The 57,671-nt window shown below is 43.4% G+C and carries 61 protein-coding genes (1 of these 61 running past the window's edge); 10 read left to right on the plus strand and 51 right to left on the minus strand.

Translation table 11 applies throughout. From position 1 onward, the window contains the following. The 30 genes from BLR42_RS06005 to BLR42_RS06150 form a co-directional block, all read right to left on the minus strand. Nucleotides 1-366: LytR/AlgR family response regulator transcription factor (locus BLR42_RS06005; RefSeq protein ID WP_139165110.1), on the minus strand; the 366-nt coding region annotated here is incomplete at its 3' end. A gap of 235 nt (nt 367-601) precedes the next feature. Further along, on the minus strand, nt 602-1,384 hold the full coding sequence (locus BLR42_RS23510) for a hypothetical protein (protein WP_242879228.1): 783 nt from the start codon (nt 1,382-1,384) through the stop codon (nt 602-604). A gap of 92 nt (nt 1,385-1,476) precedes the next feature. Further along, the gene (locus BLR42_RS06015; protein WP_091867473.1) at nt 1,477-2,118 is read right to left on the minus strand and encodes a hypothetical protein; all 642 of its coding nucleotides are present in this window, start codon (nt 2,116-2,118) and stop codon (nt 1,477-1,479) included. Between the two features lie 78 nt (nt 2,119-2,196). Beyond that, on the minus strand, nt 2,197-2,880 hold the full coding sequence (locus BLR42_RS06020) for a hypothetical protein (protein WP_091867475.1): 684 nt from the start codon (nt 2,878-2,880) through the stop codon (nt 2,197-2,199). A 50-nt stretch (nt 2,881-2,930) separates the two neighbouring features. Beyond that, nucleotides 2,931-3,800 (minus strand): hypothetical protein, encoded by an 870-nt coding sequence (locus BLR42_RS06025; RefSeq protein ID WP_139165111.1) that lies wholly within the window; start codon nt 3,798-3,800, stop codon nt 2,931-2,933. Nucleotides 3,801-3,870: 70 nt separating this feature from the next. Continuing rightward, on the minus strand, nt 3,871-5,001 hold the full coding sequence (locus BLR42_RS06030) for a M56 family metallopeptidase (RefSeq protein WP_170832649.1): 1,131 nt from the start codon (nt 4,999-5,001) through the stop codon (nt 3,871-3,873). Nucleotides 5,002-5,145: 144 nt separating this feature from the next. Next, a complete protein-coding gene (locus BLR42_RS06035) occupies nt 5,146-5,541 on the minus strand; it encodes a BlaI/MecI/CopY family transcriptional regulator (RefSeq protein WP_091867481.1) in 396 nt (131 codons plus the stop codon). Between the two features lie 121 nt (nt 5,542-5,662). Then, nucleotides 5,663-6,274 carry a hypothetical protein gene (locus tag BLR42_RS06040; protein WP_091867483.1) on the minus strand — a complete coding sequence of 204 codons (612 nt, stop codon included), beginning with the start codon at nt 6,272-6,274 and terminating at the stop codon, nt 5,663-5,665. 269 nt (nt 6,275-6,543) lie between these two features. Then, nucleotides 6,544-7,914, minus strand: a complete 1,371-nt coding sequence (locus BLR42_RS06045) for a sensor histidine kinase (RefSeq protein WP_091867485.1) — start codon at nt 7,912-7,914, stop codon at nt 6,544-6,546. A 37-nt stretch (nt 7,915-7,951) separates the two neighbouring features. Next, the gene (locus BLR42_RS06050) at nt 7,952-8,665 is read right to left on the minus strand and encodes a LytR/AlgR family response regulator transcription factor (protein ID WP_091867487.1); all 714 of its coding nucleotides are present in this window, start codon (nt 8,663-8,665) and stop codon (nt 7,952-7,954) included. Nucleotides 8,666-8,786: 121 nt separating this feature from the next. Next, nucleotides 8,787-9,083 carry a DUF5688 family protein gene (locus tag BLR42_RS06055; protein WP_091867489.1) on the minus strand — a complete coding sequence of 99 codons (297 nt, stop codon included), beginning with the start codon at nt 9,081-9,083 and terminating at the stop codon, nt 8,787-8,789. Nucleotides 9,084-9,183: 100 nt separating this feature from the next. Further along, the gene (locus BLR42_RS06060; protein WP_091867491.1) at nt 9,184-9,414 is read right to left on the minus strand and encodes a hypothetical protein; all 231 of its coding nucleotides are present in this window, start codon (nt 9,412-9,414) and stop codon (nt 9,184-9,186) included. A gap of 12 nt (nt 9,415-9,426) precedes the next feature. Continuing rightward, nucleotides 9,427-9,657, minus strand: coding sequence for a DUF3990 domain-containing protein (locus BLR42_RS06065; RefSeq protein ID WP_091867493.1), 231 nt, complete (start codon nt 9,655-9,657; stop codon nt 9,427-9,429). Continuing rightward, complete coding sequence (locus tag BLR42_RS06070; RefSeq protein WP_091867495.1) at nt 9,654-9,872, minus strand: DUF3791 domain-containing protein; 219 nt, start codon at nt 9,870-9,872, stop codon at nt 9,654-9,656. Before BLR42_RS06070 ends, BLR42_RS06065 begins: the two co-directional genes overlap by 4 nt. A 166-nt stretch (nt 9,873-10,038) precedes the next feature. Continuing rightward, entirely contained in the window at nt 10,039-11,124 is a 1,086-nt protein-coding gene (locus BLR42_RS06075) for a hypothetical protein (protein WP_091867496.1), read from the minus strand. A gap of 104 nt (nt 11,125-11,228) precedes the next feature. Continuing rightward, entirely contained in the window at nt 11,229-11,768 is a 540-nt protein-coding gene (locus BLR42_RS06080) for a DUF3592 domain-containing protein (protein ID WP_026511884.1), read from the minus strand. 233 nt (nt 11,769-12,001) lie between these two features. Further along, entirely contained in the window at nt 12,002-12,424 is a 423-nt protein-coding gene (locus BLR42_RS06085; RefSeq protein WP_091867498.1) for a DUF3021 domain-containing protein, read from the minus strand. Further along, the gene (locus BLR42_RS06090) at nt 12,414-12,893 is read right to left on the minus strand and encodes a LytTR family DNA-binding domain-containing protein (RefSeq protein WP_049945951.1); all 480 of its coding nucleotides are present in this window, start codon (nt 12,891-12,893) and stop codon (nt 12,414-12,416) included. Before BLR42_RS06090 ends, BLR42_RS06085 begins: the two co-directional genes overlap by 11 nt. A gap of 20 nt (nt 12,894-12,913) precedes the next feature. Then, a complete protein-coding gene (locus BLR42_RS06095; RefSeq protein WP_091867499.1) occupies nt 12,914-13,420 on the minus strand; it encodes a hypothetical protein in 507 nt (168 codons plus the stop codon). 68 nt (nt 13,421-13,488) lie between these two features. After that, a complete protein-coding gene (locus BLR42_RS06100; protein ID WP_091867500.1) occupies nt 13,489-13,686 on the minus strand; it encodes a hypothetical protein in 198 nt (65 codons plus the stop codon). A 288-nt stretch (nt 13,687-13,974) separates the two neighbouring features. Continuing rightward, nucleotides 13,975-14,829, minus strand: a complete 855-nt coding sequence (locus tag BLR42_RS06105; protein ID WP_091867501.1) for a hypothetical protein — start codon at nt 14,827-14,829, stop codon at nt 13,975-13,977. A gap of 798 nt (nt 14,830-15,627) precedes the next feature. Next, nucleotides 15,628-16,734, minus strand: a complete 1,107-nt coding sequence (locus BLR42_RS06110; protein WP_091867502.1) for a hypothetical protein — start codon at nt 16,732-16,734, stop codon at nt 15,628-15,630. 104 nt (nt 16,735-16,838) lie between these two features. Next, nucleotides 16,839-17,723 carry a DUF6033 family protein gene (locus BLR42_RS06115; protein WP_091867503.1) on the minus strand — a complete coding sequence of 295 codons (885 nt, stop codon included), beginning with the start codon at nt 17,721-17,723 and terminating at the stop codon, nt 16,839-16,841. A gap of 160 nt (nt 17,724-17,883) precedes the next feature. After that, nucleotides 17,884-18,324: a GNAT family N-acetyltransferase gene (locus BLR42_RS06120; RefSeq protein WP_091867505.1), complete on the minus strand. Its 441-nt coding sequence runs from the start codon at nt 18,322-18,324 to the stop codon at nt 17,884-17,886. Nucleotides 18,325-18,338: 14 nt separating this feature from the next. Continuing rightward, entirely contained in the window at nt 18,339-19,067 is a 729-nt protein-coding gene (locus tag BLR42_RS06125) for a GH25 family lysozyme (protein WP_091867507.1), read from the minus strand. 22 nt (nt 19,068-19,089) lie between these two features. Beyond that, entirely contained in the window at nt 19,090-19,575 is a 486-nt protein-coding gene (locus BLR42_RS23515; RefSeq protein WP_242879230.1) for a hypothetical protein, read from the minus strand. Nucleotides 19,576-19,587: 12 nt separating this feature from the next. Then, nucleotides 19,588-20,850, minus strand: a complete 1,263-nt coding sequence (locus tag BLR42_RS06135) for a Y-family DNA polymerase (protein ID WP_091867511.1) — start codon at nt 20,848-20,850, stop codon at nt 19,588-19,590. 129 nt (nt 20,851-20,979) lie between these two features. Beyond that, nucleotides 20,980-22,728 (minus strand): dihydroxy-acid dehydratase, encoded by a 1,749-nt coding sequence (gene ilvD, locus BLR42_RS06140; RefSeq protein WP_091867512.1) that lies wholly within the window; start codon nt 22,726-22,728, stop codon nt 20,980-20,982. Between the two features lie 53 nt (nt 22,729-22,781). Further along, nucleotides 22,782-23,147, minus strand: a complete 366-nt coding sequence (locus BLR42_RS06145; protein ID WP_091820870.1) for an ACT domain-containing protein — start codon at nt 23,145-23,147, stop codon at nt 22,782-22,784. A 44-nt stretch (nt 23,148-23,191) separates the two neighbouring features. Continuing rightward, nucleotides 23,192-24,253 (minus strand): SGNH/GDSL hydrolase family protein, encoded by a 1,062-nt coding sequence (locus tag BLR42_RS06150; protein ID WP_091867513.1) that lies wholly within the window; start codon nt 24,251-24,253, stop codon nt 23,192-23,194. A gap of 175 nt (nt 24,254-24,428) precedes the next feature. Here BLR42_RS06150 and BLR42_RS06155 point away from each other — a divergent pair, with 175 nt between their 5' ends. Then, on the plus strand, nt 24,429-25,562 hold the full coding sequence (locus BLR42_RS06155) for an alpha/beta hydrolase (protein WP_091867514.1): 1,134 nt from the start codon (nt 24,429-24,431) through the stop codon (nt 25,560-25,562). A gap of 47 nt (nt 25,563-25,609) precedes the next feature. Here the strand turns inward: BLR42_RS06155 and BLR42_RS06160 are convergent, their stop codons facing one another. The 14 genes from BLR42_RS06160 to BLR42_RS06225 form a co-directional block, all read right to left on the minus strand. Beyond that, nucleotides 25,610-26,221 (minus strand): hypothetical protein, encoded by a 612-nt coding sequence (locus BLR42_RS06160; RefSeq protein WP_091867515.1) that lies wholly within the window; start codon nt 26,219-26,221, stop codon nt 25,610-25,612. 77 nt (nt 26,222-26,298) lie between these two features. Beyond that, the gene (locus BLR42_RS06165; protein WP_091867516.1) at nt 26,299-27,540 is read right to left on the minus strand and encodes an L-lactate MFS transporter; all 1,242 of its coding nucleotides are present in this window, start codon (nt 27,538-27,540) and stop codon (nt 26,299-26,301) included. A 25-nt stretch (nt 27,541-27,565) separates the two neighbouring features. Beyond that, a complete protein-coding gene (locus BLR42_RS06170; RefSeq protein ID WP_091867518.1) occupies nt 27,566-28,348 on the minus strand; it encodes an MBL fold metallo-hydrolase in 783 nt (260 codons plus the stop codon). Continuing rightward, nucleotides 28,345-28,851 (minus strand): DUF1097 domain-containing protein, encoded by a 507-nt coding sequence (locus BLR42_RS06175; RefSeq protein WP_091867520.1) that lies wholly within the window; start codon nt 28,849-28,851, stop codon nt 28,345-28,347. Before BLR42_RS06175 ends, BLR42_RS06170 begins: the two co-directional genes overlap by 4 nt. A gap of 84 nt (nt 28,852-28,935) precedes the next feature. Then, a complete protein-coding gene (buk, locus tag BLR42_RS06180; RefSeq protein WP_091867522.1) occupies nt 28,936-30,048 on the minus strand; it encodes a butyrate kinase in 1,113 nt (370 codons plus the stop codon). Continuing rightward, nucleotides 30,045-31,052 (minus strand): phosphate acyltransferase, encoded by a 1,008-nt coding sequence (locus BLR42_RS06185; RefSeq protein ID WP_091820862.1) that lies wholly within the window; start codon nt 31,050-31,052, stop codon nt 30,045-30,047. Before BLR42_RS06185 ends, buk begins: the two co-directional genes overlap by 4 nt. Nucleotides 31,053-31,101: 49 nt before the next feature. Further along, entirely contained in the window at nt 31,102-31,341 is a 240-nt protein-coding gene (locus BLR42_RS06190; protein WP_022763357.1) for an acyl carrier protein, read from the minus strand. Between the two features lie 119 nt (nt 31,342-31,460). Further along, a complete protein-coding gene (locus BLR42_RS06195; RefSeq protein ID WP_022761269.1) occupies nt 31,461-31,883 on the minus strand; it encodes a Zn-ribbon domain-containing OB-fold protein in 423 nt (140 codons plus the stop codon). Between the two features lie 16 nt (nt 31,884-31,899). After that, complete coding sequence (locus BLR42_RS06200) at nt 31,900-33,207, minus strand: thiolase family protein (RefSeq protein ID WP_091867524.1); 1,308 nt, start codon at nt 33,205-33,207, stop codon at nt 31,900-31,902. A 91-nt stretch (nt 33,208-33,298) separates the two neighbouring features. Beyond that, nucleotides 33,299-33,871, minus strand: a complete 573-nt coding sequence (locus BLR42_RS06205; RefSeq protein WP_091867526.1) for an NADH-ubiquinone oxidoreductase-F iron-sulfur binding region domain-containing protein — start codon at nt 33,869-33,871, stop codon at nt 33,299-33,301. Nucleotides 33,872-33,881: 10 nt separating this feature from the next. Next, entirely contained in the window at nt 33,882-35,969 is a 2,088-nt protein-coding gene (locus tag BLR42_RS06210) for an FAD-dependent oxidoreductase (protein WP_091867528.1), read from the minus strand. A gap of 19 nt (nt 35,970-35,988) precedes the next feature. Then, nucleotides 35,989-37,482 carry an FAD-dependent oxidoreductase gene (locus tag BLR42_RS06215; RefSeq protein WP_091867530.1) on the minus strand — a complete coding sequence of 498 codons (1,494 nt, stop codon included), beginning with the start codon at nt 37,480-37,482 and terminating at the stop codon, nt 35,989-35,991. Nucleotides 37,483-37,502: 20 nt separating this feature from the next. Then, the gene (locus BLR42_RS06220; RefSeq protein ID WP_091867532.1) at nt 37,503-37,964 is read right to left on the minus strand and encodes a hypothetical protein; all 462 of its coding nucleotides are present in this window, start codon (nt 37,962-37,964) and stop codon (nt 37,503-37,505) included. Between the two features lie 21 nt (nt 37,965-37,985). Continuing rightward, nucleotides 37,986-38,930: a flavodoxin family protein gene (locus BLR42_RS06225; protein ID WP_091867534.1), complete on the minus strand. Its 945-nt coding sequence runs from the start codon at nt 38,928-38,930 to the stop codon at nt 37,986-37,988. Between the two features lie 176 nt (nt 38,931-39,106). Between BLR42_RS06225 and BLR42_RS06230 the strand changes: the two genes are divergently transcribed. Further along, complete coding sequence (locus tag BLR42_RS06230; protein ID WP_091867536.1) at nt 39,107-40,618, plus strand: PucR family transcriptional regulator; 1,512 nt, start codon at nt 39,107-39,109, stop codon at nt 40,616-40,618. Nucleotides 40,619-40,659: 41 nt separating this feature from the next. On the opposite strand, the gene BLR42_RS06235 is transcribed toward BLR42_RS06230, so the two are convergent. Genes BLR42_RS06235 through BLR42_RS06245 form a run of 3 tightly spaced genes read right to left on the minus strand, consistent with a single transcriptional unit; the run spans nt 40,660 to nt 45,625 of the window. After that, the gene (locus tag BLR42_RS06235) at nt 40,660-42,024 is read right to left on the minus strand and encodes an MATE family efflux transporter (protein ID WP_091867538.1); all 1,365 of its coding nucleotides are present in this window, start codon (nt 42,022-42,024) and stop codon (nt 40,660-40,662) included. 25 nt (nt 42,025-42,049) lie between these two features. Further along, complete coding sequence (locus BLR42_RS06240; RefSeq protein ID WP_091867540.1) at nt 42,050-43,837, minus strand: ABC transporter ATP-binding protein; 1,788 nt, start codon at nt 43,835-43,837, stop codon at nt 42,050-42,052. A gap of 3 nt (nt 43,838-43,840) precedes the next feature. Continuing rightward, nucleotides 43,841-45,625: an ABC transporter ATP-binding protein gene (locus BLR42_RS06245; protein ID WP_207648519.1), complete on the minus strand. Its 1,785-nt coding sequence runs from the start codon at nt 45,623-45,625 to the stop codon at nt 43,841-43,843. Nucleotides 45,626-45,782: 157 nt separating this feature from the next. On the opposite strand from BLR42_RS06245, the gene BLR42_RS06250 reads away from it, so the two are divergent. Further along, on the plus strand, nt 45,783-46,805 hold the full coding sequence (locus BLR42_RS06250) for an SDR family oxidoreductase (RefSeq protein WP_091867542.1): 1,023 nt from the start codon (nt 45,783-45,785) through the stop codon (nt 46,803-46,805). Nucleotides 46,806-46,837: 32 nt separating this feature from the next. Continuing rightward, the gene (locus tag BLR42_RS06255; RefSeq protein ID WP_091867544.1) at nt 46,838-48,889 is read left to right on the plus strand and encodes a HelD family protein; all 2,052 of its coding nucleotides are present in this window, start codon (nt 46,838-46,840) and stop codon (nt 48,887-48,889) included. Nucleotides 48,890-48,896: 7 nt separating this feature from the next. Here the strand turns inward: BLR42_RS06255 and BLR42_RS06260 are convergent, their stop codons facing one another. Genes BLR42_RS06260 through BLR42_RS06270 form a run of 3 tightly spaced genes read right to left on the minus strand, consistent with a single transcriptional unit; the run spans nt 48,897 to nt 51,713 of the window. Next, entirely contained in the window at nt 48,897-49,709 is an 813-nt protein-coding gene (locus BLR42_RS06260; RefSeq protein WP_026498169.1) for a response regulator, read from the minus strand. After that, complete coding sequence (locus BLR42_RS06265; RefSeq protein WP_022761255.1) at nt 49,709-50,218, minus strand: hypothetical protein; 510 nt, start codon at nt 50,216-50,218, stop codon at nt 49,709-49,711. The genes BLR42_RS06260 and BLR42_RS06265 overlap by 1 nt, the downstream gene beginning before the upstream one ends. 37 nt (nt 50,219-50,255) lie before the next feature. Continuing rightward, the gene (locus BLR42_RS06270) at nt 50,256-51,713 is read right to left on the minus strand and encodes a B12-binding domain-containing radical SAM protein (protein WP_044928198.1); all 1,458 of its coding nucleotides are present in this window, start codon (nt 51,711-51,713) and stop codon (nt 50,256-50,258) included. A 198-nt stretch (nt 51,714-51,911) separates the two neighbouring features. Here BLR42_RS06270 and BLR42_RS06275 point away from each other — a divergent pair, with 198 nt between their 5' ends. From BLR42_RS06275 to BLR42_RS06295, 6 genes are all read left to right on the plus strand, one after another. Then, the gene (locus tag BLR42_RS06275; protein ID WP_091867546.1) at nt 51,912-53,324 is read left to right on the plus strand and encodes a GGDEF domain-containing protein; all 1,413 of its coding nucleotides are present in this window, start codon (nt 51,912-51,914) and stop codon (nt 53,322-53,324) included. Between the two features lie 141 nt (nt 53,325-53,465). After that, nucleotides 53,466-53,630, plus strand: coding sequence for a hypothetical protein (locus BLR42_RS22630; protein ID WP_022761252.1), 165 nt, complete (start codon nt 53,466-53,468; stop codon nt 53,628-53,630). Between the two features lie 191 nt (nt 53,631-53,821). After that, nucleotides 53,822-54,127, plus strand: a complete 306-nt coding sequence (locus BLR42_RS06280; protein ID WP_091867548.1) for a hypothetical protein — start codon at nt 53,822-53,824, stop codon at nt 54,125-54,127. A gap of 8 nt (nt 54,128-54,135) precedes the next feature. Beyond that, a complete protein-coding gene (locus BLR42_RS06285; RefSeq protein ID WP_242879235.1) occupies nt 54,136-55,314 on the plus strand; it encodes an ArnT family glycosyltransferase in 1,179 nt (392 codons plus the stop codon). Nucleotides 55,315-55,362: 48 nt separating this feature from the next. Then, entirely contained in the window at nt 55,363-56,235 is an 873-nt protein-coding gene (locus BLR42_RS06290) for an Ltp family lipoprotein (protein ID WP_049946131.1), read from the plus strand. 38 nt (nt 56,236-56,273) lie between these two features. Continuing rightward, entirely contained in the window at nt 56,274-56,846 is a 573-nt protein-coding gene (locus BLR42_RS06295) for a TetR/AcrR family transcriptional regulator (RefSeq protein WP_091867552.1), read from the plus strand. 7 nt (nt 56,847-56,853) lie between these two features. Here BLR42_RS06295 and BLR42_RS06300 read toward each other — a convergent pair whose 3' ends face one another. Then, nucleotides 56,854-57,671: the 3' portion of a condensation domain-containing protein gene (locus BLR42_RS06300; protein ID WP_091867554.1), read on the minus strand. The gene runs 568 nt beyond the window's last position; 818 of the gene's 1,386 nt are visible here — the last part of the coding sequence; the start codon falls outside the window, past its right edge; it ends in the stop codon at nt 56,854-56,856.

Consider the following 57,671-nt stretch of genomic DNA (forward strand, 5'->3'; position numbering starts at 1 on the left):
CTCAAATGCGGCTTTGGATATTGGTTTAAGAAGATAACCATATGCCCTTACACCAAAAGCATCTCCCATTCTGTCTGGAATACCTGTGACAAATATGATAAGTGGTCTTGAAACCCTGATACTGCGGCCACTTTCTTCAATTCTTTCCCCCAGAGTTTTGGCTGCCTCAATTCCATCAGTACCACCCATAGCTATATCAAGAAAAAGCACATCTATTTTGGATCCTGAATCTATGTCCTTTATGAGGTCTTCAGCTGATGAATACTCCTTTATTTCTGCGTTATACACACTTCCGGAAAGCCATCCGTAAAGTAATTCTCGTACTGCTTTTTCATCATCACAGATTGCAAAACACATTTTTCCCATAAGATGTGAACCTACTTTCTGTTTTTACGTTTTATCTCCATTTCCATACATACTGCCCAAAAGCCAAAAGCATATAGCAGTTAATAACAAAGTCATATCCATAGACATAACAAAAAGCTTAGCATGATCCTTCATGTAAGCTTTTTGAATTCCAACTTTATTTAATCATAACATTTTGCCATCACTCTCTATAGGTCAATGTTATGAATGGTCAGTTTTATGTCATGAGTGGACATTATTCCTTCTTATCAACAGTTGAAGGCAACAGCGATGAAAGTGCATCCGAATATCTTCCCTGGCTATTATATGTTCCGCCACCTCTTGCTGCAGCGTTAGTAATCGCCCTTCCTTTGTCACTCATCTTTGACGCAAACGAATTATACCCGGCGAAAAGTGTCTTTAGTGTTTTTATATCTGAACTCTTAAGCTTATCCTCATCCACCTCAAGCTTATTATTTGCTCCAATGCTTATTCCTACTTTGTTTAGCAAATCCTCATTTACTTCGGTTGTCTTAATCATCCATGTAGCAGATCTAAGCACATCTTTGGTATTTGACTCTGCAGCACCATCCAATGTTCGGTTGTAACTATCCACAAAGCTCTTAACAGCCTTGCTGATACTATCCCAATCGTACTCTTCAGTTACTGTCTCTTCACCTGTTTCCTCATTTTTAGTAGTCTTCTGCTTTTTTTGCCAAAGAGAGTCCTTCATCAGATTCTGCGCAGCTTTCGTCAATGTTCCTGCATTACTTGCCATAGAAGTAAGCTTTGCATGCGAGTCCTTACCTGCAGCAGCATTTTCTGCTTTCTGCTTGGCATAGTATGCTTTCACAAGCTTTTTGTACGAGCCATTTCGGAGCATAGCATAATCAGAAACACTAAAAGGGCTTGTTGCACTTGTGCTGGTATTTATATTTAGCCCCGATAAAAAAGAGCTTGCATTCTGATTATAATCGCTGAAATCATGATCAGATTTATCATAATAACTACCACTTAATGAGTCTCTTATCGTTGACATCTCCTTGCCCTCCTTTGCTTCACTGTGAATGCAATCTTTTTATGAAAATTGATAATTTCATGAAAGAGCTTGTATCCATCATATTCCAGGTCTCAGACCTTAATGTCTATCCTTTTTCTGTGCATCATTAGTTCTTCCAGCCTCTGCTGTTCTGTTAAAGTCTTCCCATCCATGCTTTGATCATTTTCCATTTCTTCGGCAATCAGCTTATCTTCCTCTGGTATATCTTCAACAGATTCAACTGATTCCATGTTTTCATCCATTTCTTCAAGGTTCTCTTCAATCTCCTCAATGGATTCTTCCATCTCTTCCATTTCATCAGCGATATCCTCAAGTTCATCCATGACATCCGCAAGAAGTCCATCGCTCTTCGTGGCTCCTGTTGCTTCTTCGATAAGCTCTTCTTTGCGTTCTTCAGGTGTCTTGGGTGCAGCTTTTTCAGCCGCTTCAGCAATTTTCTCTCCGGTCTCCCATGCCTCGTCAAGCACATGGAATACCTGTTCATGGTTGTATTCCGCTTTAACAGCAGCTATCTGATTATCATAGTCTTCTATCATCTGTAGCTTTCTCTTTATGTCTTCAATAGTTTCAGACTGTATATTTTTCAGATTATGCTTTTGGTTCTCGATAAACGCAATCTGATTATCACGTTTTTGCTGCCGTTCCATCCGGTTCTGCTCTGCCTTGGAGGAAAAATTATTAAACAGTTTTAACCCCTGTATGTTTATGTTCATAAGCAGATCCTCCCATAGATTATTGCTCAGTAGCATTTGCTGTAGTGGCTGCAGTCTCCTCTTCCTTTAAGTAATCACTTAGCGCTGTCCTTCGGCGCTTAGTGTACTACTTAGTTCAGGTGAGCTTTGCGAGCCCTGAACTTCCTTTGATTTATAATAATCATCAAAAAGCTTGTTTGCTGCCTTCAATGTTTCATTACATATGGATGGAAGCTCTCTCCCCCATGCACCTGTAGCCAGATTGAATCCCTTTTCCATAGCCTTCTGCATCTTTTTCATTTTCTCTACATCATCGCCTGCAAGAGCTGATGCAAAGTCAAAAAGTCTCTGAGAAGTCTGCTTTACACCATAATATCCATCTTCAGAAATATCCTTTTGTGCCTGAGCTTTAGTTGCTGCATCTACCTTGAAATTGCCACCAGCCAATCTTTTCCAAAAGCTGTCATCTGTTGCCTTTCCAAAAGCTGAAACCTGACCTTCCAATGTTTTCCTGACAATTTCCAGAAGCTTGTTTCTCTGATCCTCTTCAGCATGTTTCATCTGCTGAACTATTGCTGCTCTGTCTGCAGGTGACTTCTTATTTATGCTATATAACCCTGCATCCTTTTCAGCCGTCTTCTCGTAAACTGCCGCAGATTCTTTATTCTCGTTTGCTACTTCCTGAACACTGTCAGTTTTCTTTCCGTTTTCAGAACTATAGTTTTCTGTGTTCATGACTGAATAATCAGTATTCTGAATGTTTCCTACTAATCCTGTACTCATAACAAATACCTCCTTTATTAACATCTGTTAATCATTTAGTTATAAAAAAGCTATATTTCTGCATCAACCATGCCACCTACTTCTGTCATTCCAGAGTCCTGTACCATCACGGGCATCTCATCTCCGCCAAGTGATAGCGAAACACCGCTATCAAAGCCTGATGAAACTGAAGATTTTCCCAAGTTTTCTTTTTCTGCCTGAAGTCTTTCAAACATTGCCTTTAGATATTTTAAGTCAGCCTTCATGATATCCCTTGCTTCATCAGATCTGTGTTTAGCCTTTAGCTGTTCAAGATCCTGCGGCTCCATAGTCCCTGAGAGTGCCTCAGCCATCTCATCTAGCTCCTGATCTAGCTGAGCCGTTTCCTCAGCCTCTTCATACATTTCCTCAGCAGACATTTCCAGCTTTTCCATAAGAGCTTCGAACTCTTCCTGTTCAAGTTCCTTTATTTCTTCATCAGACTGATCATTTTCTAATGGATTTTCCTGCTCAGAAGGCAATTCTTCGTCCATGTTCTGCTCAGCAGTTTCTTCCATTTTCAGGTTCTTCTTTTTCTTCTCACAGGCACGTTGAACCATTTCCGCATGCAGGATTGCCCTCAGAATCTCTTCATCATCGTATTCTCCGGTTTTCAGCTTCTTCTGAAGGTTCCCAATTTTCATCCTGATCCCGATTGAAACCTGAGCAGCTTTTGCGGAAGTCTTGGCACTTAATACCTGTGCTGAAACCTGCTTGAAGCTATACATAGCAGGTCTCTTCTTTTTAGAGCTGTTACTCGTTTTCCTTGGTCTGGACATAGAGATAGTCCCTACATGGTTACCATTAAGGTCATATAAGCGCTTTGAGTAATACTCTGTATTTCCTCTGATCTGTAGTTCATATCCATACATAGTTATCGCCTTCTCCACTTCGTTCCGCATACAGTCTTACTAAGCTCACAAGTTCGCTAAGTGCGACTAGCATCCTTGCTTCGCTACGCATAAAAATTTTTCATAACCACATTATCATCCAGTTCCATACGTCTATATCATCATGGTTCTCTATTCTGAACACTCCGTCCTTAACGTCAGATGCCGAAAATTCTCCCCAGCCTCCTCCACCGCCAACTCCGGGGATTTTATAATATCCCCCGACAAATACAAATAGAGGCTGCTCTTCTATTTCAGCATCAGGGTATGCTTCCTTTAAAGCTGCTCCATCAATATATATGTAATCCCCATCATACCCTGTAACTATCTTTTCTTCTGTATCTTGTACAACCGTATCCATCTTTGTCATGCTGTAAATGCCACTTATATCCAACGGGTTATTACGCTTGTACGAAAAGCATTTTATTCCAAAGATTGAAGCTATAAGTGCCATTATGAAAAGGATACCACCGGCTAAAACCACTTTTCTGTCATAGCCATTCCTCTCAAGTATCCTGTGAATCCTTTTATTTAGCACCTTATAATTATCATCCCATGCAAAAAGGAACCCCTCTTCGCACTTCATGTTTTTTCGGGACAGCATGATTTCCTTGGCATTTGCCAAAAGTGATTCGCCATAGTCAAAAGGATCAATCCCATTCATTTGCATAGTCACAGCATCACAAACATCTTCAAGATCCCTTTTTATGTACTTTGCAGCAATATGAAGAAAAACATTAGGCCACAAAAGACACCGCACCATATCATATCCGGCAATTATCCAAAGATGTCCCAGTTTAATGTGAGTTTCTTCATGCTTTATAACTATAAGAGCATTCTGCACGTCAAGCTTTTCCGGAATAACTATTATAGGATGGATACAACCTATGCAGAAAGGGGAAATAGTACCCGGATATTTTCTAATTTCATTATCAAAGCTGCATGTCGTGGCTTTATCCAGCCCCTTCACAAATTTATGTAGTCGCCTTCTTCTGTATATAAAATATGCCGCAAATATGAATATTCCAACTATATAGATAATTGAAACGATCCTGTGTGCACATAACAGATCCCATCTGCCCAATGTATACCACCCGGCTTTGGTTTCGAAAATAAGCTTAAGTTTTCCGCAAAATAAACAAAGGATCAATAGTCCCCAAGAAGCAGCCTTCGCAAATACTCTATCTGCTAAGACAGTCTTTCTAAGGAACATAATGATCCCCAAAACCAGTACTGATATAAGCGCACAGAAACCTAAAATGATCGAATAATAAACGACCAAAAATTCAAAAAACTGTGATATATTTGTAAAGAATTGCTGCAGTCCTTGCATAACATACCTCTGCTCATCCGTGAGCTACTTATTCTTCTTTGCATTCTTTATAATGTTTTCAAGTTCCTTTATCTGCTCTTCAGTAAGTGACTCTGCCTCCAGAAAAGCAAAAGCCGCACCTAGTTTATTTCCTCCAAAATAATTATTGGCAAAATCTATGCTCTTTTCACGTCTGCATTCTTCCTTTGTCTTTATGGGAAGATAATGATAAACTCTGCTATCTTTTTCATCTACTGTATATGAAATAAGATTCTTCTTGCACAGCCTGTTGATAAGAACTCTCACCATTCGCTGCGACATTTTGTCCTGTCCGGGAAGTTTCTCACATATCTCTACAGAAGTAAGGTCTCTTCCAGCATCCCAAAGTGTCTCCATTATCAGCCATTCACTCTCACTAGGAAGCATTTCTTCTCTTTTCATGAAAACCTCCTCAATATGCCACATAATCCGATATGTTACCTTTTCATAATAACATATCGGATAATGTGTGTTAATAATTAATAGCTGTTAATGATTTTTTTGGATTTTTTATTTTTTCGACTCAAGTCTTTACATCAATACTCACACTGACGCCTTCTGCTGCAGACACCTCTGTTCCTGTTGATTTTGCAATCTTTTCATCAATATGCGGAACCTTTGTATTGTGCGTGGACTCTGAAACAACGGAAACTTTCACGCCACCGACATCGATCTGCTGTGCTTTTGCATTTTCTTCGTCTGAGAATCCGGATGCCCTTGCCTGTGCATTTGCAACTCTGTCTGCTTCTTCCGCCCTTCTTTCTGATGCAGCCTCCTGAAGATGCTGTTCCTGCCACCTTCTCTCAGCTCTCTTCTTTTCACGCGCTGCTTCAGCTCTTTCATTCTCTTTCTGCAGGGTTGCATCAGTTTCCCTGGCTTTCTGCATTTCCTTATTAGTCTCAGCAATCTGCTCCATATTGTTATTTGCTATGTCTTCAGATCTTTTCTGAGTTTCAGCCAGTTCTTCTTTCTTTTTTGTGGTATCTGCGCCTGATGCCTCATCTCTCTTGATCTCAGCATCCAGGACACCGGCCTTTCCATCCATCTGCTTCTTCACTCCCTGCTGAAGCTGTATCTGTTTCATGGATGTACTGGCAGATATAAGAGACTGAGTCATTACATTTGTTAAAGCCATCTTACTTACCTCCTTCGCTTCGCTCCGCATACAGTCTTACTAAGCTCGCGGTGCTCGCTAAGTGCGACTAGCATCCTTGTATTAAAAATGGAAGTTCTGACCTCACTTCGTTCGTCAGAACACGTTCGCACTATACTCGATACCTCGTTAAGTGCTCACAACCGCCAAGTCCTCTCATCTCTAACAAAGGCTTCGGAAAGTTAACCAAAAACCATTATAGATTTTTCGCGAAAGGACCTTTTTCAATCATGAATGGACTGGTTTTTACATTAAATTACCATCATAGCTGTGAAAATAACTGTATCATCCTCCTGTTCCAGTTGTGTTGTTCCAAAATACTTTTCTGCAATTCTTCGCATATTTTTCAGTCCATAACCATGCTTATCAAAATCCGGCTTCGATGTTCTCACAAGTCCATCCTCATCAGAAATCCATAAAACACCGCTAAAACTGTTCCTGACCTGAACCATGAACATATCACCACTACGCCAGGATTTTATCTCAACAAACGGATTATCCTGACCTTCAGCAGCCCTAATTGCATTTGAAAGAGCGTTATTTAAAATAACACCCACATCTATAGATTCCACTTTTCCTTCCTCCGGATAGTGAAAATCATCTACAAATCGTATTCCGGCATCTTCAGCTTGTCTCCGTTTCTCTGAAATCACTATATCCGTGACTGGATTTCCGGTCTTTGCATTTATGTCTACTGTATGGAAATCCTCAGACCAATCATTTAGGTATTGTAAAGCCTGATCACTATTGTTTTCCTTTATTAGATTACCGAGTACCATAATATGATTGTTGATATCATGCCTAATTCCACGGAAATCCGAATAGACCTTCTCCATGGAATGAACATGCCCTGAAAGTTCGTCGATCTGACTGTGTATAAGTGAGTTTTGCAGTACTTCTTCCTCTGATGCCTTTATTTTATGATAAAAATAGATTACCGCCATCATGGCAAGAAAAGCTATCACTCCGAACACAGCGCATATTCCATGATATACAGGATACCTATGCCCGAAATAGTCACCTGCAGCTTTTTCAAAGGCTTCCTCCATAAATGTACATATCCAGTATGATGCAATTATTGCTATGTATGTTGTGGACAAAAAAGCCAGCTCTCTCCATTCCATTAACTCTTTCTTGCGCTTGTATATGACCTTAATCAGATGAATTCCAAAGCTCAGAACAGCGCACCGTATTACCGCATGAATAGCCTGCGCCAAACCATAAAGCATAATCTGCTGTAAATCTCCTGTCACTTTTGGATTCATAAAAGTCACAGAGCTTATAAGATTCCATGGCAAAACAGCAAGCTCCATTGATATCCACAAAAGCAGATACATCGTCATTGATAAAAACATCTTTTGCGGAGCGTTCACCCTCTCTACGAAAACGGAGGCAATACATACCGCACTGCAGCCAAGAGCATAGGCAGTTACCCCGGAAAAGTTCACCGGAACAAAATACAATATAGACATCACTCCTGCATAGACCACTCCGAGTATAACTGTGCGCACTCTTCTTCTCAGAAAAGGTATGTAAAAAACCGAAACAAGCACTGCATTTAACAGCACATTTGCAATCATCGATATATTATTTACCTGGTCCCACATGGCTTCAGTAATCATTAATTCTCTTCACCTCTATAATTTTTGAAGTAATACCTTACTCCGCTCTCTTTTTGTTGTAATCTATCAAAGCTTTTACAAAAACCTTATAGTTTTGTTTTGAAATAAGTGCTTCCCCCTTAGACATATAGCACTTTCCTGCATCATACTTCTTTACGAATCGCAAATTTACAAGATACCCTCTATGAGTCCTGAAAAAGCCATCACCTACAAGTTTTTCCAGTTCTGAAAGATGTCCATAATACTCAATTTCATCGGTTCTTGTGTGTACGATTATCCTGGCCCCATACACTTCTGCAAATATAATGTCAGAAGCGCATAGTCTTATATGACTGCCTCGTGAGTTCAACATCACATACTTCTTTTGAGGCCTTAATGTAGCTTTGGCTATTTCCTCTTTTGCAGCCTTTATCACGCTTACCAACTTCTCATTTGAGAATGGCTTTACAAGAAAATGGAAAGCTCTCACATCAAAAGCATCAAATACATATTGCTTTTCACCTGTTATAAAAATGATAACAACATCATCACTAATATCACGAAGTTTCCTGGCGACATCCATTCCGGACACGCCGGGCATCATAATATCCAGAAGAATAATATTCGGCATATAACCATCTTGTTCAACAGATCTCAGCACATCTTCCCCTATACCAAAGCTTATAATCTCATCATCCGGAAATGATGATTTCAGCTCCGACATTATTATGTTTCTTATTTTTTCTTCATCATCACATACTGCTATCTTCATAAGGCAATAATCCTCCAAAATATTCGTATCATAAATACATAAGAAAAACTATAATCTCATCACGAAACGACCTTTTTCATTTCTGAAATGATTCTGTTACAGCAGAAATTATTCATCTGCCTTAAACCTTATAACAAAATATATCATATGTATTCGTTAACAAATCCTTCAAATGCATGGATACTGCTCTGTCAACAACACTCTCGTAGCTGTTCCCATCTTCATGTGCCTTGTAAAGCTCTTCGACATTGAGGTTCACACCTATGATCCCATCCTCCGGCTTAACTGTGATGGCATCGTAGTTCTCATTCATCTTCTCTACAGTGTGTGCCTGCACATCGTAGGATTTTCCGGTTCTTGTCTCTAACTCTCTTCTTACATCTTCTACTACCCTGTCTTTGAATTCTTCGTAGTTCATCGCCTACCTCCTTCTGAAAGTAAATAGTTTCAGGCTCAAAATGAGCGCAAAAAAAGCAGCTACCTCGTTTGAGATAACTGCTCTATGTAATAGGCGATTATTATATTTCAGCTTGAACGATATACCCGAAGTTCAGCTCATCCTTATATAAATCATAGATATAAGCAGAGCTTTCACGATAAAGCCCTGTTTCTACATCCTGAAGCTTATCAAAAACCTCTGATTCATAAAAGAAGTTCATAGCCTCGTCATATTCTACGTTCTGATCTTTCGAGATCATTTCAACAATATCCTGAATAGCATACTCTATTAGTTGCTTTTTCTCATTCATGACTAATTTTCCTCAATAATGAAATAGCTGCAGGTGTATGGAATGAATACTGTGAAGATGTCTTTTTATATAAATATAGAGTACAGGTTCACCACCGTAAATCCTAGCAACTCGTTCTGCCATGCGCTCAGCCTGTTCCGGAATATCTATTAAATAGAATCCCCTACCAAAATCCTTATATGGTCTGCAAGCTGACAAGCTGATATTTTGTATATCAACATTACTACCATGATAAAGAATCATATAGTCCCTCCATTTCTCCGGCAAAGAGCTTGTAAATCTTCAACCACATTTTCAAATGATAAAAGATGCTCTTCCTCATAGAAATCCTTCAGGAACTCTATTCCCTTGAAATCTCGAAGATATCTATATGCTTCTTTAACATTCAAATTAAAAGCTTCAGCAAACTCATTAACACATGCAACTATATAATTTATCAATCTTCTCTGATAGCTCATAGCATTTCCTCTTCTAACAATCTTCTATTTAATAATATCATTGCCTTATATTATACCCAAGAGATTTGTTAAAAGATGCGGAGTAGACTTTTGATCTACTCCGCTCGTAAATCATTGTTAGTTTTTTGCATTATTTTATTTTCAATTTTATGGTTTTTGATTCCTTTTACTTTGACACTTTGACCGTGTCTATAAGCACTCCATCGTAGTAAACATTTGCATCTTCTTCAGGAGCAAGATCTTTTGTGTCTACAAGCGTAAAGGACTGATTTGTCTGGGTATCACTCTTTACAGTTATGAGACTATCAATCATAAGGCAGGGATAGACCAGCTGACCGCTCTTGGTTTCAATCATGAACTTTGCAGGATCGAAATCCTTTGGTTCACCGGTCTCATTGTAGAGGTATACTATAAACCAGTACATTCCACCATTTTCCTCCCCATAATTAATCTTTACTTCTCTGCACTGAACCTTATCCTTAGTAATGAACTGACCATCCTTTAAAGAATTTACATCCTCGGAAGAGTCTTTTTTATCCAGAGTGAGTTTTGTATTGGCAATCTTCTCATCAATCATTGCCTGTGCTTTTTTCTGGTACTCTTCTGACATAAGGTAGGAATAGTCAATATCATCACCCTGAATTAGGGCTTCTGCAGATGATTCCTCCGGTGTCGTGGTGATACTATTGATGATGGTCTTTGTAAGCTCTTCAGCCTCATCTCCGTCCTGCCAGAAGGACAGCTCTCCAAAATCATTGCCTGATACAAAAATATAGTTTGCGACAGTGAATTCACCTTCCTCGCCCTCATAGCTCTCCGTTGAGTAATAAAGTCCGAGATCCGTGTCATTTATAGTAACTTCAGTAATGCCGTCAGCATTATATTGCTTTGCTTCTGCTTCGGTATAATCGTACAGATTTTTTCCTTCATTAGGAAACTGGTAGACATCGAAATCCATCAGGAATTCATCGCTCTTATAGTAGGCTATCATGTCATCCTTACGTTCATTATCATATACTTCGCCCTGATAGTAGCTTTTCGGGATTTTGATGAAATATCCGGTGGTTCCGATTTCAATGTATTGGGCATCTTTAAAGGCTTCCTGAATTTTAGCCTCTTTTTCCTCAGTGGTTTCATTGACTGTCTCTGCTGTCTTTGATTCAGCAGAGCTTTTTGGTGCATAGCCATACCCGGAAATAAGAGCTGCCGAGCAGGCTGCTATCATAAGTGTAGAGAATGCTTTTTTGTTCATGCTTGTACCTCCTTGTTTTCCTTGTTAGTCAAATACCCCACGGGCATTTCCAGATGACCATGCTGGCATGGTCTCCTGACTCGTGCCTACGTGTGAATAATAGGTCACTCGTTCTTCTTTAAGAAATGCATCAGTGCAAAACCGATTGCGCCTCCGATTGCTATAACCTTTATAAGGGAAATCACAAAGACCAGAATTCCCAATATGATAAGACCAACTCCTCCCCACCTGAATATATTCAGGAATGTTCCGTCTGATTTGGAGATATCTTCAGAATATAACTCCATAGGATCGTCTGGATCCACATAAATAGTGTAGCTGCTTCCTACATTAAAAGTGTCCTTAAAGGAACTGCTGTAGGTACCTGCTTTTGATGAATAGGTCTGTCCGTTATAGTCATATTCAAACACAGGTGTTACAGCTGATGAACTTGAACTGCTTTTCTCAGAACTCTCTGACCTATCAAAACCTGTTACCGTCGCCTGTACCTGTGCTGTGCACCGTTCCTTTAAACTGGCATTCTGTTTTGCCATGAAGGATGACACAAAAATAAATACTATTCCAAGTATCACCATGATTATGGATCCAAATAGACTTCCTATAGGTCCGGTATTCCTGTTGGTTGTAGTTGTAGTAACTCTCATGGTAAACCCTCCTGTTATCTGTGTAGTTGACTGATGATCATTTGTTACAAGATATAAGCTTTGCTTGTTTGTTGTTTACCTGAAAAATATCATTTCCACTGATGATTCACAATAGAATATGTCTATGTGGTTGTTTTTGATGTCTAAACGGTAATTTTCCTAAAAATAGATCATGTAACAAATGCAATCATAAACAGTAAGCGCTTCCGAAACGAAATGTTTACTTTTTTTCTTTAATCTTTCACATTTTTCATAATTTCAAGATCCCTGTTGATATGCCTTATTTCCTTTTTCCACAAAGCATATTCCACGAGCCATATGATCAGATAGACTGCAGAAAAAAATATAACCACAATTAGTATTATGCTGCGTGGAAACCAGTCAAGTAGCTCACTTACAGCAAGCATTGTGATAAAAGTTACAACATAGTGAGTGAATGTAGCCCTTAAAAGCCCCCAGTCCTCAAAGTCATATACAATTGCTCCGCCATTTGCCATAACTCCTAAAAAGCCTGAACCAAAGAGCTGCATTATCAGGTAGCTCTTATTTAGTGGCTCTGTATCACTGGCATAGAGAACAAACATTATTGCACCGGCTATGAGCCCCAAAGAGAACCCAAAGAGTGCCCTGATTGTAAACTTTGTCCTAATGCTCATGGCCGCCTCCTTTCATCAATGCATTCTTCACATTTTTGACCCTTCTTCTGGCCACCCATGTGCTTTCACCATTTTCCAGTTCTACACCTATTGTTCCGATGGCTGAAAAATCAAATCTCTTTACTTTTTTCAGATTAATGATCTCTGACTGGGAAATACGGACAAATCTTTCTTTATCTAGCAATGCTTCCAACTCACCAAGAGTCATTTTTACCTCATATATTTTTTCTGCAGTCTGCACCATAACCTTTCTTCTTGAGATATAGGCCCTAAAAATCTGTCTTTGAGGCAACATAACCACGCCATCCTCGAAATATGCCGAAATCATAGGGACCTTATTACTGGCATAGGACTGAATAGCAGCTATCACGCCTTCAACATCATCACTGCGCTCTTTGTTTGTAATGGTAACTGTGAGCTTTTCATACGCCTTATCTATGATAAGTTTGATATCAATAAAGTCGGACATTTACCCCACCTTTTAACATATTATTCTGACTGCCCGGCAACGGTTACATTAAATAGCCCTATGAGAAGAATACCTGCTATAAGCGCAGGAACCAGATCCACAAAAAGAAGAATCAATATACTGGTAATTATGAAAGTCTTTTTGTAGGTAGCGGTTTCCGAAAGGGCAAAGGCTTTCCCTGTATCTCTTACATTTTCCATGGTTTTCTTAAGCATTCCGAATATATATATGAATGCAACACAGACTACAGCACAGCAAAGAAGCTGAATTGCAAAGAAAATACCGAAATTTCCGCCTTCTTTTATTGAGGTAAAAGGAATTAGACCAAAGATTCCCATGTCTGCCTCAAGGGATGACTGAGCTGCTGCGACATTGGAGGGATCCTGATAATACTGATTTATGAAGCCATTCATTGCAAATCCACAGACTGCTCCCAACACACTAAATACTAGTCCAATAATAGAGAATGTTCTGAGTACCTTTGCAATTGTTACTGCCGTATTTGAACTCTTTTGAATCTTTTCCATAGTGTATTCTCCTTTTCTTTTGAACTATTTAACTATGCTTTTGTGAGAAATTGTTCCAATATTCAATTTTAATAACTGTTATGATTATTATCGCTGCTTTCTAAGTCTTTTCGTATCATGTAAACAATTCCTGAAAGCACTCCGCCAATCATTGCCGCAATCCAGCTTATATTCCAGGAATTTCCAAAAAATCCCCACAGGAACATAATTAGTACCGATACCATGCTGATTATTGAACATATTGTTCCTGTTTTAATATTCTTCATAGAGTGCCTCCTTTTCTTTTGCTTTTTGTATTATCAATTGTAAGTTAGTTTCCGCCACCTCGTTATTTTGCTTCTTGATGGTATGACTGTAACATAGCCTGAAAATACCAACAATGATTTATGTCTATTCGGTTATTTTTGATGTCTAAGTGGTATTTCTCAAAAGACAAAAAGTTTCCTCATAATAGGATTGACCATTACTATTCTTAAGCAATAATAAAACGAGAGCAAATTTCAATAATGAATTGAAACTGCTCTTGGCTTGCTTTGCACAAATGCAATATTGCGTTAATTGAACTGTATTCCCGGACCGAAGACAAAAATATCTATAGCCATCAAAATAATTCCAACTGCAATTAATACGAAGTTCGGCTTCTTGGGGAGGGCATATAGAAAGCGGCTCTCTTTAGGCTGATTTACTTTCATAACACCGGTAAACATGAACCCCCAGAAAAATGGTATCCACATGAAGTTAAAAAGTATCATACTTCCAATAGATAAGCCACCGCTTTTATAATGTGGGCCTATCAGCGTATTAAGTACTCCAATAGCCATACCTAATATGAACACCAAAAGATGTAGCTTAAAGGCAACAGACTTTTTCACTTTTTTATCTGTGGGATCCTCTATGAAATAGTAAGACATATGATTCAGTAAAAAGAATGAAACTACGATTCCAGTAGAACCAAGGATTGACAATACTATACGCAAGGTACTTACAAGGCCTGGTAAATCAGCTAAATATGAGAATACATTACTCCAGTCACCAGCGCCAAAGAAACCTCCTATCAGAAAGTATCCAAAACCCTGGCAAAGATGAGCTCCCATCAGCTGAGTAAGGAAAAGACGAAGTGCTGATCCCATTGAGCATTTGAGCAGTATTATTGCCAGAATAACAGCAATGATAGCATTGAGAATTGAAGCACTTCCCCCGGTAACCATAATACGGTTAAGAGGCGATAGTGCTTCATAGTTAATGATATCAGCTGGCAGAACTGCCGTGGCTGAATATATAACGACTTTATCACCATACGCCAGTGATGTAAGAGCATGGAATAGCTCGTGGACAGGTACAGTGAAGAAAATGGCCAACAGGCTTGATCCGATACAGTTTAACAATGAAAAATCTTTTTTACCGTTCATGCATATACCTCCGTTCCTTTAATTCTACTATATTGCGTCATTTGATAATCTTAAAAATGTATAAAAAATAGTTGCGGAAGAGATTATCTTTCGCAACCAACCGTTACACATAAGGAAATGATATATATTTTCAATAATATATGTGAAATAGTAAACGCGACCTTTTTGTTCCCGTAGGGGCATAAAAGTCGCGTTAAGTTTTTCAAAAGGGAGATATAAGCCTAGAAAAGTACTGTTATTTTCTGAGTCTATGAATTTTTTCTTAGTTTTAGATGAACAGGTCTTCAAGCGTTAATACATTGGTAAATATCCCACTATAGGGATTTCTTTTTAATCCATAAGTTGTTATAAGAGTGTTCCTCACAACCTTTTTTTTGGAAATCCTTTCCAGGATAAGCCTGTCCCTGGTCCGCATCTTTTCCTCATAATTGTTGTCAACAGCAAACTCACCGCTTTTAATCTTCCTATCATGTTTAATTGTCCTATTTGATAATGTTTTTGTCGTTACAGGACAAATATAACACATTTATATCATTATAATTGTCCTATATTCATATTTTTATGGTTTGATAGGACAACTATGATATGTATAGCAATAGATCCACTTCTATATTTTTGTCTATAATCTGTTCAAGGCGGTCATATTGTAGGAATAGGAATCGGTACAATTCTCGCCATGGTAGATGTCGGAAGAGTAATAGCCGCATAAAACTTCAGAAAAATCTCATAAACTGAATATACTTCTGATTGTCTTCTGATTCGTTTTTAACTGGTTATTTTCGTATAATCCACTACATATCAGATTGAAACATCAATCGAACCCCCATCTGAAACCGGAGCTGCCATTGCCGGCATTGATACGGTTACTCCCTGCACTGCCGGGCTTCCAACCGCTCCAGAAGCTGACTGTCCACCTCCCATACCGGGAATACTCCCTGCTTTTCCAAGCTCATGCTTGATCATATCTTTAAGGTATTCCATATTTGCTTTTACAATAGCCTTGTTTTCCGAAGCCCTATGCTTCCGCTTTAGATCCTCAAAATCCTCTTTGCTCATATGCGGATCTACCACTTCCATATCTTCAAGCATCTCCATGGTTTCTTCCAACTCTTCCAGTTCTTCTTCGCCAAATTCAGAGATCATCTTGTTTAGGTCTGCCATCATTTCATCCGAAACATCAGCCCCGCTTTCTTCGATTTGTTCTAGAGCTTCCTCCAGCATCTCCTCGCGCTCATCGAAGATTTGGTCTTCTTTCTCAGTGATCTTTTCTTCCTCTGCCTGTGTTATGGCACTCTGAATACCCCGAACAGCATCTTCCTGTTCGTCAAGGCGCTCATCCTGCTTCTGAGCACGAGCCACCATTTCTTCCAGCTCCAGATGATGTTTCTTTTTCCTTGCCACCATTTCCATGCGCTTTGCATGGGTTAAAGCAAACTGTAGTTCCTCAGGATCACCATCCCCCGCAGAAATCTTTCTCTTTATCTGCGTCACAGCTCTTTTTGCTGCCAGTACTGCCTGCCCGGCACTGTTTGATGTCTTGGCACTCTGTATTTTGGATGCAACCTCTTTATAATTATAGGTCGGCTTAGGCGCTGTCTCTTCCTCTGCTGCATCCGGGGAACCGGATGATGTCAGAAAATCATTTATTTTTTTATTATTCTGATCTTGCTGAGAATCCTGCTTCAGTGAGCGTATCATCTGCCGCATCTGCTGTGATAATCCTTTTCGATCATTAACCTCATTGTCTGTTCTTCTGTCAAAGCTTGATACAAAAGGATTTACCGGCATCTTTCCCATAATTGTATTCTTCATGGCTCCGTCAGTCTTCTGAGCATAGAGATTCCCCTGGGCATTCTTCATGTACTGTGAACTATATAGATTATTCGTGATAAATGATATATTCATGCCGTACCTCATAACATGTAGGAATCGTATTTATACGATTCCTCTCGCGCCAGCCGCACGCTGCATAGCAGCAATTTCCACTGTGCGGCTGTGTGCATAAAACATCAGCCTCTGAAATCTATCTTTGTTCCTACCATCTGCTCTGACTGCGTCATAACTTTTCCGGATGCATTATTATATGAGTATTTCTGCACCTTGGAGAGAAGTTCATCCATGGAATCTGCTTCGAATGTTACATATTCCTCGACATCTGTAATTTCAGTATCTTCTTTATCCGGATCTTCCTTTTCAGCTTTTTTATCTCTGGCTTTTTGGATACGTTCCTCCTGCGCCTTCTTTTCCGCTTTCTTCTTCTCCTGAAGTTTCTGAGCCTTCTTCTCTGCTGCTTTCTTTTCTGTACGCTTTTTCTGAAGATCTGAAGATTTATTTACAGTGGCAAAGAAACTCTCCTTACCATTAGAATCAACACTCATCCCAAAATTCTTAACACTTGCGCCGCTGCTGGCAAGTCCCATCTTAGCCTCTGACATCTTTGTCTGTGCCATGGCAATGATTCCCTCATATTTTTTGCGATATGATTCATCCATCGCCATCCGCTCAAGCTTCTCTTCATCTATAAGGACTACCATTTTGTTGGCATTGCCATAGGAGGCAGCATTCTGCTGGACCTGTGCTTTCATATCCTTGCTGACAGCAATGAACTCCATATTATGATATTTTGATTTCAGCGAATTATAGTAGTCCTTTGCCTTATCGGAAAGCTGCACATCTCCAATAGTCATCCCATATTCAGTTTTTCTGGGCACAAGCGAACTAGTGGTGTCTATGGGACTCCACGTCTTTGTTTCTACTTTTGCCTGCTGAGAATTTTTTGCTGAACCAGCCTGATCTGCCTTACATTTATCAGAAGTCTTAGATACTCCTGATTTCTCGTTATAGACACTCTGATTTATTTGCTGATATGCGGAAATACCATTAATTCCTGTCATACTGATCTACCTCCTTGTAAAAAAGCCGACATCCATTTCATTCATATATCTAAAAACGCATAGTAAGACACTTATCCATTTCTTATATATTTTTTATCGTCTTAACTACTGACAAAATACACCCATGAAATATTAAAAAAGTATAAAGTCCTTGACCGGTTCATCTCTCCAACATCACGATATATTCCGGTGTTCCTTCCTCTGGTTGTCTCTTCCCGTTGAGCTTAAACCCATGAGCCTCATAAAAATGTATGGCGTCTTCGTTCTTCTCTAGCGTCCACAGGAATCTGCTATCTTGTTTTTCTTTTGCAAATTCTACCAGCTTAGAGCCGATGCCCTGCTCCCAAAAGAAGTAATCCACGTATAATTCAACGATCTCTTTTCCTTCCAGATGGATCATTCCTTTAACTATGCCATCATCATATACCCAGACTTTATCCAGTAGTTCAGGAGCTTTGAATTCATCAGCAACCCTGACTACTTGCAACTCGTTAAAAGAGTAATCGTCATTATGAAAGATTGATCTGTACTTTATTCTCTTTGTAAACACCAGGATTTCGGCAATCCTGGATAAATCCCTGAGTTCTGCTTTCCTTATCACGTTTCTATGTCCCCTTACCGATAGGTTACCTGGTCAATATCCATTTTCAATTGAGCATCTGATGTCATGACATCAATATCGACATATCTTCCAAGCTCTACGGCATCGCCGAGGTCGAGCTTCTCGGAATACTGCCAGATTACAAAGTCCTGCACCGGAAAAAAGAATGTATTCCTGATCCACAGCGGATTTTCTCCGATCTCTCCTCTTAAATACTTGAAATAGAAAGTCTGCGTGGTGTAAATAACAGGCTTTGTTCCATACTCCTCTTCCATGAGTGCGGAGAGTTCTTTTAGCTTTGATATAACCAGCTTTTTCCGGGGCGGATTCTTTCGCATGTCGCCGTACCACTCTACATCGATAGTGGGGATCAGCTCCATTTTATATTCCTTTACAGCTTCTCTGAAGTTGTCCATCTGCGTCTCGGCTGAGCTTTCAAGACTCAGGAAATGGTAAAATCCGTAGTTGATATCTGTCTTAGAGACGCCCTCATAATTGTCTGCCAGTTTTTCATCCACATAGCCGCTTCCCTCGGTCGCCTTTATATAAGCAAAAGAGATACCATGCTCAGAAACTTTGGGCCAGTCAATATTCCCCTGATGATGTGATACATCTATTCCCTTTATTGAATATCTTTTTGAAGCTACGGGGGCAGATACCGCTATCATAAAGCAGATCAGTGCTGCAAAAATCAAGGTCCCCACTACCAATGATGTCTTTCGTGATATTTTCATGTATGCCATACCTTTCTACCTGATCCTATTATTATACAGCTAATCGCCATTTAGTATTGGATTTTGGATCATAGTAGAGTCGTATTACTCTTTTCATATTCATAACAACAATCAGACACTCAAAAACGAAGGTGTAATCACCAACAAAAATACCATCTTCCGTTGTGTGCGTGCCCTTTTTCTCGCTCTCTCTGTAAGCCTTTATAGTATAAGTCTCATATTCCCCATCATCATTCATAAAGCGCAGACGCAGCGGAATGATGCTTCCATCCGCCTTGTGTTCGCTGATAACATCCACTTCATCAATGACCCTGCTCATAACAAAATCTCCTGAATCTATATCCATCAAATCATCAATAGGATTATCCCCGTCAGCTATATTTTCCCTTTTAATCAGGTCTCTGTTCTTATAAGGGATGCCTTCCGGGATCAGACGCTCTTTTTCCCTCAGTGCCTCCTCAAAGCCCTTAAGCGCCGAAAAGGGCATGAACTGGCTTGCCCTGTCTGCTCTTGGCATAAAACGCGCCTCCTACTTTTTGTGTCCGCCTATCTGGGCGTTTCTGGCTATGGAATTACCGGCTTCATATAGGTCCATCCCCTTTAAGACGGCATTTTTCCCATAGCGGGACTTTATCCGGTTCACCGACCTGGTCACCTTCCTGTCCTTCTCCATCACTTCGGGATCAACAAAAAAACTGTACTGCTCAAAGCATTCGTCGAGTATGGAATTGGCGCTTAGAATGACTCTCCTTATCGGTATCATCCTGTTGGTGGTCTTGTAATACAGCCTGACATAAGCATCCTTAAGTATCCGGTAGGAATTGGTCGTAACCTGCAGAGTCATATTCCCGCCGGTAGATGGATACGTTCCTGCGCTGTAGCCAATATAAAGCGAGACATTATTACTGACCACATGCGCCGCAACCATATCAAGTGAGAGCTCGTCCACCATCTCCTTCACTATGATCACGGCTTCATCAAAACTGTAATCCCTCATCAGTACCTGCCCGCAGGAAAGAGATTTAGAGCGGGTTCTGTAGTTTTTGATGTCCTTCATGGTACAGGATTCCCGTCCCCAGGCATGGTCTATGATGTACTCCGCAAGAACTCCGAACTGTTTATACAACAAATTTTCCGGATAAACCGCGATATCTCCCTGAGTGTACATACCAAGCGAGTTTAGCCTTCGCGCTGTTCCGGGGCCGATGCGCCAAAAATCGGTGAGCGGCCTATGTGTCCAGAGCCTCTGTCTGTAGGATTCCTCGTTGAGCTCCGCTATGAAGTCCGGAGAATGCTTCGCCAGTATATCAAGGGCCACCTTGGCAAGATACAAATTAGTACCGATGCCACAGGTAGCCCTTAGTCCCAGCTGTTCTCTTATGTCGTTCATGATGCTCAGTGCCAGGTCATGGGGCGATAGTCCGTAAAGCTCCAGATAGGCAGTCACATCCAGAAAAGATTCGTCGATTGAGTAAACATGTATATCTTCCTTGGCGACATAGCTCAGATATATCCCATAAATATCCGCGGATACATCTATATATCTCTGCATCCTGGGAGGCGCTACGATATATTCCAAATTCTTGGGAATCTCATATATCCTGCAGCGGTTCTTAATTCCAAGGGCCTTCATGGCGGGCGTGATGGCCAGACAGATAGTCCCCTTGCTGCGCTCCTTATCAGCAACAACAAGAAGAGCCGTCATGGGATCAAGCCCCCTGTCCACGCACTCCACACTGGCATAGAAGCTCTTTAAATCAATTATGAAATATGTTCTCTGCTCTCTATCCATAGGCATACCTTTTTAAAATATCGAATGTATGTTCCGAACTTTTGTTCATTAATAGTATACCCATCGAACGAATGTTTCAAGCGAACAAAATATTAATTTTTGATGAACAGATTTTTTATGCGGAAGTCACTAATCCATGTCAAGATATGCGCCCTTCATCGGACTTACCACATGCTCTCTGAAAAGTCTCAGCACACCTTTTTGGTATTTACCGCTGCGCGGTTTCCAGTTTTCCTTTCTGTTCTGAAGGATTCTGTCAATCTCCTCCGGAGACCTCCTTTCGCCTTTTATTCCAATTATATTAAGTTTCCTCTCTCTGACATCAAGCTCAATAAGATCGCCCTCTTCAACCAGCGCTATAGGCCCTCCCGAAGCGGCTTCCGGAGAACAGTGCCCTATCACGGGACCTGTGGAAGCACCTGAAAAGCGGCCGTCTGTAATAAGTGCAATGGATCTTCCGAGTTCCTTGTCCGAGCTTATGGCTTCCGAAGTGTAAAACATCTCCGGCATTCCGCTGCCCTTGGGCCCCTCATACCTTATAAAAACCGCATCATTTTTCTGAACCTTGTGGTGAAGAACAGCCTCAAGGCACTCTTCCTCCGAGTCAAAGGGGCGGGCATACAAAACGGCCTTCATCATCTCCTCCGGGCAGGCTGTATGCTTAATTACAGCTCCCTCCGGCGCAAGATTGCCTTTTAATACCGCTATGCTTCCGTCAGTGCCAATGGCATTGTCATAAGATCTGATAATATCCTGTCTTGTAGCCTGCACATTATAACGGCGGTTAAACTCCGAAAGGCCGCGCTCGCACTTTTCATAATATCCGTTATTTTTTAACTCCTTCAGATTCTCGCCAAGAGTTTTCCCTGTAACGGTCATAGCATCAAGGTGAAGATAGTCTTTTATCTCCTCCATTATTGCAGGAACACCTCCCGCATAGAAAAAGCATTCTGCAGGCCATTTTCCGGCAGGTCTGATATCAAGAAGATAGTGGGCTCCCCTATGAAGACAGTCAAAGGTGTCCCCGTCTATCTCTATTCCTATCTCGTGCGCTATTGCGGGAAGATGCATGAGACAGTTCGTGGAGCCTGAAATTGCAGCGTGTACAAGGATCGCATTTTCAAAACTATCCAGAGAAAGAAGCTTCGAAGGTCGCATATCTTCGCTACCCGCCATCTCTGCCGCTCTCATTCCGGATCTGTAGGCGCAGTCACGTATCTCTTCGCCCGAAGCAGGTAGAAGCGCGCTTCCGGGAAGTGCAAGTCCCAGAGCCTCCGCCATTATCTGCATGGTAGATGCTGTACCGATAAATGAGCAAGCGCCGCATCCCGGGCAGGCATTGGCCTTTGCCCAGTTAAGCTTATCCTCTCCGATTTCTCCTCTCTCATACTTCGCGCTGTACATGCCAAGCTGCTCCAGTGTCAGCATTTCCGGCCCTGCCTTCATAACGCCTCCGGGCACAAAAACAGAGGGAATGTCGACGCGCAGCATTCCCATCAGATTCCCGGGAACCGATTTATCACAGCTTGCAAGATAAACACCTGCATCAAAAGGTGTCGCATTTGCCTGGATTTCAATCATTCCCGCCATCATTTCACGGCTCGCGAGGCTATAGTTTATTCCGTCTGTACCCTGGCTTTCCCCGTCGCACATATCAGTGCAGAAATATCTTGCGCCATGGCCGCCTTTCTCGGATATTCCTCTAAGGACTTCCTCCATAAGCGCCTTCAGATGGACGCTTCCCGGATGGCTGTCACCATAGCTGCTCTCAACAAAAATCTGAGGCTTGGAGAGATCCTCGTTCTTCCATCCCGTCCCAATCCTTAGCGGATCAAGTTCAGGAGCCACTTTTCTCATCTGCTGACTTTTCAATTCCATGTCCGACCTCCGGATTTTCCGATATTCCTACGTAATTTTTGATGTAGCCCTCTTTAAATAATCCTGTAGCCTGCCTTATCAAGAACCTCCTGCGCAAGCTCGAAATTCTCGGCCTTAACCAGAATATAATCCGTATTAAAAGTCGAAACAGCGAAGATTCCTATATTGTTCTTGGCCAATACCTTGGATATCCCCGAGAGAATTCCTATGAGTGAAAAATCGAGTTCTCCCTGTATTCTGAAGCACTTCCAGCCATCGTTTCGTTCCACCGTATTTTCGGGAACCGTCTCGGTCCGGCACACGAGAGAAATCTCCTCATCCGTTTTTCCCACGAAGCAAAAGTCCTGCTGTAAATCTATCTCAGAAATATCCTTAACCTTGCATACTGTAAAATCATATGGTAACCGCAATAATTTCATAATTACACCAACCTTTCCTTCACAAGATATTTATCTTCGTCATATTACAAATTGCTGACAATATAGTTCCAGATTGCCGTTGTGGGCTTGGGATTGTAATGTATTCCGTCGGGCGATATCTCTACGTTGTTCTTAACATAGGAATATACGTCTATCACCTTCACTCCGTGAGCACTTGCCCATCCGGTGACGCTCTGGTTAAAGGCGATCATTTTTTCATTTGGATAGTTTGCGACATCGAATTCGCCGCTGAGGGATTCATCCGCAGTAGGGCCTACTGTACAGATAACAACCGTTTTTCCCTGGCTTATCAGACTTTCGTATACAGACTCGTATAAAGCCGCATCGTTGTTATCATTGCAGCCAAGCCATGATACCAGCGTGTCAAACTCCCCTGTGCCATAGCGACCGATAACATCAGTGAGGTATGCACAGTGGCAGCCGTCTTTTGCAAAAACCCTGATTCCGCCGGCATCATAATCGTAGATTTCCTCTGCATTTCCATCAAACATATCAACTGTTCTTGAATCTCCCACAAAGAAGATTCTGCCATATCCGGTGCTCTCCTCTTTAGGAGTCTCCTCCTCGGAAGTAGCCTCGGTTGCTTCGTTTTGTGCTTCATTTTGTGCTTCATTCGCGGGAGCAGCCTCTTCCTTCTCAGAACCGGCTTCATCGCTTTCAGTCTCGTTTTCAGAAGCTGTCACAGGCTCGTCAATATCATTATCAAAATTGCTCTCAACCCCTGAAGAGCTCTGGCCGGAAGGGGTTGTCACGCCGGCTGATGACGGCGACGAATCGTCACTTATACTTTCAGGCTCGCTCATATCCGGCGCGTCACTTTCAAAGCTTGTAGACGGTGATCCGGTATCACCAAAATCATCCGCCGCACTATCACTTGAAGGAACTTCCGTAAAATCGGATGCCGGCGTACTGCTGTCGCTGCCATCGTCTGTTGCATTCATTGTCGGCGTCTCATCGGCGCTCTGATCTGAAACCGTTTCGGTCTCTGAAGGAGTGGGCAGAGCCGGCCTTTCGGTGCTTGTACTGTTTCCACAGCCTGACATGATCAGGCATGCTGCTATCAAAATAAACAATCTTTTTTTCATACCAAATGTCCTCTTCTTTTTCAAAACTTTTTAAACAGTATATCACATCGCAATATCTGCCACGATAAAGCCTATAAATGGTTAGCACTAAGCACTTACGATAAATACACTATTTATGTGTGGTACAATACTTACCATGTGAAAAAAATCAAAATAAAAATATTAGGGAGCTATCATGAAAAAGAGAATTTTAATTGGGTTATTGGCAATCAGTTTGTCTGTTCTATACGGCTGTGGCCAAAGCGCTGCAGAGAAGGAAGCCGCACCGGCTGAAGCAGCCTCGCAGGAGGCATCTTCTGCGGAAGAGACTGTATCTGAGACAGAGACAACTGCCGAAGAAAATGCTGAGGTTGCCGACGGAATCGCAGAAGCAATTGAGCAGGAAACCTCCTATACAGAGGAAGCTGACGTAGCAGATGCCGATGAGAATGCAACAAGTACTGAAGATGAGAGAATCGCAGAAGCTGAAGTCGGTGACCTTGTACTTCCCAAGTACACTGCCCTGAGAACGGATGAGGCTTCAGGTACCGTAGAACATATCTCATATCCCGCCCACGACTATGCAGGAGACGGCCATGAGATCACAAAGGAAGCAAATATCTATCTTCCTGCCAACTACAGCAGCGATAAAAAATATAATGTTCTGATTCTGCTGCACGGAATCGGCGGCAATGAAAACGAATGGGGATTGGATAAGAAAACTTCCAGAGTTAAAGCACTGATGGATAATCTTGCTTACTACGGAGACATTGATCCCTTCATAGTTGTAACACCCAATGGCAGAGCCTGTGATCTTGAAGGCGAAGGCGGTTCCGGAATAGACGGATTCTACAAATTCGGCCAGGAGCTTCGAAACGATCTGATTCCTTACATTGATTCACACTACAGCACCTATGCTGAATACAGTGAAGGTTATGATTTGTCCGAAGCAAGAGCACACAGAGCCATTGCCGGCTTATCAATGGGCGGTATGCAGACAATAAATATCGGAATAGGCGAATGCCTCGATATGTTTGGATATTTTGGAGCCTTTTCCGCAGCGCCTACCAGCAAAACTGCGGCCCAGACAGCTTCTCTTCTTAAAGACAATACTTATCCCATATACTATTTCTACAATATATGCGGATTACAGGATAGAACAGCCTATTCAAGCGCTTCAGCGGCCGCAAAATCACTGCCCGCTCTCTGCGATCAGTTTGTGGATGGTGAGAACTTCATGTGGCAAGAGCTTAACGGCGGCCACGATTTTCACATCTGGTATCTGGGCTTCTACAATTTCGCCCAGCTGGTATTTAAGGCGGAGGCTTGATTTCCCGTTAGAGCCCGCCCATGGAGCGAAAAAAATCGACTACTGATTTAGTAGTCGATAGTTACAAGCAATCCGTTACCTGATGCTTCTGAAACAGTGTACTTTTCCGGTACACTGTTTTTTAATGTGTCCGGAACAATTGCAAAGGGTTCTACTCCCAAAGCCTCTCCTTCCGTAATCTCCTCAAGTGAATACGGATCATCGGAAAGCTCAAGATCTGTCTGTATCAGATCCACAAAAGGCAGCTCATAGATCTTTTTTGCTACCGCAATAAGTTTATCAACCTTTTCACGGTCATATACTATCTTGTGGCCCTCCGCCTTTATAAGATCATCCTCGGGAACAATAATATTTATTGTAAAAATCCCCTTCTCCGGCTGATTCAGTATAAAGCTTCTGACTTCGGAAAAACCTTCCAGGACATGCACAATCTGCATATAATCATTCCCGGCGTGTTCCTTAAAAGCAAGCCGATAGTTATCTTCCAGCTTCTTCTGATTGCTATCCATGAGTTCATCATAAGGTATATCCATGAACGGCCAGTACTCGCCAAGAAGATTCAGCCCCGCCGTCGGCAAAACCTTGTAAAAGTCCCTAAGAATAGTATCGTATATATGGTCTCTGTTACATTCAGAGACCAATGAAAAATATGCCGGCATGCTTTCCCCCCGCTATGCATACAGTCTCTCTCATCAAAAGCTTCAAGATTAACTGGAATTCTTATTAAACTTTTAGCCTATTTATTCATTATACGATATATAAATGTAAGTGCAATTCCCAAAATTGATAAAATCATTGCTGCATAATAAGCTGCCACATAAGTGCCCTGCATACTGTAGATTCTGCCTATGATTATCGGCGCAAAAAATCCTGAAAATGCAAAACCAATAAACATAATTCCATAATTTACGCTTGAATACTTTGCACCGAATTTCTCGTTGGTAAAACCGGGATATATTCCCATAAACCCACCAAAACATATACCTATGATGCAAATACCCGCATAGAAAGTAAATACGCTACCCTCTCCGGTGATTATAAGCATGAAAAGTCCAACGATCGAGCAAAAAAGCAATATTGTAAGTGTATTTATCTGCCCGATAAGGTCAGAAATAAATCCTCCGAGAATTCTTCCACCTGTATTGAAAAGAGCCAGAACAGATACAACCACAGCGGCTGCCTGCGGACTCATAAGCACCTGATTCTGCGCAATCGGGGAAGCCTGCGAAATGATCATCATACCCATAAATGCGCCGCAGCACATAAGCACCATCATTACGTAGAATTCCTTGGTCTTAATCATCTCGCTCCAGGTATAATCCTTAGCTTTTGATGCTTTTGTATTATCGGAAAGAGGTGCAACATACCCTTCCGGCACAAAGCCGTCCGGACAGGGAAGAATCAGCAATGATGCAGCAAATACAATAATAACAATCGCTATTCCAAGTATCTTAAAGGTCATTGTTACATCCATTTTGGAGATGATTGCATTGGCAATGATCGGAACCAGCACTGAGCTAAGTCCGTAAGATGCAGTGGCTATACCACCGACCAGTCCCCTTTTATCCGGAAAAAACTTAACGCAGTTGCTGACTGTGCAGCCGTAGGTCATACCCATGGCAAGTCCGCAGCATATACCAAATCCGAAAATAAGTCCCGGAACAGATCCCGCAAAACCGCAGATAAGAAAGCCCAAACCAAACCAGATTCCGCCTATCATAATTACAAATCTCGGTCCGATTGTCCTTACAAGCTTTCCGCCGCCTATCATGGTTATAGGTCCAACCACATTTGCTATGGAGAATACTATGGCAAGACTACTTGCTGTTACGGCATTGTCTCCGCTAAGTCCCTGTACCGCTGAAATATGCTCCGCCATAGGAGATGCAAAAACGCTCCAGGCATACAATGCACCTATACAAAGGTTAATCAGGCAACTTGCTATTAATACCAGCCATCTCCGACTTGTTAAATTCATTTTTAATCCTCTTTTCGTCTAAAAATTACATGTGTTTTTCAACAATGAGCCCCACCGGTTCATCCCCGAGGGAATGGACGCGGAAATATCCCTCGCCGTAGGGCGGTTTAGGATAGGAATACTTATAAAATCTTTTGTTTTCGGTATCTTTCAGACACTCTGTCATCCTCTTCAAAACGTCTTTTGTAAGAAGATTCCCGTTATGTGATGAGATATAATAGTCAAAATCAAGCTCTAAAGCCTTTTTAACCGTTTGGAGCTCCTCCTCCACAGTTCCGTGATTCTTGAAAATCAGACTGATTATCGGAGAGAGCGCATCGCCGCTAAGAAGCAACTTTAATTCCGGAAGTAATATTCCAATCGAACCGTGGCTATGACCGGGAAGGTCAATGATCTCTCCGTGAATATCTCCGAGGTCAATTCGGTCAAAGTCAAGCTCTGCAATCTGCTTCCAATCCCCACAACCAAATACAATACCTTGTGTATCGTCTTGTATATTATCTTCCATCTCACTGACCCATTTATTCAGCAGTTTCTCATTATAGGTATCCAGAATATTTCTATCCTTTTTTGACAGATAAACCTTAGTGAAAAAGCGGCTTCCGCCAATATGATCAAAATGACCATGACTACAAATTACAAGGAGCGGCAGATCTGTTATCTTTCGCACTTCTGCATGGATATCATCAACTCCGCAACCTGTATCGAATAAAAGGGCTTTTTCGCTTCCGATTATAAGGCTGGTCCCGCTTTCAAACCTATCCTCAAGTATGTATATTTTTTCTGAGATTTTAGTTGTTTTTATCATTTCTTAAGTATAATACTTATCAGCTTTTTCTGGAAAGCATCCACTCCGATACCCACATAAACAACACCTGCTATCATTGCAGCCCCGATCTGGAGCGGAAGTGTACCGATATCAGCTATTGCCATGGGTCCCATTATCGTAAGACCTATTGCCCATCCGCAGAGCCATGCCGGCGTGAAGATGAACTTTGGCACGCTCTCACCGATGAGAACCGCGAGGCCACCCATCACAAACAATGTACAATACAACTCGGCATTGGGATTAAAGCTCAGCTTTTCCATTATAAAAATCGCGATAACCGCCCAAATATCGCCGCATAAGAATCCGATAGCAATTTTAAGGGCATCTGATGCCTTGTTTCCGTTCGCTACATAGAGTCCCGCACATATAAGAGCTACTGCACCGGTGGTGATACCAACCATGGGTGAGAGGACTGCCCAGATAGGCGGAAGCAGCGCTATTCCCAGCGCCAGTGTCAATTTGCTTATTGTTTTTTCGTTCATTTGTAACTCTCTTTTCGTTCTAAAATGAATCAGGCTCCGACTCCTTATTTTCATAAAGCTTCGAAGCCTAATAAAGATTATAGATTATTCAAAATCAAAGCCTGTAAAGCAGGGCTTTCCTGTATAGTGCTTAATCTCCTCTTCTCCGTTAAGAGCACGGATTGCACCTGCAGCCATAGCTTCCATCTCGAATTCTCCGGGATAAGCAAATACCGGTGCAATAAAGGAACAGGTATCTGTAATCTGTTGTACAAGATCCTTGTTATGCACCATTCCGCCTCCGAGAAGAATTCCGTCCACTTTGCCGTGAAGAACGGCTGCCATAGATCCGATGCACTTTTCGATCTGATAAATCATTGAATTCCAGACCATTTCAGCGTACTTATCACCATTCGCAGCACGGTTTGTAAGTTCAATAGCATCTGATATTCCTTCGTGACTTACAAATCCGCCGGACTTTGTAATAAGCGGCTTTACATCAGCTACGCCGAGGTTATTCTTCTTCATGTAATCAAGAAGATTGGCTACAGATATGCTTCCGCAGCGTGTAGGAGCCATCGGTCCCTCGCCGCCTACGATATCAAAACCGTCTACCATTTTTCCCTGTCTGTGCGCGGATACTGAGATTCCGCCGCCGATATGGCATACGATGTAGTTTGCTTCCTCATATTTTTTATGAAGAACGTTCTTGCTGTGGCGAATTGCTGTCTCCTTGAGGTTGAGGGAATGGAGGTGTGCGAGGCGATAAACGCCCTTGATTCCTGTCATTCTCGCAAGATCCTGATACTCATCAACATCCGGAGGATTTACTACCATCGCTTTAGCGCCGTTTTTGGATGCAAACTCATGAGCTAGCTGCGGTCCGAGTGCTGCAGGATGGATAACGCCGTTTGCCATGGTTCTGGCATGCTCCAAAATCAGATCATCCACTTCGTAGGTACCGCCCTCCATAGCAAAAAGTCCGCCGCCGCGGCCTACAAACACATCCACATCATCGATGGACTGACCTGCCTCCTTAAGGAGGTCAAGGATCATATTTCTTCTGTAGGGAAGCTGATCACTTATGGTCTCGTATTTTGCAAGCTCAGCTGCATCGTAAGATACATTCTGGGTATAGAGACACTCTTCACCCTTAAAAAGCGCGATTTTGGTGGATGTAGAGCCCGGATTTATTGTGAAAACCTTGTATTCTTTCATTTTTTCTTCTCTCCTGCCGCTCTTACTGCGCTGATTACGATATTGCCCTTGATCTCGGATACCGGTGCACTTCTGGAGCAGTCGCATACAACCTTGTTAAAGCCCTGAAGCATCGGACCGTAAGCATCCGCCTTACCGAACTGCTGAATGAGTTTAACTGCGACATTACCTACGTTAAGGTCGGGCCAGATAACAACATTTGCCTTACCTGCAACCTTGCTCTCTCTGCTTACCTTCTTCTTGGCAACATCCGGGTTGATAGCAGCATCAAGCTGGAATTCACCGTCAATTGCAAGGTCGGGACGAAGCTCGTTAGCAATTTTTACTGCCTCGGTAACCTTGTCAATCAGCTCGCCCTGGCCGCTTCCGCAGGTGGAATAGCTGACACATGCACATCTGGGCTCCCAGTCGAGAAGTGACTTAACAGTATCACAAGCTGAAATTGCAATACTTGCAAGCTGCTCGGGGTTGGGATTGGTGCACACTGCACTGTCACCGATTGCAAGAAGTGATCCCTCGCTTCCATCAAATCCCGGAATATCGCAGAGTCCGATACTTGAAACTGTTGCAAGGCCGGGCTTAATGCCGATTATCATCTGTCCTGCAAGAAGAACGTCACCTGTCGTATAGTCAATTCCCGCAAAGGTAACATCCGCTTCGCCTGCAGCCTGCATAACCATTGCAAACTGGAGCTTATCCTCCATACGACGTCTGAGTGCCTTCTCCTTAAGTCTTGTTTCGGGAAGCGCTGTGTATTTCTCAACAAGAAGAGCCTTGTATTCCTCGTTGTTTACGTCAACGATCTTGAAAGCCTCTTCCTTGTAGCCTCTCTCCTTGATAGCAGCCTTGATCTCTGCTTCATCACCCACCAGGATAGGTATGATATATCCTTCGGTGCCTGCCTCATAAGCTGCCTGCATCATCTTTTCATTAAGAGCCTCAGGGAATGCTACTCTCTGAGGATCCAATTTAGCTTTTTCAAAAATCTTATCAATTACGCTCATTTTCTACCTCTCATAAATAGGCTCGCCTTTACAGCGAGCCCAAAATGTTTTACATCTCTTCTTCAATAAGATCGATGAGATCAGAGATTGTCTCGCAAGCACTTGCATCAGCAAGCATAAGAGCTACGTCAAGCTCGTTCTCAATCTCTGAAACGAGAGCTACCATCTGAACTGATGCTCCGTTTAAGTCTGTCTTGAAGGATGTGGACTCTGAAAGCTCAGAAACCTCCTTCTTGTAGGACATTGCTACCATGTTTAATACCTGATCTAAAATTTCCTGTCTGCTCATTTTTATTCTCCTTTTTTTCTTGCCCCTCATCCGGCACTTCGTGCCACCTGTCTTCGCTCCGCTTCGGTCCGCGCTGAACCGACGTCCCCCGGACGTCGAGCGCCCCCAAGGGGAAGGCTTTAGCTGAGGTACTTCTCATCCAGATCGAAGATTACGGTCTTGAAGCCGCCGTCACGATCTATTATTGCTGCATGTATATCGAGAGGAAGCTGTTTGGAAAGCTCCTCACGATTCTTTTTACTGATTCCGCGTACAACTGCGTTAAGTCTTGTGCCCTCTTCGAGCTCAACCTCGCCGTATGCGAATTTGCCCATTTTCTTGTATTCGGGCTTTGAGGAAAGTGCTGCGGGAAGTACGATGGAGTGAAGCTTAGCTTTTCCGCTTATCTCGTACCACTCTGTCTCATAGCTTCCGCACTCGTTACAAGCATATACGGGCGGGAACTCAACATGTCCGCACTTGGGGCACTTACGGCCCATAATTTTTCCTTCTTCCAAAGATGTGTAAAATTTCTCAACTATTTTCTCTAATTTGATAGCCATGGTCTCATCCTCCCTATTAATCCATTGTCCGAATGATGATAGCGGCTACGTTCTGAGCACCGCCGTATCCACGGAGCATTGTTGTTTTCGGCAGTTTCTTAACCTGGCGATCACCGCACTCATTCCACATCTGCTTGCATGCCTCGTACATATCTGCAAGTCCGGATGCTGCGTGAGCGTGTCCGAAGGAGGTTCTTCCGCCGTTTGAGTTGATCGGCTTGTCACCGTCCCATGCAGTACGTCCGTCGCAGATGTACTTCCAGCCTTCGCCGTAGGGAAGATATCCTGCGATCTCAGCTGATACAAGGTGAGATGTGATGATGAAGTCATTTGCAAAGAACAGATCAAGATCGTCTCCGGAAAGTCCTGTTGACTCATAAACCTGCTTTACTGCTTCCTCTGTTGCGCGAACCTCGAAGTGGGGTGTTGTTGCCTCACAGGCAGCACTTCCGATTCCGAGAACCTCGATGGGCTTATGCTTTAAGTTCTTTGCGATTTCCGGAATCTTTTCTGTAGCACATACAATACATGCTGCAGCGCCGTCGCACTTAAGCTCAAGTCCGCCTGCTCTGAGGAAATCACCCATCTTCGGGTTGTAGGGTGAGTTCATGTATTCATCAAGAGTCATGCCTGCCTTTTCAGCGAGCTCCTCATAGGTTGTTCTCTCGATAGCAAGCGGGTTTACAGATGCATTACGTCTGTTATTTATACACATTGCATTGAGTGTGTTATTCATATCCTCAGCAGAGATGCCTCTTGTGCGAACATACCACTCTGCCGCGTCATCATAGATGAGCTCCTGACCTGCCATAAGGCTTCTGGTGTAGGTTCTGTCATAGAGCCATGAAGTAGTCTTAAGGAACTTCTCCATTGTCATCTTGTCACGCTTGTAAGGGTGCTTGGGTGTCTCAACATTATCGGCAGGGCTCGGTGTAGAATCACCAAACTCAACAGCACCTGTGAGAACACAGTCATATTTTCCTGAAGCAACCGCATTTACAGCCTGCTCAATTGCAAGATAGCCTGTGCAGCAAGCCTCTGAGTGGTGAATGGATCCCTTGCCCTTCATTCCGAACCAGTTGGCAATCTGAACGTTGGGTGTAAGGTAGTTTGAACCGTTCAAAGGGCTTGCACAGCCGTGGAAGTAGAAATCAACATCCTGAGGGTTAACTCCGGCATCTTCCATAGCCTTAAGTGCGGCATATCCAAACAATTCGCCTTCTGTGAGGCCGTTTGTTTCTTCATTATCTACGGTGTACATAAAAGGTGTACAACCGACACCGATTATGGACACGCTACGTGAATATTTTCCAAATGTTTTCATGTTATTTTTCCTCACTAATTTTTTCAATACTTCCCCTCATCCGGCGCTTCGCTCCACCTTCCCCCCCAAGGGGAAGGCTTAGAAGTATTGATTATCTCTTACATGGAATGGGCTTTGTGGGGCACTTAGGCTTCTGGACGCCTGCCATAACGATTGCATCCTCGTCACAAGCCTCCATACACTTGCCGCACAGTGAACACTCATCCATAACAATTACGTGAACGAACTTATTCTTTCCGAGAATCGCATCATCTTCGCAGACATCCATACACTCGCCGCATCCTACGCACTTACTTGCAAGGATGTGGTAGGTCATGAACTTCTTGCAGACACCGGCGCGGCAGCCCTTCTTGGCGATATGCTCATCAAAAATTTCTCCGTAACTGCCAAGTGCCTCCTTTACAGCATCTGCAATATCTTCGCCGTCTTCGCAGAGGGACTGGGTTTTCATCATCTCGGCAAGGTCTTCCATAAGAGCCTTGTCTCCGCTTCGTCCCTTCTTCTCGGTAATATCCTTTAAGATCATCTCCAGCTGTGTGATTCCTTCATATCCAAAAACGCATTTGCCACAGTTCTGGCAGGGATGGCTCTGGACTTCCTTAAGAAGGACATCAACCACGCACTGATCTTCTTTTAATTCTTTGATCTTATCTGCGCTACTCATCTTTTCCTCCTTAATACTCGTTCCAAAGCTTAACCTTGGTTATTGTCGTTCTAAGATCACACTGCAGACATCTTCCTGCTTCGCACTTAGCCTGGTCACAGGTAAGAGGTTTCTCAATCGCATCAAAACTGCATTTTCTCTTGTCTGCTTCCATAACCTCAGCTTCGGTTCTTGCAAGATCCGCAAAGCCCTCAATCTGTCCGATGTATTTCTCGGGAGCCTGTCTTTCCACCAGAACTTCGCTGATATCGCCGTCTCCGCCAAGGAATTTATCGATTGCCACAGCGGCATCTCTTCCGCCTGCGATAGCCTCAATAACAGACTTTGTGCCTGTAACAACGTCGCCTGATGCAAATACACCTTCTACGCTGGTTGCACTGTCCTTAGCTGCAATGTAAGGTCCGTGTGTCAGCTCAACGCCCATCTTGTCTGTTCCCTCAGGCTTCTGACCTACAGCAAAGATTACATTGTCGACCTCAACTATCTGATTTGAACCTTCTTCGAGCTCGATGATAGCCTTTCTGTTTTCATCGAAGTAGAACTTGTTTACCTTCTGGATCTCTACTCCGGTGGCTTTGGTATCACCTGTTATTCTAAGGAAGGAATGCGCTGCGTGAAGGATTACGCCTTCCTGCTCACCTTCCATTCTCTCCTCCTCTGAGGAGGTCATCTGCTGAAGATTCTCAAGACAAGCTATGTGCACTTCCTTAGCACCCTGTCTGATTGCGGTGCGGGCACAGTCGTAAGCAACGTTGCCGCCGCCGAGAACCATAACCTTATCGCCGACAGGAAGCGGATTGCCCTGTCTTGCTGCCTTAAGGAAGTCTGCATTCACATATACGCCCTCAAGGTCATTTCCTTCGATCGGAAGCTTGGTTCCCTGATGTGTTCCTATGGATACCAGAACCGCATCAAAACCGCTCTGAAGAAGCTTTGCGGGCTCTTCACAGGCTTCGCCTGTCTTTAAGGTAATTCCTGCTTCAAGAATCGTAGCAATCTCTCTGTCTAAGAGCTCATCGGGAAGTCTGTATGCAGGGATACCGTAGCGGCACTGTCCGCCTGCCTTCTCATTTTTCTCGAAAACAGTGACCTCATGGCCCTTCTTTGCAAGGTAGTAAGCGGCTGTAAGTCCGGAAGGACCTGCCCCGATAACGGCAACCTTCTTGCCTGTGGGAGTATCCTTTCTGACGTTCTTTTTCCACTCACCGCTCTCATTCGTAGCAGCTGCTCTCTTAAGTCTGCAGATAGATACAGGAGAATTGAGCTCTCCTCTCTTACACTGGCTCTCGCAGTTTCTTGTACAGACAGATCCGAGAGTCTCCGGGAAAGGCACCTTTTCACGAATAATGGCTGTCGCCTTATCAAAATTGCCTTCTTTCACAGCTCTTATATACTCAGGAATATCGATATGTGCAGGGCAGGTACTTCTGCAAGGCACAACGTTTTCATCATAGGTTCTCTCGGGTTTCATCAAATGGAATGCATCCACAATTGAACCTGTGGGACAAACCTCAATACATGCGCCGCAGAATCTGCAGCCGGCTTCCTTAAGGGACTTGCCCTCCGGGATTCCCGCTCTGATACCCATGTCGGTCTTGATGTAATCAAGAACATTAACACCACGCATATCCTGACATGCTCTGATGCAGCGTCCGCATCTTACGCATCTTGTGAAAAGATGTGAAATCAGCGGATTGCTCTCATCATTCGGAACTGCTCTCGATTTCTTTCTCCAGCGCTCCGGGCTTACTCCCATGTACTGATACATTGACTGAAGCTCACATTTTCCGTACTTGGGACATCCTGTACAATCAGCGGGGTGCGTAGCAAGAATCAGCTCCATGGCTGTTTTTCTTACCTTTTCGGCCTCGGGGCCATTAACCGTGACCTTCATGCCATCAGTCACAGTCGTTTTACAAGAGGGCACAGCCCCCTCCACTCCGTCAATCTCAACAGAGCAGAGGCGACAACCTCCCTTTGCTTCCAAATCAGGATGGGAGCAAAGGTGCGGAATAAAAACGCCTGCTTCAAGGGCGGCATCTAGAACCGATGCGCCTTCTCTTGCCTCAATTTCTTTTCCGTCAATAAAAATCTTCATCTACCTGTAACCTCTGTTTTTATTCAAAATCATCAAAGTTCTCAGAACCTGCTGATGCATTCTCACCTGCGATACGTCCGCTGTTCAGGCAGAATCCCATTGTGTTTCCTGAAAGGATGAAGGGATAGCTGTCACCGAAGATGTTGCATGCATCTGTTCCTGCTGCATAAAGGCCGGGAATAACCTTTGCATCCTGTGTGAGAACCTGTGTCTTGTGGTTGATCTTTACGCCGCCGAGTGAGCCGTATGCACCAACGTTCTCTCTGCAAAGGTAGAAAGGTGCCTTCTCGATGGGCTGCATATATGCACGATCCTTCTCAAAGATCTCATCAAAGCCGTTTGCACACATCTCGTTGTACTCTTCAACCTGCGCTACAAGGCCCTCTACATCGATGCCTGCCTTCTCAGCCAGCTCCTCGATTGTATCTGCCTGAACGATAGGCTCATAACCGTTTGCAAGGTCTACGTTCCACTGCTCATCGAAGTGATCGAAAAGATCATGAGGATGTACGTGAGAAACGATATCGGGTCCCTTTTTCTTATACTTTTTAAGCATCTTGCTATCGAAGATTGAATAAGCAACCTTGCCGGGCTGTGCTGCGATTGCGTTACCTGTGAAGGTTGTGTTTGCAATCTGATCCTCGGGCATGAATCTCTGTCCGTTTCTGTTTACCCAGAGGCAAGGCTGACGGAAAGCACCGTCAAGGATGAAGTGGTTCATGTTGTCGGGAAGCTGATACATAAGCTCCATGATGCAAGGCTCGTGGCCTGCGCCTGCTTCCCATGCCATCTTGATACCATCGCCCTTCATTCCGGGAACAGCGAAGTTGTAAATTGTGTTGCCATACTCGAACTCTGTCTGCTCCTTGATCATCTCCGGGTTATCACCGAAACCGCCTGTGCAGATGATTACTGCATTTGCTCTTGCTTCGATCTCTTCACCGTTCTTGTCAACTGCGATTACGCCTACAGCTGCGCCGTCCTCCATGATGATCTTCTTAACGGGAGTCTCGAACTGGAAGTCTACGCCAAGTTCCTTTGCTCTCTCTGTCATCTTCTTTGTCATAGCTGTTGCACAGCGAGGGCCGGGCATTCCGCCATCCTCAGGCTTTACAACGTGCCATGTGAACTCACCGTCTGAGTAAGCTCTTGTAGCCTCAGGAGCGCTGAATGCTCTCTGAACACCTACGAACTCAACGCCCATATCCATGAGCCAGTCAATTGTGTCACCTGACTTGAAGTAGTAATCTCTTACCATTCTTGCGTCTACACGATAGTGAGTGAAATACATGTGCTTTCTGAAAGCTTCACCGGGTGTAAGAGCAATCATGTGATCCTTCTGAATTCTGGAGCCTACGCCAAGAGGGCCCATACCCATGTTTGCTGCACCACCTGTGGTGGATGACTTCTCAAAAGTGATTACGCTTGCGCCGTTCTCGGCTGCCGCAATACTTGCTGCAAGTCCTGAAAGGCCTGCTGCTACTACGATTACATCTGACTGTAACTGTTTCATTTTTACTTACCTCCAAATAATTATTCGTTGCCACAAATACTTTCTGTCATTTTTTCTGCCGGACGGTTCCAAAGGAAGGAAACAATGTATCCGACGATATAGATCGGAATGAATGTCGTTGCCATTCCGATAAAATATGCAATGATAGGTGCATGATTCAGAATAACCACATTAAAATATGTAAGAATCAGGCTATTGATCACAACATATGTAAGGTTCACAACTGCGTTTATGCAAAGACCAAAGGGAAGTGTATTCGGCTTTGTCTTGCAGAAATTCGCAAATCCGATTCCCCATCCGACACAGGGAAGTGTCACGCCAACCACAAAAGACACTGCATAAGCAATAATGAAATTGATTAAAAGCAACTGCGGTATAACCGTGTGAATCGCAAGCAGCTGTGCTGTAAGTGAAATAGCAAGTGCTATCGGAATGTTCATAATAAGCGCATTCACTGCGCGATATTTAAAACTCTTTTTCATTGCCATATCCTCCGAAAAGTATTAGATTCCCTTGAAATTCTTCTCTTTATATCTGATGATCTTTTTACCTACAATCTCTCTGTTCTCGGGATTTCCGAAGAATCCGCCCTGAGTATGTCCGATCTCCTCAAGGTGTCTAGCTCTTCCCTCAACAGTTGTACGATCCTTCAAGAGGCCATCCTCCTGAATAACGAACTTCCACTTGCCGTCCTCTGTCTGCTCGAGGTTTCCACCTGCGCCGCAAACCTGGCACTCGATAGGATAGTGAAGGCCGTCCCACTGAGGCTCACCGAGAACAAGTGCATTTGAGTGGCAGTTCGGGCACCATCCCATGTTCTCGTCGCCGAGCCATTTTCTCTCCTCTACGGGAGTCTTAACAGCTTCGATGATGTTCTCACCCATCTTGTGTGCTCTTGCGATGAGCTCGTCATCCAGCAGGCACTGTGCCGGGCCCGGAACTCTTGTTGCAAGGATCATGTCTACAACCTTCATGTCAGTTGTGAACATTGTTGCCTGAAGTCCCTCGAGAGCCATTGACTGCCATGCTCTTGTTGATCCACCTACTGAGATAAGACCTGCAACCCTGTCTCTGTGCTCGATGGCACCGATTGTCTCAAGGAATGCTGTCTCGTAGCTAAGACTTCTCTGTGCAAATGTCAGATAATTGGCGGATGGCATTAGATCATATGTAGGAACTGAATAGATAACCGCATCCTGATCAAGAAGGACATCCATGATCTTTTTCTTATCGTCCTTATCATCAAGTACGCATCCTACGTTCTTGCCCTGTGACATACCGATGGTGCAGGATGTGCATCCGGTACAATCCAGAATGTTGTAATCCCTAAGATTGATCATAGTTACTTCTGCGCCGGCTTCCTCACATGCAATGAGTGCTTCCTTTAAAAGGATCTCACTGTTGCTGTTCTTTCTTCCGGCTGTAACTCCCATTACTTTGATACTCATAAAAATTCTCCCTTTTCCTTTTAATTCAGAATTCGCTCTGATAGTTAAGAATTTATCATTCAGAGTTTCCCTTTACATCCAACAGCCATTGAGTAAAATCTCAAAATAATGTATACTTTTTCCGACGTTTGTCGGATGCAACGAAAATTTACTTAAAAACGGGAGATAGCAGTAAAATGGCTTATATTTCAGATATTCTGGATGCAATAGAGAAAAAGTACGATTTAAAAGTGCATGGAAACTATCAAAAAAGGCATTCAATTGACGGAATACGCTTTTTTAACGAAAATGATGCCAACATTGAGCATCTGATGCCGAATATTCTGTATCTTGCGGATTACAAAACCTTTGGGAAAGAGGAGGTTTACGGCGATATCCTTTTCATAGGAACCGGTCAGAACACTCCTGCCTCGGACTCCCTTTATATAGAAGAAGAGCTGAACATATTAGAGTTGTACAACCTTATGGAGGATGTAATTCTGGCATATCAGAACATAGATGTGCAAAAGCGAAGTCTTTTCAGTATCCTGCACAACGGCTACGGTATCGACGCCCTCCTTCAGACGGCATACAAATACCTCAATAATCCCGTCGTGGTCTGTGACAGTAGTTATGGAATTCTGGCATCCTTCCCCGATGTTTCCGAGGATAAGAACCTGGAAATAAAGAACAACAGACTATCCGTCAAAGCCAAATACTCCGAGGATATGGAACAAAAGAAAGTTACCGAAAGAATCTACCACTCGGTATATCCCTTCGCCGTGAAGCTTGAAGAAAGCGATTTTGACTGGATATTCGAAAGCATAAGAATAAAACACGCAGTTGTGGGCTATATTTGCGTAAGATGTAATGAACGTGAACACACAGAAAGTGATCTTGACCTCATTCACTCCCTCGCCCAGATGGTATCAATACAGCTGCAAAAGGACGACAGTTACCGGAATCCCCAGGGTATCAAATATGATATGTTCCTGCGGGATCTTTTCGGACGCCACTATGATGAAGAAACCGCTGTGAACCAGCTGTCGCTTCTGGGAATAAAGCCTAAGGAATACTACTACATCATTGCCAGCAGCTTTACCGCCACCTCCAGAAGACTTATGGCTTACCATATCTATATCCAGCAGCTTTCCACCATCTTTTCAAACAGTGTGACCGGTATCTTCGGTAACCGTTTTATAACTCTTGTTTCCACATCAAAAATGGAAGCCATGACTCCAAAGACTGAAAAGAGGCTGAAAACCTTCCTTACAATGAATCACATGATAGGAACCGTAAGCTATCTTTATGACAAATTGAGTGAAAGCTCCGCCTATTTCAGCCAGTGCCAGGGACTTTTGTCGCAGAGACTCCCTGTTTTTAACGAATCACCCATTATTTATTACCGTGATTACTACTTAAAACACATACTTAGCTCCGCGAACAAAGAATCAATGGTCCATGCCTCAATCCACCCCTCCATCAAGTTCATGAAAAAACATGACAAGGAGCACGGAACGAACTACATCAGCACTCTGGAAACTTATTTCGACAATAATAGAAGCGCACCTGCCACAGCAAATGCGCTTTTCATACACAAGTCCACCCTCTTCTACCGCTTCGACAAGATGAAACAGCTCTTCGACATACGCCTAGATGACAAGGACGCCCTCTTCGCCTACGAATACTCCCTAAAACTGCTGCAGTAACTTCGCACGGCAGCCCCATGGCCCGGGCGAAGTTATTTGCCTCAGGTGGTTTGGATGCTGGCATGGGTGTGGAGACGTTTTCTCTGGAAATAGGTGTAGTAGCGGAGCCAGGCGGTGACGCCGCTGATGAGCCAGACGATTCCGGAGGAAAGCCAGATACCGGTCGCTCCGAAGCCGAGGTATGAGGTCAAAAGGAGCGGTATGGTGAATCTTCCGATGACCTCTATTACACCGTTGAATAGGGAGAAGAATGCATCTCCAATGCCGGTCAGGACTCCGCGAACAACATAAATTAATCCGAGCGCAAGATAGAACAGACTTGTAATCTTAAGTCCGTCAGCACCAAGAGTTATAACCTCCGTATCAGTTACAAACATACTGCAAATAGCTCTTCCGAACAGTTGCATTGTAAATACCAGAATGGCTGTGAATACGGCCATAATAACAAGACCGCTCTTGTAACCCGAATAGACGCGGTCGTTTCTTTTTGCTCCGAAGTTCTGTCCGCTGTAGGTCGCAAGGGATGCTCCCAGCGTTGCATAGGGCTGATGAATAAGCTGCTCTATCCTGTTTGTGGCTGTAAAAGCTGCCACTACAGTCGTTCCGTAGGAATTGACTATTCGCTGAACCGCCATGGCTGAAATCGCAATGAGTCCGAACTGGATCGACATGGGCACTCCAAGGCGAACAATCTTGTAGGTCATATGCATTGATATCTCGAAGTCTTCCTTCTCAAAGCGGAAATATCTGTTGGTTTTGTATGCGTATATTGCACTTAGTACCACCGAGATAAACTGCGCCACAACAGTGGCAAGAGCCGCGCCCTTGATTCCAAGCCTGAAAACGCACACAAACACAATATCAAGTACAATATTTATAACAGTTGATATCATCAGGAAATACAGTGGTGTTCTGGAGTCTCCGAGCGCACGCAGCATTGAAGACAAATAGTTGTACAAGGATACAAACAAAAGCCCGATACACATAAAGCGCACATATAATATGGCATCTCCAATGATAAGCTCCGGTGTCCCCAGAAGTTTAAGCAGATGAGGTGCGAGAAGGAATCCCAGCGCTCCGAAAAATATCGGAACCAAGAGCATAATAAGACCTGTGTTAACTATGCATTTTTTCACCTTGCTGTCTATGTGGGCTCCGTAATACTGCGACACCACAATACCGCCGCCACCTCCGATACCGTTGCAAAGCGCAAAAAACAGGAAAGTTATGGAGCTTGTGGCACCGACAGCGGCAAATGCATCTGCTCCGACAAATCTTCCGACAATTATCGAATCGGCGAGATTATATATCTGCTGGAAAATATTTCCAATCAGTGTAGGGAGGGCAAACACCAGGATGTGTCTTGCCGGATTCCCTGTCGTCATATCTGTTATGTTACTTTTCATAATATCCTACTCCATCAAAATAGCCCTATGCAGGGCGGGCATCAGAGAGTATCTGAGCCGTGTACAGGTGATAGTAATCACCCTTTTTCTTCATAAGTTCCTCATGTGTACCGCACTCGGTGATACCGCCATCATTGATAAACATTATCTTGTCACAACCTGTAATGGTCGATAAGCGGTGCGCTATTATAAAGCTGGTTCTGCCGGCCAGCATAGCATTCAAGCCTCTCTGAAGATCCTTTTCCGTCTGAACATCGATACTGGACGTAGCCTCGTCGAGCACCATAATTCTCGGATCCGAGATAAGTGTCCGCGCAAAGGAGATAAGCTGCTTTTGTCCCTGAGACAGGAGTGCCCCTCTCTCCTTAACCTCTGTGCGATATCCCCGGCTCATGCCGCTGATAAACGTATGTGCACAGACAGTCTTCGATGCTTTAATTATCTCTTCCTTAGATGCATCAAGTTTTCCATAACGTATGTTATCCTCGATAGTCCCTGAGAAAATGAAGCTATCCTGCAGCATTATACCCATCTGTTCCCTGAGAGATTTTAATGTCACCTTGGAAATGTCCTGTCCATCGATAAGAATTCTGCCGCTATCAACATTATAAAATCTCGATATAAGACTAACGATAGTGCTCTTGCCTGCGCCGGTTGGCCCCACAAGTGCTATAGATTCTCCGGGTTCAACCGTAAAGGACACATTATGCAGAACTTCTTTTCCTTCTTCATAGGAAAATGAGACATTCTGAAATTCTACCCTGCCCGTTACAGGCGCAAGCTCGATTGCTCCGGGCTCATCCGTAATAGTCACGGGCTCATCCATAGTCTCAAAGATTCTCTCCAGATACGCGATATTATTGATGAAGCCGTTAAAAATGTTTCCAAGGTTCATGATCGGCTGCCAGAATCTGGACGCATAGCTTGATATGGCAACAATCGTTCCGAGACTCTGGTGACCGTTTGCAAATATCACAAGTCCGAAGAAGTAGATGGCTGCTCTTACAAATACCGAGATGGTATCTATTCCGGGCCACACCGATGTACTGTAGTATATGGCCTTCATCCAGGTTTTTCTGCAGTCATCCGAAAGGTCCTTGAAAATCTTTGCATTTTCGTCCTCTCTGGCAAATATCTGCGTAATTCTGGCACCAACGATATTTTCCTGAAGATACGCATTCAGATTCGAGTTTTTATTGGAAACCATCTGCCATGCCCGGCGCTGCTTATTCTTGATCCAGAACATGAAAACCATGAGCACCGGAACGCCTGCCAGTACCACAAGACTAAGCTGAACATCGACGTAAAACATGAAAATTACAATAAATATGAGGTTCAGAATCTCAAGTACGATATTGATAAGACCGTTACTTAGCATGTCCGAAACCGAATTTACGTAATTGACCACCCTTACCAGTATTTTCCCGTGCGGTCTGTCATCGTAATACTGAAAAGGAAGCTTTTCCAGGTGCTCAAACAGATCGTTCCTTATCTGATAGATGATATCCTGGCTCACATTAACCATTATTTTTGAGCGCACCAGTGAAAAGAAGATGCTAAGTGCATACAAAGCAGCCGATATTATAACCAGCCTAAAGAGCAGCGCTCTGTTCCCGTCTGGAATTGCCACATCCAGTGCATTACGCACGATAACGGGATTCACAAGGGCTGTGACCCCGGCAATCGCCGACAACAAAAACGCCACAAGCATCACACCAATATGCTTTTTAATATATCCCGATGCCCTAAGGAGATGCTTTATATCAAAAGGCTCCTCTAATAATTCATCCTGTTTATATGTATTTCTGGCCATCTGTTATGCCCCCATCTGAAGCTTTACAAGCTCCGCGTAGTATCCGCCAAGTTTTATCAGTTCCTCATGTGTGCCCCGCTCAGTAATCTCACCGTTTTGCATGATTAGAATCTGATCGGCATCCTTTGTCGTGGATATTCTTTGGGCAATGATTATCTTCGTACATTTAAAATCAAGATCCTGCAAGCTATCCTGAATTGCCTTCTCGGTCTCAAGATCAACCGCCGAGGTCGTATCATCAAGTATAAGTATCGAGGGTCTCACCGCCAGTGCTCTGGCAAGAGAAATTCTCTGCTTTTGTCCGCCCGACAATCCGACTCCCCTCTCTCCGACAATCGTCTCATAGCCCTCTGGCATCTTTGCAATAAAATCGGAAGCCTGGGAATATTTCGCGTACTTCATGACATCCTCTTTACTTAGCAGCTGATCTCCGTAGGCGATATTTCCATCAATAGTGTCTGAGTAGAGCAAAACATCCTGCGTCGCAAGTCCGATATTTCTTCGAAGCTGATGAAGTGCAATATCCTGCACATCCACGCCGTCAACAAGCACGCGGCCTCCCGTCGGTTCGTAGAATCTGGGAATAAGATGTATAAGCGATGTTTTTCCGCAGCCCGTCTCTCCCATAATGGCCACAGTCTGCCCCGGCTCAGCGGTAAATGATATATTTTTCAAAACAGGAAGCTTACCGTCCGAATACTGGAAGCTCACATCCCTGAACTCGACCTTGCCCTCAAATCTGTTGGGCATAAGGGCCGTGTATTCCTTGTCCACAATCTCCGGCTCTGAGTAGTAGATTTCCATGACTTTTACAGACGCCGCCGAAAATCTCTGGAACTCGTTCATGATATTTCCAAGCTGTCTCATGGGATTGGCGATGGCCCAGATAAGCCCGGAAAATGCCACATATTCACCCATTGTCATCTGATTGCCCATAAGGAAGAGACCGCCTACAAGCAGCAGGATAATAGGAAGCAGGTTTGCAAAGGTTTCAACTATTGGGAAATATCTAAGCCAGATCATCGCTGTCTTCTTATTGGTGTCACGGTAGTCCCTGTTGCATTCATCAAAAGACTCTATCTCATAGTCTTCCCTGGCAAAGGCCTTAACCACGCGATTTCCGGAGATGTTTTCCTGCGCCATTGTGTTCATTTTGGCCAGTTTTTCCCTAAGAAGCGCATGCATGGGCGCAACCTGCAGTTTAAAAGCCATTATTATAATGAAAATCAGCGGAGCTACTGCGAGAAGACAGAGTGCCATTTTCCAGTTCATGAACATAAAATAGATTCCGACAGCCAAAATAAGCGAAAACGCCTCAACCAGCATTCTCACAACCCAGGCGATCATGTGCCTTACGGCATCCAGATCACCGGTAACTCTGGTCATGAGGTCACCGGTCCTGTAGGTGCTGTAGAACTTCATGTCCTGTCTCTGAATCTTGTCATAAATGAAATTTCGCACTCTGAAAAGGACTCCCTGGGACACCACTTCGTATCCCACGCAATCCGCGTACACGATGATACACCTTAGAATTGTGAAGAATATCATCATGAAAATAAGCCTGTAAAACTCATCGGAATGAGCACTGAAATTGGCTCTCGCCTCAGGTCCCGAAAGGAATTTGTCTACTATTTGTGATGAAAAATACGGAACCGTCAGCTGCATCATGTTGTATAAAAATGTACCGGCAACGGAAACGATATACAGCGCCTTATATCCCTCCATGTTATCCCAGAGCCACTCCAATCTGGTTCTTGGAAACTGCCAGTCTTTATCTGCATTTTTCACTTTAAAGTCCAACCTTTCATAGAAACGTTAGTTGTTATTTAACCACTAAGCCAATCATAAAACTATAAATATTTTGTCATTCGGTAATTATTTTTTGTTTTCCTCAAAAATGTTTTATACTATTCATATGGGTAAAAATAAAAAGGAGGGTTACAGCATGAAAGCACTTTTTATCGGTGGTACGGGTACCATCAGTATGGGAATAGTAAGAAGACTGTCGGAGGATCCTCAATGGGAGGTATACCTCTTAAACAGGGGAAATCGCAAGAATGATGTCCCTTCTTCAGTAAAACAAATAACAGCTGATATATATAATGAAAGCGATGTCGCAGAAAAGCTCTCCGGCATGGATTTCGATGTGGTAAGCGATTTCATAGCCTTTGATGTGAAGGCCGTGGAGCGAGACTACAGACTCTTTAAGGATAAAACAAAGCAGTACATCTTCATCAGCTCTGCTTCTGCCTACAATAAACCCGCAGCAGGCTATATCATAACCGAGGGAACAACTCTGGCGAATCCATATTGGGAATACTCCAGAAACAAGATTGCCTGCGAAGAATTTCTCATGAAAAAATACCGCGAAGAGGGCTTCCCTGTAACCATAGTAAGGCCCAGCCACACCTACGACGAGAGACATATTCCGCTCGGCGTGCACGGCAAAAAGGGGTTCTACCAGGTTATAAAGCGCATGCAGCAGGGAAAACCCGTCATAATTCAGGGTGACGGATCCTCTCTGTGGACTGTTACCTTTAACAGCGATTTTGCGATTGGTTTTACCGGTCTCATGGGCAACAGACATGCCATAGGCGAGGCTTTCCAGATAACAGGTGACGAAATCCTTAGCTGGGATCAGATATATCAGACTATCGCGGATGCTCTCGGAGTAAAACTAAAGGCTTACCATGTTTCATCCGATTTCTTAAGTGATGTAGGTGAAAAATACGATATGGATTTCGAAGGAAGTCTTCTCGGAGACAAGGCCGTATCAGTTGTTTTTGACAACAGCAAGCTAAAAAGACTCGTTCCGCAAATGACTACCACTATTCCCTTCCATAAGGGAGTTCGTCTGGCAGTTGATTATGTCCTCTCTCATCCTGAGGAATACGAGGAAGATCCTGAATTTGACACTTTTTGTGATAAAATAATAGCCGCAATTGAAAAGGCGAAAACAGAAATATAAAGAATTTTGAATGAATTTTAAAGGTAACATGAATGGAAAAAGAGATTTTTGACAAAGAACAACAGCATTTACAGGAGACCTACGACAAGCTTCTCAAGATGAAAAACGATCTCGAGGAGCAGATCGCCGCCCTCGATGAAAAGGCGCTGGACGACAAGAATGATATCCGCGATAACATACGTTTCGATTACGCGGACATCGAGACCACGATGGAAACCCTGGCCGAGATCGAGGTATGGAACCGCTATATCGATACTTACAACGTAGAGAGCAATTCTCTTGGAAATCGTCTCACAAGCGTGAACAAGCTCCTCGAGTCTCCTTATTTTGCAAAAATCCAGCTTCAGTTCGATCCATCCGAGGAACCTGAAAACTATTACATCGGCCGTGCTGCCATCTCCGAAAACGGCTATGACCAGATGGTGGTTGACTGGAGATCTCCAATTGCCGAGGTTTACTACAATCAGGAGAGCGGCCACACTCACTACACCGTTGAAGACAGGGAAATCCCTGTTGATCTGCAGCTTCGTCGCCAGTTTGATCTGCACAAAAATATGCTTCTGGCCTATTTCGATACACAGATTGCGATTGAGGACCCCATGCTACTGCAGTCGCTCTCCCAGACGCACTCCGACAAGATGCAGGCTATTACTGCAACCATTCAGAAGGAACAAAATACCGTCATCCGCTATCCCGATGTGCCTGTGCTCCTTGTAAACGGTATCGCCGGAAGCGGAAAGACCTCTGTTTTGCTGCAGAGAATTGCGTATCTGTTCTATCAAAAAAGAAACACTCTCCGCCCCGACCAGGTATGCCTTATGACACTGAACCCGGTATTTCGTGAGTATATTGACAATGTTCTCCCGGATATGGGCGAGACAAACCCTCTGACGCTTACCTGGCGCGAATTTCTTCAGATGGTGCATGTTCCTTTTTCCGATGATGAATACGATTACACTGAAGCGGAGAATCTTCAGAAGATACACGACGTACTTCCGACACTGACGCCCGAGGCTGCGGATTTTTATGAAATAACGCACAAGGGCAATCTTGTTATGTCCAAAAAGGAAGTCCTGTCCGTAGTAAATAAATTCAGGAAATTCCCCATGGGAATACGCCTTATCCAGACCGTATCCGATGAACTTGAGCACAAGGTCAAGAACTCTCTTCGCCACCTTGAAAAAAATGATAACGAAAATGCCTCCGGAAGCATGGCAAAGTCCGATCAGGCAGAGGATAACCGCGCAGAGAACGATTTTGGCGGAGCACTCTCCAATATCAGACGCTGCAGGTGGGTAAACGCCCTCCATGTTGCGAGACGCATCCTGGGCAAAACCCGTGTAACAGCCGCAGAATGGCTCTATACAAGGATGGAACTTACCGGCATATGCGATCGTAACATGCGTTATGTTATGGTTGATGAGGTGCAGGATTACACAAGGGCACAGATGATGGTCTTTGCAAAGTATTTCCCGAATGCCCGCTTCATGCTCCTTGGAGATGAATTCCAGGCAATTCGTGAAGGTACGGTTACTTTTGCCGAGCTTAAGGAGATGGCAGAAGCAGATAAAAAGCGCTTCACAGAGCTTCCTCTCATGACGAGCTATCGAAGCTCACCCGAGATCACCGATATGTTCGCTTCCATTCTGCCTCCGGAGAAAAAGATGATGATTTCCTCCGTAAAACGCCCCGGCGAGCCGGTTTCGGTAAAGGTATGCAGTTCGGATAAGGAATACCTGAAAGAACTGACAGCTCTTATCAGTGAATATGAAAAAAAAGAAGGCCTTACGGCCATAATCTGCAGAAACGAATATAGGCTTGAACAAATTTCAGCTATGCTAAAGGATAATTCTCCGCAAATAATAACAGGGCACGATGCCCTGCCTAAAAGTGGTGCTTTTCTTTTGGAGCTTGCACTTGCCAAAGGTCTGGAATTCGACCATGTAATTCTGCCCGACGCCGATTCGGAGTCGTATCCCGATGACGAATCCGGCAGACACTGCCTCTATACCGCAATGTCTCGCGCAACGCAGCATCTGTCGATTCTGTCAAACGGAAAACTCTCCGCCATTTTGCAGGAATAATCAGTTTTTACTCATCCTCTTCCATGTCATAGCTTATCTCATCGAGCTCTGCATGGAAGAACTCGCACCAGCTGTACTGGTTCATATAGTCGCCCATGTACTTATACTTGGAATCCTTCTTCTTTTCAAGCCAGTCATAGAGGTCACATTCAATCCTGTCCTTTGCTATGGCAAGGCTTCCCCGCTGTTTCAGAATAATTCCGTCAAGCTTAAGCTTCTTGAAGGTGTTCTGAAGGTCCTGACGAAGGTTACACAAGTATGACAGCTTCTTTTCCGGATCTCCGTCATCCTCCCAAAGGGATGCGATTATTTCTCCGTTTGTAGTCTGCGCACCCTTGTTATTTATGAGAAGCGCTACTATCTCTTTGGTTCTTTTGTATTTGAATTCAACAGGTTCCCCGTCAACAAACAACTCAAAATTGCCAAAGGTCTGAGCAAAAACTCTCTTATATTTCTTTCGTATCTCAGGGTATCTGAGGGATTCGAGCTCGCTCTTCACCTGATCCTTAGTGCCCGGCTTTTTGATATATCCGCTGGCATGAAGCTTCATGGCTTCATAGGCCTGCTCTGTGTGATTAGTGAGATAGATAAGATTGATATAAGGATTCAATTCCTTTAAGTATCCGCCAAGATCTATTCCCCCAAGTTCAGACATCTCTGTCTCCAAAACCGCAACATCCATCTCCGTCTCACGAGCCGTAGCGAGTGCGGCCAGCGAACTGTCACTTGAAAACAGCGTCGCATCCGGAGACACTGTCTCAATAATCTTCTTTATTTTTTTCAGGGACTCCTTGTCCTCATCCACAGCTAATATGTTCATCACTGACCCCCCAATGTCATTGAAACCGATTTTACACTCTGGCTCTTCCTCTGCTCTGCAGTCATATGAAGAGGATCCGCCTCTCCAACCACCAGTGTCTCGCCATCATTTAGTGCCGCATCGTGTAAAGGTCCCGCATTCATATCGGAAAGAACAAGTGCTGCAAATCTGTCGTAGTTATCCTCGTCAATCACCGGAAAATGATATTTCATCCGGTACCAGTGCTGTGGATCATAGCCAAGAGAACCAATGTAGAGTCTGTCCGCCGTATCGGCGACCTCGTCAACTCCCGCCTTTTCACCGGGCGCCAGTCCCGCTTCTTCGCAGAACAGCATTGCATAGGCCTTTAAAATCCTATCCCTTACTGTTTCATCACTTCCGCTTTTGTTTTTTCGGCCGGTAGGCGTATCCATTATCTTGTAATAGAAGTCCTGTGCCTCCTCGCTTTCATCAAAGGCGAGAATCGCATCATAGAGCTCTTTCTCGCTGATATTACCTGCAATAGCCATGTTTCTTATCTTTCCCCCTTCTTCATAAGATTTATTTTCAAGAAACCACTAATTTTTTATTATCCGAATTCGACATAACCGATGTCTGCGACACCTGTTTTAAATACGGCAGCTCCTTCTTCATGTCACTCCTTACGCTCCAGTGCCAGAAGAACTCACCGATAAAAAGTATTTTATGAACAAAATCCTCAAATAATATCGCCTGTAACAGCCTTTTAGGAGAATATATCCTTCTGCTGGCATCGATATTTTCAAGCTGAAGCTCGTACGGAGTCATGTTCTTTGGTCTGTGTACTGCATTTCCGTTGTACTTATCCCACCTTGTATGAAGAAGCTTGTCTTTATTCTTCTCATAGACCGGAGTGCCCGGCACAAAGTACATGCACTGGATAAGGACGCCCTGGATATGATTTTTTATAACAAAATCCGCAAGCTCCTTGCCGCAGCCGACCTTCTGATTATCAGATCCCAGAATAAAAAGTCCTCTGACACTCATTCCATGTCTCTGAATATTCCTGATCGACTCCTCTATCTCGGTCTTGGTCGACTTCTTGTGATATGTCTTGAAGGAATCGTCGTCTATGAACTCAATTCCCATATCGAGCTCGAAAAAACCCGCTTTCTTTAGAAGTTCAAGCATCTCGTCGTCAAATCCGACCTCGTACCTCGCCTGTATGTTGAAGCGGTATTTTATTCCGCTGTCGATTATCTTGTTTAAAACAGCTATCGCCCATTCTCTGTCAGCAAAGAAATTGTCATCCGTAATCCACAGATCCTTTAAAAGTCTGAGCTTTCCCTTGTGAAAGAAGTCGATCGAGTATTTGATGTCCTCTACGACATTTTCCGGGGATCTTTTCCTGACGCAATGGCCAAAGTGTCTCACAAGAGCGCAGTAATCGCAGTTGTGCGGGCAGCCCCTTGAGGCATGAACCTGAGGCCAGATGGTCATGTGCCCCACCATCTTCCTGTAATTGTGAATGAGATCCCTGTCGGGGATAAGATCAAGATCAGTCGGAGGCTCCGGCATACCCGTATTAACAAGCTCATCGCCGCGCAGATAGGCATATCCCTTACCTGATGGCTCTTCTCCGCGCTCGATTGCCCGTATCAGAGGCATTATTGTCTCATCGCCCTCTCCCAGCATCACATAATCGCAGTGTTGTATTGCCTCCTCATAATTCATCGAGGCATGAAGGCCTCCTAGCACAACCTTTGCGGAGGAATTTTTCCTGAAAAAATCGGCAAGTTCATAGCCCCTTACCGCAGCAAAGGTAAATATGCCCAAAAAGATAATGTCTGCATCAAGCACATCATCATATTTAATCTTCGAAATTGATTCACTGTACATATATGTATCCGGAATCTCTTTCTTTACTATTGTTGCAAGCGTGTTAAGCCCGACGGAAGGAGTCCTTATATACCTATCGTAAACAAAATAGTTTAGAATGGTCTTTTTATAAGGCCTGTTCCCCGGTTCTATAAATCGTATTTTCATCCCAATGATTTTCCTCTCAATTCCTATACAGTAAATAGTAAGCAAAACAACCGCTTTGGTCAAACATATTATCAGTATCTGTAAAAAACCTATAAATAACCTCTTATTTCTTTATTAAGAAATGCCTATCCTTTAACATTTTTCCGTCAAAATTGGATAAAATATTATTGATACTGTGACCTTTTGGGTGATGATGCCATGAATACAATGCAGAGACCATTGAAGCGCAGCATCATTCTCTTCATGCTGGGCTTTCTCACAACGCTGTGCATATTGTTCAGCGTAATTACACACAGAACCTTCACGGCGGCAATCTATCGCTCTTATAACAAGCGAATGATTGACATTGTTAACTATGTCTACAGCAATATAGACATAGAGGATCTGTCCACCTGCGTTGAAACAGGTGTCGAATCCGAGAAATTCATCAAGCTTATCACCTTTATGGATTCCATAATGGAGGATTTTGATATTCATTACCTCTATATAGTTAAGCCGATGCTGGACAGCGACAGAAAGGGCATGATGAATATCATCTCCGCAGATACCGCAGAGGGAAGGGCAACCGATCCCGACGGCTACTACCTGGGTTATATTCTTTATGATGTTTACGAAGAAAAGGATCTTTATGTATATCAGGATGCACTTGATAAAAACACCATATCCTTCTGTAAAAATTTCACTACCTGGGGATATGACTACACTATTTCCAAGCCTTTGATCAACAGCAGCGGCGAACATTTCGCACTTTTGTGTGTGGATATCGAGGTGGAAGATGTGCAGCTCGCTATCAGAACATATACGGTACTCTGTATTATCCTTATTCTCATACTTGGTATAGCATTCTCAATTCTTTTCATAATATGGGCAAATAGCAGCATCACAGAACCCATCGGACGTCTGGAAAAAAGTGTCTCGGCCTTTGCCAAGAGCAGTCATTCCCAGACGGATCCCAACCTATTGATATATAACGATCCACATATCCATTCAAAGAATGAGGTTGAATCTCTGTCTGAAGCCATAGGCCAGATGACAGAGGACATGCGCACCTATGCAAGCAATATTCTTGAAGCCCAGGTTCAGGTTGAGGACATGAAAAACCAGGTAAACTATATGGATACCGTAGCCTATCAGGATGCCCTTACCCACGTTAAGAACAAGGCCTGGTATGACAATGTTGCCATGCGTGTAGATCAGGACATAGACTCAGGAACCGCAGAGTTCGGAATTCTGATGGTTGACCTTAATAACCTGAAAAAAATCAACGATACCTATGGTCATGCGCACGGAAATGACTATATTTTCGGTGCCTGCCACAAGCTCTGCATTGTTTATGAACACTCGCCCGTATTCAGAATCGGCGGCGATGAATTCGTTGTTCTTCTGGAAAAAAGTGATTATGAAAACAGAGACAGTCTCCTTTCCCAGATCAAGGAAGTTTTTGCCGACACCGCAGTAGATGAGCACCGAAGCCCGTGGCGACGCTATTCTGCCGCTATAGGTATGGCCATATATGATAAAAATACCGACCGGTGTATAAATGATGTATTTAAACGCGCGGATAGTATTATGTATCAGGATAAAGTAGCTTCAAAAGCCGCCAGAGAGTGATTTTTAGGGCCTCCTCCAGCCCTCTGAAAATATTTTTCAACTTTTTTCGTGAAAAATGCAAAAAATTTTCGCATAAAAACACAAAACGTTGTATAATATAGACAGATATTCAAATATTCTGTGAGGAGGATTTTGAAGGTTATGAATAGAGCAAGAATGCAGATTCTTTGGACATGTCTGTGTCTGATTCTGACGATCACATTCTTCGTTGGAGGAAATGCCATTATAGGCGGTGCCTGGCTGATGGTATTCTTCATTCAGGTTGGAATGACCGTAATAACCATACAAAACCTGAAAATGGAATGACAACTGAATACAAAACTGAATACAGTTCATACGATAGAAAAGAGAGGCTTTTAAGTCTCTCTTTTCGTTTGCGGATATTTTTGGCTAATTATAATAATGCAAAATACTCTCCGAAAGAATATAATATCTCTAAGAAAATCGGTGGATTATACCACTGCATTTTGTGGTTTTTTATGGGGAGATAATTATATATGGGGAAAAAAGTTGAAACGGGGTTGTTACTAACTGTTCTTTCAGGTGCTACGCTCCTGATTGTCTATATGTTATTTCATAATCTCGGTGCAGGATATCTGATTTCAACCGACGAAGCCTACCATGCGACAAACGCATATGAAATGTACAAACAGAGCAACTGGATTGTAAACACTTACAAGTATGCTGCGGACTATTTTAATTCCAAGCCTCCGCTCTGCCTTGATATGATGGCTATATGCTATAAGCTTCTCGGTGTGTGCAATTTTCGGCGCGCTTTCCATCTGCAGTTGGCGGTCTTTTAACGCTGCTTGTGGTCATCCTGTTTTTGATCAGAAGAGATAATCTCTATTCAGCGGTTCTGTTTCCGTTTATATTTGCGGCATGTACACCCTTTTTTACATTTCACATGTACAGAGCGGCGGAGATGGATTCCTTCTTTAATCTCTTTTTCGTGATTGCCATGATATCGCTCTACGAAATCATGTATAACCCACGTTTCATGTACTTATACGGCATCTCCCTGGGCCTCGCCTTCATGTGCAAGGGACCTCATGCTGCTCTTATCTTCATGATCGGGCTGTTATACATTCCGAGGATTCGAGAAGCCTTCAAAAAGCGGTCAAGAGTGGTTATATCCGCTTTTCTTGCTGCTCTTCTTCCGGTCGCATGGATGGTCAAGCGCTCGATGTTTGATGGAATGCAGTTCATAGATACTCTTATGTTCGGCGAGACAGTCGACAGAGTAAGCACATCCGACGAGAACTTTTCAAAACCCATCATCGATTTCATCGGATCGAATGTGATGCAGCTTTTCATCATCACAATGATTGTTGCAGCTGTGGCAATGGCCGTTATAAGGCTCCGTTCCGGCAACAGATCGATAACGGTTGTTACGATTTTTATTAAGGAAAACTATCTGCTCCTTGTATGGACAGTTCTCCCGGTCATGTTCTTTGCAATTTTGAAGAGCTACCTTGACTGGTATATATACACCTCCCTGCTTGCCCTGTGTATTTTGGTGGCAAGACTTGGGGGAATTGTTATAAAGCATCTTGTGAGGAAAAATCCCACAGTGGCAGTTATTACCACAGGCCTCATCGTGGCTGCTTCATTTTTCTTTATCGTTCCCTGCATTAAGAACGATATCAATCTTGCGGGAACGGGCGGGCATCCGGTCGATGAATTCACGCAGGATATGCTTAATTTTGCCGCCCAGTACGGGGATGAATATGCGGGAAGAAACGTATATCTTCTCTCTGATTTCAGACAGTACTCGAAGCAAGGGCACTGGGAATGCGAATATGTCGCGCCCGCCGAAATGTACTGTGATTTCGTTGCTGTAGACGGAACATTGGACAATTTCCTTAGTGATGACGGTTCACTTATCATTGTTGACAAGGATCTTTGGGATAAATACTCATCTGATCTTACCGGACACGTTATTTTACAGGACAATTCATATCTTATCTTCAGTACGGATATGTATTAGAATATAAACTGATTTTTTCAGTCAAGTTTAGAGAGGAATTATATTTTTATGGAAAACAAATCATTTGGGGGATATCAAACCTACGGTAACAGCGCCTATCAGGCTGCACCGGGTGCAACAACTTATCAAAACAACGGCAGTTCTGCAATGCAGAAACAGCCACAAGAGATGGGAATGGTCGGAAGTGTTCCATTTCCTGTGGATAAGTCCATTCCAGGCTTTGAAATAAATGAAAACACCGTACTTAGTCCTTATGACGAAGATATGTTTGCGGAAGAAACAAAGAGCAAAAAGCCGATTTATCTGGCCATCGCCTGCTCTGTAGCAGCACTTGCTCTCGTAGGCATCTGTGGATTTTCCATTTTTAATTTTAGCTCTAACCGCACTGTTACTCCGGCGGAGCCCGTTGCCGTTACTACGCAGATTGTAGCCAAGGATGTCAAGGATATGACTCAGGGCGAGAAGCAGGCCATAAGACAGGCTCAGGATCTACTTACTTCCGTTCCTTACTCCAGAGAACATCTCATTGAGGAGCTTCAGGATAAATATTATGGCTTTTCTGAGGAGGAAGCCACAGTTGCCGTTGATTATCTTGAGGCCGAGGGACTTGTCGACTGGAACGATGAAGCAATCAGATGGGCAGAAATACTGCTTGATGGTGCTGCTTATTCCAAAGATGGACTAATGGAAGACCTTTCTGAAGGTTATATGGCTTTCACTAAAGAACAGGCCGAATACGCAATGAACTACATCGAAACCAACAAGAAAGCCGACTGGTATGCAGAGGCAAAAGAAGAAGCCGAGCTCTATGTAGGGTTATTTGACGATGTTACCCATGACGATCTTGTTAAATTCCTTGTGGACGGTTACTCTTTCACCCAGAAACAGGCTGAATACGCGGCAAAGAGCGTAGGATACTAAACCGCCAGATATCTGTAATGCAGCTACCGGAGGATAACATGAACGAATCGGATGAACGATACAACACCGTTGAAGATGCTATAATTGATTCCTTTTTTCTTCTGATAAAGGAGAAGGATCTGGAAAAAATAACGGTAGCTGACGTAATTCAGAAGGCAGGGATCGTACGCAGCACCTTCTATAATCACTATGAGAATATTCCTGCCCTTGTGACCGCTGCAGAGGACAAGACCTTAGATGATATTTTTCGCATGATGGAAAGCTTTCATCCCGAGAACGATCACGATATGTGCAAATCTTATTTCCTTGCGATCTGTAATTACACAAAAAACAATCCGTTTCTTGCTAATCTCTTAGAGAGCGCTCGCGGTGACACATTTTTTGAAAAAGCCATGCATATGTTCCATCGTTACGTAACAAGCGTTACCGATGAAACTCATTCAGAGAGCGCGTCCAGGGACAATTTTTCCTATCTTATCGCGGGTACAATCGGCATTACCATCGGTATATTACATAAATGGATAGCGGAGGATTTTGCATCCCCCGCTGAAAATATCGCTGATATTATGACCAAAATGTTCCTTGGCGGTGTTTTACCATATCTGAAATAATTTGTATTTATACTGCCGCCATTATCTCTCCCACTGACATATCGGGATTTTCCACACCTTTGAACAGTATGCGCATCAGATAGTAGTTCAGAAGCTCCACGTCTTTTTCCGTGAGGTCCGCTGTCTGATAGTGGTATGAAAAATTAAGACCTCCGTCCGCCGTATGTGATACCGTGAGATACAATTTTTTGGTGGCTGCGCCGTTTGCAAACCACTTCGTATGCATCGGGATATCCTTTAAAAGCGGATTATTAAGCTTTACCGGCATGGGCTGATAGGTTAGAAAGCAACTCTCGTAGGTAGTATGTGCAGGCGTGTGATAGCGCTTTTTTATCTCCTTTTTTATTAGCTCCGGATCATAGCTGTTGAACATATACACCTTGTTCTGCATGTTCTGCACTTCATCCGCTGCCGCCGTGAATTTCGTATCGCCGGATATCACGGTTCTGCAGGGGAACATGATGGTTCTGCTTCCGCCTGACATCCAGTCGTTTCTGGATAGTCTTCTGGCAATGAAATTTTCTACGGTTATATCTTCCTGCCCTCCATTTTGCTTGGAAAGGTAGGTTCTAAGCCCCAAAAGAAGCAAATTGGTTATGGTCAGGTTATGCCCTTCGCAGAAGTCAAACAGCTCCTTTGTGGGATTAGCGTCAAGCTTGTAGTCCTTAACTGCAACAAACAGCTGCTTTCTTTCAATATCAGCCGCTCTTAAATTCGGGTTTTTGTGCTTCTTTCTTGCTTTTTCGAGAACCGCTCCGCCCTGTATATCAGAGTATAAGGGCTCTCCCCATTTATCCAGCATACTCCCCCAAAACTGTTTTGCTC

Source organism: Butyrivibrio sp. INlla16 (assembly GCF_900104155.1).
Taxonomy (GTDB): Bacteria; Bacillota; Clostridia; order Lachnospirales; family Lachnospiraceae; genus Butyrivibrio.

Coding starts and splice junctions, on each gene's coding strand:
- BLR42_RS23510 (WP_242879228.1), bottom strand. CDS start 1,384: ATGTCAACGATAAGAGACTCATTAAGTGGTAGTTATTATGATAAATCT.
- BLR42_RS06015 (WP_091867473.1), bottom strand. CDS start 2,118: ATGAACATAAACATACAGGGGTTAAAACTGTTTAATAATTTTTCCTCC.
- BLR42_RS06020 (WP_091867475.1), bottom strand. CDS start 2,880: ATGAGTACAGGATTAGTAGGAAACATTCAGAATACTGATTATTCAGTC.
- BLR42_RS06025 (WP_139165111.1), bottom strand. CDS start 3,800: ATGCGGAACGAAGTGGAGAAGGCGATAACTATGTATGGATATGAACTA.
- BLR42_RS06030 (WP_170832649.1), bottom strand. CDS start 5,001: ATGTTCCTTAGAAAGACTGTCTTAGCAGATAGAGTATTTGCGAAGGCT.
- BLR42_RS06035 (WP_091867481.1), bottom strand. CDS start 5,541: ATGAAAAGAGAAGAAATGCTTCCTAGTGAGAGTGAATGGCTGATAATG.
- BLR42_RS06040 (WP_091867483.1), bottom strand. CDS start 6,274: ATGGCTTTAACAAATGTAATGACTCAGTCTCTTATATCTGCCAGTACA.
- BLR42_RS06045 (WP_091867485.1), bottom strand. CDS start 7,914: ATGATTACTGAAGCCATGTGGGACCAGGTAAATAATATATCGATGATT.
- BLR42_RS06050 (WP_091867487.1), bottom strand. CDS start 8,665: ATGAAGATAGCAGTATGTGATGATGAAGAAAAAATAAGAAACATAATA.
- BLR42_RS06055 (WP_091867489.1), bottom strand. CDS start 9,083: ATGAACTACGAAGAATTCAAAGACAGGGTAGTAGAAGATGTAAGAAGA.
- BLR42_RS06060 (WP_091867491.1), bottom strand. CDS start 9,414: ATGAATGAGAAAAAGCAACTAATAGAGTATGCTATTCAGGATATTGTT.
- BLR42_RS06065 (WP_091867493.1), bottom strand. CDS start 9,657: ATGATTCTTTATCATGGTAGTAATGTTGATATACAAAATATCAGCTTG.
- BLR42_RS06070 (WP_091867495.1), bottom strand. CDS start 9,872: ATGAGCTATCAGAGAAGATTGATAAATTATATAGTTGCATGTGTTAAT.
- BLR42_RS06075 (WP_091867496.1), bottom strand. CDS start 11,124: ATGAACAAAAAAGCATTCTCTACACTTATGATAGCAGCCTGCTCGGCA.
- BLR42_RS06080 (WP_026511884.1), bottom strand. CDS start 11,768: ATGAGAGTTACTACAACTACAACCAACAGGAATACCGGACCTATAGGA.
- BLR42_RS06085 (WP_091867498.1), bottom strand. CDS start 12,424: ATGAGCATTAGGACAAAGTTTACAATCAGGGCACTCTTTGGGTTCTCT.
- BLR42_RS06090 (WP_049945951.1), bottom strand. CDS start 12,893: ATGTCCGACTTTATTGATATCAAACTTATCATAGATAAGGCGTATGAA.
- BLR42_RS06095 (WP_091867499.1), bottom strand. CDS start 13,420: ATGGAAAAGATTCAAAAGAGTTCAAATACGGCAGTAACAATTGCAAAG.
- BLR42_RS06100 (WP_091867500.1), bottom strand. CDS start 13,686: ATGAAGAATATTAAAACAGGAACAATATGTTCAATAATCAGCATGGTA.
- BLR42_RS06105 (WP_091867501.1), bottom strand. CDS start 14,829: ATGAACGGTAAAAAAGATTTTTCATTGTTAAACTGTATCGGATCAAGC.
- BLR42_RS06110 (WP_091867502.1), bottom strand. CDS start 16,734: ATGAATATATCATTTATCACGAATAATCTATATAGTTCACAGTACATG.
- BLR42_RS06115 (WP_091867503.1), bottom strand. CDS start 17,723: ATGACAGGAATTAATGGTATTTCCGCATATCAGCAAATAAATCAGAGT.
- BLR42_RS06125 (WP_091867507.1), bottom strand. CDS start 19,067: ATGGCATACATGAAAATATCACGAAAGACATCATTGGTAGTGGGGACC.
- BLR42_RS23515 (WP_242879230.1), bottom strand. CDS start 19,575: ATGCCAAGAGCAGACAGGGCAAGCCAGTTCATGCCCTTTTCGGCGCTT.
- BLR42_RS06135 (WP_091867511.1), bottom strand. CDS start 20,850: ATGGATAGAGAGCAGAGAACATATTTCATAATTGATTTAAAGAGCTTC.
- ilvD (WP_091867512.1), bottom strand. CDS start 22,728: ATGGAATTGAAAAGTCAGCAGATGAGAAAAGTGGCTCCTGAACTTGAT.
- BLR42_RS06145 (WP_091820870.1), bottom strand. CDS start 23,147: ATGAAATTATTGCGGTTACCATATGATTTTACAGTATGCAAGGTTAAG.
- BLR42_RS06150 (WP_091867513.1), bottom strand. CDS start 24,253: ATGAAAAAAAGATTGTTTATTTTGATAGCAGCATGCCTGATCATGTCA.
- BLR42_RS06155 (WP_091867514.1), top strand. CDS start 24,429: ATGAAAAAGAGAATTTTAATTGGGTTATTGGCAATCAGTTTGTCTGTT.
- BLR42_RS06160 (WP_091867515.1), bottom strand. CDS start 26,221: ATGCCGGCATATTTTTCATTGGTCTCTGAATGTAACAGAGACCATATA.
- BLR42_RS06165 (WP_091867516.1), bottom strand. CDS start 27,540: ATGAATTTAACAAGTCGGAGATGGCTGGTATTAATAGCAAGTTGCCTG.
- BLR42_RS06170 (WP_091867518.1), bottom strand. CDS start 28,348: ATGATAAAAACAACTAAAATCTCAGAAAAAATATACATACTTGAGGAT.
- BLR42_RS06175 (WP_091867520.1), bottom strand. CDS start 28,851: ATGAACGAAAAAACAATAAGCAAATTGACACTGGCGCTGGGAATAGCG.
- buk (WP_091867522.1), bottom strand. CDS start 30,048: ATGAAAGAATACAAGGTTTTCACAATAAATCCGGGCTCTACATCCACC.
- BLR42_RS06185 (WP_091820862.1), bottom strand. CDS start 31,052: ATGAGCGTAATTGATAAGATTTTTGAAAAAGCTAAATTGGATCCTCAG.
- BLR42_RS06190 (WP_022763357.1), bottom strand. CDS start 31,341: ATGAGCAGACAGGAAATTTTAGATCAGGTATTAAACATGGTAGCAATG.
- BLR42_RS06195 (WP_022761269.1), bottom strand. CDS start 31,883: ATGGCTATCAAATTAGAGAAAATAGTTGAGAAATTTTACACATCTTTG.
- BLR42_RS06200 (WP_091867524.1), bottom strand. CDS start 33,207: ATGAAAACATTTGGAAAATATTCACGTAGCGTGTCCATAATCGGTGTC.
- BLR42_RS06205 (WP_091867526.1), bottom strand. CDS start 33,871: ATGAGTAGCGCAGATAAGATCAAAGAATTAAAAGAAGATCAGTGCGTG.
- BLR42_RS06210 (WP_091867528.1), bottom strand. CDS start 35,969: ATGAAGATTTTTATTGACGGAAAAGAAATTGAGGCAAGAGAAGGCGCA.
- BLR42_RS06215 (WP_091867530.1), bottom strand. CDS start 37,482: ATGAAACAGTTACAGTCAGATGTAATCGTAGTAGCAGCAGGCCTTTCA.
- BLR42_RS06220 (WP_091867532.1), bottom strand. CDS start 37,964: ATGAAAAAGAGTTTTAAATATCGCGCAGTGAATGCGCTTATTATGAAC.
- BLR42_RS06225 (WP_091867534.1), bottom strand. CDS start 38,930: ATGAGTATCAAAGTAATGGGAGTTACAGCCGGAAGAAAGAACAGCAAC.
- BLR42_RS06230 (WP_091867536.1), top strand. CDS start 39,107: ATGGCTTATATTTCAGATATTCTGGATGCAATAGAGAAAAAGTACGAT.
- BLR42_RS06235 (WP_091867538.1), bottom strand. CDS start 42,024: ATGAAAAGTAACATAACAGATATGACGACAGGGAATCCGGCAAGACAC.
- BLR42_RS06240 (WP_091867540.1), bottom strand. CDS start 43,837: ATGGCCAGAAATACATATAAACAGGATGAATTATTAGAGGAGCCTTTT.
- BLR42_RS06250 (WP_091867542.1), top strand. CDS start 45,783: ATGAAAGCACTTTTTATCGGTGGTACGGGTACCATCAGTATGGGAATA.
- BLR42_RS06255 (WP_091867544.1), top strand. CDS start 46,838: ATGGAAAAAGAGATTTTTGACAAAGAACAACAGCATTTACAGGAGACC.
- BLR42_RS06260 (WP_026498169.1), bottom strand. CDS start 49,709: ATGAACATATTAGCTGTGGATGAGGACAAGGAGTCCCTGAAAAAAATA.
- BLR42_RS06265 (WP_022761255.1), bottom strand. CDS start 50,218: ATGGCTATTGCAGGTAATATCAGCGAGAAAGAGCTCTATGATGCGATT.
- BLR42_RS06270 (WP_044928198.1), bottom strand. CDS start 51,713: ATGAAAATACGATTTATAGAACCGGGGAACAGGCCTTATAAAAAGACC.
- BLR42_RS06275 (WP_091867546.1), top strand. CDS start 51,912: ATGAATACAATGCAGAGACCATTGAAGCGCAGCATCATTCTCTTCATG.
- BLR42_RS22630 (WP_022761252.1), top strand. CDS start 53,466: ATGAATAGAGCAAGAATGCAGATTCTTTGGACATGTCTGTGTCTGATT.
- BLR42_RS06280 (WP_091867548.1), top strand. CDS start 53,822: ATGGGGAAAAAAGTTGAAACGGGGTTGTTACTAACTGTTCTTTCAGGT.
- BLR42_RS06290 (WP_049946131.1), top strand. CDS start 55,363: ATGGAAAACAAATCATTTGGGGGATATCAAACCTACGGTAACAGCGCC.
- BLR42_RS06295 (WP_091867552.1), top strand. CDS start 56,274: ATGAACGAATCGGATGAACGATACAACACCGTTGAAGATGCTATAATT.